At 72.4% G+C, this 56936-nt stretch carries 54 protein-coding genes (2 of these 54 cut by a window edge); 22 read left to right on the top strand and 32 right to left on the bottom strand.

The features are described 5' to 3' along the window. On the bottom strand, positions 1 to 1171 hold the 5' portion of the coding sequence (ftsY, locus tag CLV40_RS28320) for a signal recognition particle-docking protein FtsY (protein WP_104482049.1). 260 nt of this gene lie to the left of the window's left edge; only the first 1171 of its 1431 coding nucleotides appear in the window; the start codon lies at positions 1169 to 1171; its stop codon lies beyond the left edge, outside the window. Between the two features lie 59 nt (positions 1172 to 1230). Then, positions 1231 to 2487 (bottom strand): pentapeptide repeat-containing protein, encoded by a 1257-nt coding sequence (locus CLV40_RS28315; protein WP_181043779.1) that lies wholly within the window; start codon positions 2485 to 2487, stop codon positions 1231 to 1233. Between the two features lie 163 nt (positions 2488 to 2650). Here CLV40_RS28315 and CLV40_RS28310 point away from each other — a divergent pair, with 163 nt between their 5' ends. Continuing rightward, on the top strand, positions 2651 to 4165 hold the full coding sequence (locus CLV40_RS28310) for a sodium:solute symporter (RefSeq protein ID WP_104482047.1): 1515 nt from the start codon (positions 2651 to 2653) through the stop codon (positions 4163 to 4165). On the opposite strand, the gene CLV40_RS38405 is transcribed toward CLV40_RS28310, so the two are convergent. Then, complete coding sequence (locus tag CLV40_RS38405; protein ID WP_181043778.1) at positions 4166 to 5116, bottom strand: GNAT family N-acetyltransferase; 951 nt, start codon at positions 5114 to 5116, stop codon at positions 4166 to 4168. 420 nt (positions 5117 to 5536) lie between these two features. Here CLV40_RS38405 and CLV40_RS28300 point away from each other — a divergent pair, with 420 nt between their 5' ends. After that, positions 5537 to 6049 carry a hypothetical protein gene (locus tag CLV40_RS28300; protein WP_104482046.1) on the top strand — a complete coding sequence of 171 codons (513 nt, stop codon included), beginning with the start codon at positions 5537 to 5539 and terminating at the stop codon, positions 6047 to 6049. 67 nt (positions 6050 to 6116) lie between these two features. Further along, entirely contained in the window at positions 6117 to 6716 is a 600-nt protein-coding gene (locus CLV40_RS28295) for a maleylpyruvate isomerase N-terminal domain-containing protein (protein WP_104482045.1), read from the top strand. Here the strand turns inward: CLV40_RS28295 and smc are convergent. The 6 genes from smc to CLV40_RS38400 all read right to left on the bottom strand — a co-directional run bounded on the left by smc (position 6713) and on the right by CLV40_RS38400 (position 14487). Beyond that, positions 6713 to 10447, bottom strand: a complete 3735-nt coding sequence (smc, locus tag CLV40_RS28290) for a chromosome segregation protein SMC (protein ID WP_104482044.1) — start codon at positions 10445 to 10447, stop codon at positions 6713 to 6715. The genes CLV40_RS28295 and smc overlap by 4 nt on opposite strands. Positions 10448 to 10606: 159 nt before the next feature. Then, positions 10607 to 11347, bottom strand: a complete 741-nt coding sequence (locus CLV40_RS28285) for a zf-HC2 domain-containing protein (protein ID WP_104482043.1) — start codon at positions 11345 to 11347, stop codon at positions 10607 to 10609. Then, on the bottom strand, positions 11344 to 11862 hold the full coding sequence (locus CLV40_RS28280; protein ID WP_104482042.1) for a sigma-70 family RNA polymerase sigma factor: 519 nt from the start codon (positions 11860 to 11862) through the stop codon (positions 11344 to 11346). Before CLV40_RS28280 ends, CLV40_RS28285 begins: the two co-directional genes overlap by 4 nt. A gap of 71 nt (positions 11863 to 11933) precedes the next feature. After that, the gene (locus CLV40_RS28275; RefSeq protein WP_104482041.1) at positions 11934 to 12221 is read right to left on the bottom strand and encodes an acylphosphatase; all 288 of its coding nucleotides are present in this window, start codon (positions 12219 to 12221) and stop codon (positions 11934 to 11936) included. A gap of 35 nt (positions 12222 to 12256) precedes the next feature. After that, positions 12257 to 13771 (bottom strand): alkaline phosphatase family protein, encoded by a 1515-nt coding sequence (locus tag CLV40_RS28270; protein WP_104482040.1) that lies wholly within the window; start codon positions 13769 to 13771, stop codon positions 12257 to 12259. Positions 13772 to 14082: 311 nt separating this feature from the next. Further along, complete coding sequence (locus tag CLV40_RS38400) at positions 14083 to 14487, bottom strand: hypothetical protein (RefSeq protein ID WP_181043777.1); 405 nt, start codon at positions 14485 to 14487, stop codon at positions 14083 to 14085. 85 nt (positions 14488 to 14572) lie between these two features. Here CLV40_RS38400 and CLV40_RS28260 point away from each other — a divergent pair, with 85 nt between their 5' ends. Continuing rightward, positions 14573 to 15382: a CAP domain-containing protein gene (locus CLV40_RS28260; RefSeq protein ID WP_146108272.1), complete on the top strand. Its 810-nt coding sequence runs from the start codon at positions 14573 to 14575 to the stop codon at positions 15380 to 15382. On the opposite strand, the gene CLV40_RS28255 is transcribed toward CLV40_RS28260, so the two are convergent. Continuing rightward, positions 15368 to 15748: a MerR family transcriptional regulator gene (locus tag CLV40_RS28255; protein ID WP_104482038.1), complete on the bottom strand. Its 381-nt coding sequence runs from the start codon at positions 15746 to 15748 to the stop codon at positions 15368 to 15370. The two genes, CLV40_RS28260 and CLV40_RS28255, sit on opposite strands and share 15 nt — an antisense overlap. 61 nt (positions 15749 to 15809) lie before the next feature. On the opposite strand from CLV40_RS28255, the gene CLV40_RS28250 reads away from it, so the two are divergent. Continuing rightward, positions 15810 to 16970, top strand: coding sequence for an MFS transporter (locus tag CLV40_RS28250; RefSeq protein WP_104482037.1), 1161 nt, complete (start codon positions 15810 to 15812; stop codon positions 16968 to 16970). Between the two features lie 62 nt (positions 16971 to 17032). On the opposite strand, the gene CLV40_RS28245 is transcribed toward CLV40_RS28250, so the two are convergent. The 3 genes from CLV40_RS28245 to CLV40_RS28235 all read right to left on the bottom strand — a co-directional run bounded on the left by CLV40_RS28245 (position 17033) and on the right by CLV40_RS28235 (position 19350). After that, positions 17033 to 17740, bottom strand: coding sequence for a response regulator (locus CLV40_RS28245; protein WP_104482036.1), 708 nt, complete (start codon positions 17738 to 17740; stop codon positions 17033 to 17035). A gap of 126 nt (positions 17741 to 17866) precedes the next feature. Beyond that, positions 17867 to 19024 (bottom strand): DUF1700 domain-containing protein, encoded by a 1158-nt coding sequence (locus CLV40_RS28240; RefSeq protein WP_104482035.1) that lies wholly within the window; start codon positions 19022 to 19024, stop codon positions 17867 to 17869. After that, entirely contained in the window at positions 19021 to 19350 is a 330-nt protein-coding gene (locus CLV40_RS28235) for a PadR family transcriptional regulator (protein ID WP_104482034.1), read from the bottom strand. The genes CLV40_RS28240 and CLV40_RS28235 overlap by 4 nt, the downstream gene beginning before the upstream one ends. A gap of 137 nt (positions 19351 to 19487) precedes the next feature. Between CLV40_RS28235 and CLV40_RS28230 the strand changes: the two genes are divergently transcribed. Both CLV40_RS28230 and CLV40_RS28225 read left to right on the top strand, forming a co-directional pair. Further along, complete coding sequence (locus CLV40_RS28230) at positions 19488 to 19718, top strand: hypothetical protein (protein ID WP_104482033.1); 231 nt, start codon at positions 19488 to 19490, stop codon at positions 19716 to 19718. Positions 19719 to 19738: 20 nt separating this feature from the next. Continuing rightward, positions 19739 to 20023: a hypothetical protein gene (locus CLV40_RS28225; RefSeq protein ID WP_104482032.1), complete on the top strand. Its 285-nt coding sequence runs from the start codon at positions 19739 to 19741 to the stop codon at positions 20021 to 20023. A gap of 162 nt (positions 20024 to 20185) precedes the next feature. Here the strand turns inward: CLV40_RS28225 and mutM are convergent, their stop codons facing one another. The 6 genes from mutM to CLV40_RS28195 all read right to left on the bottom strand — a co-directional run bounded on the left by mutM (position 20186) and on the right by CLV40_RS28195 (position 24144). Beyond that, entirely contained in the window at positions 20186 to 21073 is an 888-nt protein-coding gene (gene mutM / locus CLV40_RS28220; protein ID WP_104482031.1) for a bifunctional DNA-formamidopyrimidine glycosylase/DNA-(apurinic or apyrimidinic site) lyase, read from the bottom strand. 2 nt (positions 21074 to 21075) lie between these two features. Continuing rightward, positions 21076 to 21825 carry a ribonuclease III gene (gene rnc / locus CLV40_RS28215; RefSeq protein ID WP_104482030.1) on the bottom strand — a complete coding sequence of 250 codons (750 nt, stop codon included), beginning with the start codon at positions 21823 to 21825 and terminating at the stop codon, positions 21076 to 21078. A gap of 22 nt (positions 21826 to 21847) precedes the next feature. After that, the gene (gene rpmF / locus CLV40_RS28210) at positions 21848 to 22030 is read right to left on the bottom strand and encodes a 50S ribosomal protein L32 (RefSeq protein ID WP_104482029.1); all 183 of its coding nucleotides are present in this window, start codon (positions 22028 to 22030) and stop codon (positions 21848 to 21850) included. A gap of 52 nt (positions 22031 to 22082) precedes the next feature. Continuing rightward, positions 22083 to 22661 (bottom strand): YceD family protein, encoded by a 579-nt coding sequence (locus tag CLV40_RS28205; RefSeq protein ID WP_104482028.1) that lies wholly within the window; start codon positions 22659 to 22661, stop codon positions 22083 to 22085. A 208-nt stretch (positions 22662 to 22869) separates the two neighbouring features. Next, on the bottom strand, positions 22870 to 23592 hold the full coding sequence (locus CLV40_RS28200) for a DivIVA domain-containing protein (RefSeq protein ID WP_104482027.1): 723 nt from the start codon (positions 23590 to 23592) through the stop codon (positions 22870 to 22872). 126 nt (positions 23593 to 23718) lie between these two features. Beyond that, a complete protein-coding gene (locus CLV40_RS28195; RefSeq protein ID WP_104482026.1) occupies positions 23719 to 24144 on the bottom strand; it encodes a guanyl-specific ribonuclease in 426 nt (141 codons plus the stop codon). A 72-nt stretch (positions 24145 to 24216) separates the two neighbouring features. On the opposite strand from CLV40_RS28195, the gene CLV40_RS28190 reads away from it, so the two are divergent. Continuing rightward, positions 24217 to 24657: a GNAT family N-acetyltransferase gene (locus tag CLV40_RS28190; RefSeq protein WP_219824136.1), complete on the top strand. Its 441-nt coding sequence runs from the start codon at positions 24217 to 24219 to the stop codon at positions 24655 to 24657. A 26-nt stretch (positions 24658 to 24683) separates the two neighbouring features. On the opposite strand, the gene coaD is transcribed toward CLV40_RS28190, so the two are convergent. Together coaD and rsmD are read right to left on the bottom strand one after the other, a co-directional pair. Continuing rightward, the gene (gene coaD / locus CLV40_RS28185) at positions 24684 to 25172 is read right to left on the bottom strand and encodes a pantetheine-phosphate adenylyltransferase (RefSeq protein WP_104482024.1); all 489 of its coding nucleotides are present in this window, start codon (positions 25170 to 25172) and stop codon (positions 24684 to 24686) included. A 31-nt stretch (positions 25173 to 25203) separates the two neighbouring features. Next, a complete protein-coding gene (gene rsmD / locus CLV40_RS28180) occupies positions 25204 to 25770 on the bottom strand; it encodes a 16S rRNA (guanine(966)-N(2))-methyltransferase RsmD (protein ID WP_104482023.1) in 567 nt (188 codons plus the stop codon). Positions 25771 to 25938: 168 nt separating this feature from the next. Between rsmD and CLV40_RS28175 the strand changes: the two genes are divergently transcribed. After that, positions 25939 to 28035, top strand: coding sequence for a HelD family protein (locus tag CLV40_RS28175; protein ID WP_104482022.1), 2097 nt, complete (start codon positions 25939 to 25941; stop codon positions 28033 to 28035). Between the two features lie 499 nt (positions 28036 to 28534). Here the strand turns inward: CLV40_RS28175 and CLV40_RS28170 are convergent, their stop codons facing one another. From CLV40_RS28170 to lepB, 4 genes are all read right to left on the bottom strand, one after another. Next, positions 28535 to 31909 carry a pyruvate carboxylase gene (locus tag CLV40_RS28170; RefSeq protein WP_104482021.1) on the bottom strand — a complete coding sequence of 1125 codons (3375 nt, stop codon included), beginning with the start codon at positions 31907 to 31909 and terminating at the stop codon, positions 28535 to 28537. Positions 31910 to 32108: 199 nt separating this feature from the next. After that, positions 32109 to 33260 carry a discoidin domain-containing protein gene (locus CLV40_RS28165; protein ID WP_146108271.1) on the bottom strand — a complete coding sequence of 384 codons (1152 nt, stop codon included), beginning with the start codon at positions 33258 to 33260 and terminating at the stop codon, positions 32109 to 32111. Between the two features lie 313 nt (positions 33261 to 33573). Then, a complete protein-coding gene (locus tag CLV40_RS28160; protein WP_104482019.1) occupies positions 33574 to 34728 on the bottom strand; it encodes a S8 family peptidase in 1155 nt (384 codons plus the stop codon). A 63-nt stretch (positions 34729 to 34791) separates the two neighbouring features. Continuing rightward, on the bottom strand, positions 34792 to 35328 hold the full coding sequence (gene lepB, locus CLV40_RS28155) for a signal peptidase I (protein ID WP_181043775.1): 537 nt from the start codon (positions 35326 to 35328) through the stop codon (positions 34792 to 34794). A gap of 274 nt (positions 35329 to 35602) precedes the next feature. Between lepB and CLV40_RS28150 the strand changes: the two genes are divergently transcribed. From CLV40_RS28150 to CLV40_RS28130, 5 genes are all read left to right on the top strand, one after another. Then, positions 35603 to 36319: a DUF6230 family protein gene (locus tag CLV40_RS28150; protein WP_104482017.1), complete on the top strand. Its 717-nt coding sequence runs from the start codon at positions 35603 to 35605 to the stop codon at positions 36317 to 36319. 2 nt (positions 36320 to 36321) lie between these two features. After that, positions 36322 to 36750 (top strand): DUF6114 domain-containing protein, encoded by a 429-nt coding sequence (locus CLV40_RS28145; protein ID WP_104482070.1) that lies wholly within the window; start codon positions 36322 to 36324, stop codon positions 36748 to 36750. Further along, complete coding sequence (locus tag CLV40_RS28140; protein ID WP_104482016.1) at positions 36747 to 37364, top strand: hypothetical protein; 618 nt, start codon at positions 36747 to 36749, stop codon at positions 37362 to 37364. The genes CLV40_RS28145 and CLV40_RS28140 overlap by 4 nt, the downstream gene beginning before the upstream one ends. Further along, positions 37361 to 38092 carry a DUF6230 family protein gene (locus tag CLV40_RS28135; RefSeq protein WP_104482015.1) on the top strand — a complete coding sequence of 244 codons (732 nt, stop codon included), beginning with the start codon at positions 37361 to 37363 and terminating at the stop codon, positions 38090 to 38092. The genes CLV40_RS28140 and CLV40_RS28135 overlap by 4 nt, the downstream gene beginning before the upstream one ends. A gap of 71 nt (positions 38093 to 38163) precedes the next feature. Beyond that, positions 38164 to 39714 (top strand): hypothetical protein, encoded by a 1551-nt coding sequence (locus tag CLV40_RS28130; RefSeq protein WP_104482014.1) that lies wholly within the window; start codon positions 38164 to 38166, stop codon positions 39712 to 39714. A gap of 1288 nt (positions 39715 to 41002) precedes the next feature. Here CLV40_RS28130 and rpmB read toward each other — a convergent pair. Continuing rightward, entirely contained in the window at positions 41003 to 41194 is a 192-nt protein-coding gene (gene rpmB / locus CLV40_RS28125; RefSeq protein ID WP_018682090.1) for a 50S ribosomal protein L28, read from the bottom strand. Positions 41195 to 41379: 185 nt separating this feature from the next. On the opposite strand from rpmB, the gene CLV40_RS28120 reads away from it, so the two are divergent. After that, positions 41380 to 42981 carry a DAK2 domain-containing protein gene (locus CLV40_RS28120; protein WP_104482013.1) on the top strand — a complete coding sequence of 534 codons (1602 nt, stop codon included), beginning with the start codon at positions 41380 to 41382 and terminating at the stop codon, positions 42979 to 42981. Positions 42982 to 43047: 66 nt separating this feature from the next. Then, complete coding sequence (recG, locus tag CLV40_RS28115; protein WP_104482012.1) at positions 43048 to 45225, top strand: ATP-dependent DNA helicase RecG; 2178 nt, start codon at positions 43048 to 43050, stop codon at positions 45223 to 45225. Between the two features lie 12 nt (positions 45226 to 45237). Here the strand turns inward: recG and CLV40_RS28110 are convergent, their stop codons facing one another. Together CLV40_RS28110 and CLV40_RS28105 are read right to left on the bottom strand one after the other, a co-directional pair. Next, positions 45238 to 45795 (bottom strand): DUF3515 domain-containing protein, encoded by a 558-nt coding sequence (locus tag CLV40_RS28110; protein WP_104482011.1) that lies wholly within the window; start codon positions 45793 to 45795, stop codon positions 45238 to 45240. 19 nt (positions 45796 to 45814) lie between these two features. Continuing rightward, positions 45815 to 46048 carry an Lrp/AsnC ligand binding domain-containing protein gene (locus tag CLV40_RS28105; RefSeq protein WP_018682094.1) on the bottom strand — a complete coding sequence of 78 codons (234 nt, stop codon included), beginning with the start codon at positions 46046 to 46048 and terminating at the stop codon, positions 45815 to 45817. A gap of 108 nt (positions 46049 to 46156) precedes the next feature. Here CLV40_RS28105 and CLV40_RS28100 point away from each other — a divergent pair, with 108 nt between their 5' ends. From CLV40_RS28100 to CLV40_RS28090, 3 genes are read left to right on the top strand one after another with little or no spacing between them, the layout of a single operon-like run. Then, positions 46157 to 47122, top strand: a complete 966-nt coding sequence (locus CLV40_RS28100; RefSeq protein WP_104482010.1) for a thiamine-phosphate kinase — start codon at positions 46157 to 46159, stop codon at positions 47120 to 47122. 14 nt (positions 47123 to 47136) lie between these two features. Beyond that, the gene (locus CLV40_RS28095; RefSeq protein WP_104482009.1) at positions 47137 to 47634 is read left to right on the top strand and encodes a GNAT family N-acetyltransferase; all 498 of its coding nucleotides are present in this window, start codon (positions 47137 to 47139) and stop codon (positions 47632 to 47634) included. An 11-nt stretch (positions 47635 to 47645) separates the two neighbouring features. Continuing rightward, positions 47646 to 48320 carry a uracil-DNA glycosylase gene (locus CLV40_RS28090; RefSeq protein ID WP_104482008.1) on the top strand — a complete coding sequence of 225 codons (675 nt, stop codon included), beginning with the start codon at positions 47646 to 47648 and terminating at the stop codon, positions 48318 to 48320. A 342-nt stretch (positions 48321 to 48662) separates the two neighbouring features. Here CLV40_RS28090 and pdxR read toward each other — a convergent pair whose 3' ends face one another. Next, the gene (gene pdxR / locus CLV40_RS28085) at positions 48663 to 50075 is read right to left on the bottom strand and encodes a MocR-like pyridoxine biosynthesis transcription factor PdxR (protein ID WP_245931623.1); all 1413 of its coding nucleotides are present in this window, start codon (positions 50073 to 50075) and stop codon (positions 48663 to 48665) included. Between the two features lie 67 nt (positions 50076 to 50142). Between pdxR and CLV40_RS28080 the strand changes: the two genes are divergently transcribed. Then, positions 50143 to 50808 carry a pyridoxamine 5'-phosphate oxidase family protein gene (locus CLV40_RS28080; RefSeq protein ID WP_245931621.1) on the top strand — a complete coding sequence of 222 codons (666 nt, stop codon included), beginning with the start codon at positions 50143 to 50145 and terminating at the stop codon, positions 50806 to 50808. 24 nt (positions 50809 to 50832) lie between these two features. On the opposite strand, the gene CLV40_RS28075 is transcribed toward CLV40_RS28080, so the two are convergent. Beyond that, positions 50833 to 51303: a cysteine dioxygenase gene (locus CLV40_RS28075; RefSeq protein WP_104482007.1), complete on the bottom strand. Its 471-nt coding sequence runs from the start codon at positions 51301 to 51303 to the stop codon at positions 50833 to 50835. A gap of 384 nt (positions 51304 to 51687) precedes the next feature. Between CLV40_RS28075 and CLV40_RS28070 the strand changes: the two genes are divergently transcribed. Together CLV40_RS28070 and CLV40_RS28065 are read left to right on the top strand one after the other, a co-directional pair. Then, positions 51688 to 52287: a sigma-70 family RNA polymerase sigma factor gene (locus CLV40_RS28070; RefSeq protein ID WP_104482006.1), complete on the top strand. Its 600-nt coding sequence runs from the start codon at positions 51688 to 51690 to the stop codon at positions 52285 to 52287. Continuing rightward, on the top strand, positions 52284 to 53012 hold the full coding sequence (locus CLV40_RS28065) for an anti-sigma factor (RefSeq protein WP_104482005.1): 729 nt from the start codon (positions 52284 to 52286) through the stop codon (positions 53010 to 53012). The genes CLV40_RS28070 and CLV40_RS28065 overlap by 4 nt, the downstream gene beginning before the upstream one ends. Before the next feature lie 1881 nt (positions 53013 to 54893). Here the strand turns inward: CLV40_RS28065 and CLV40_RS28060 are convergent. Continuing rightward, on the bottom strand, positions 54894 to 55985 hold the full coding sequence (locus CLV40_RS28060) for a cystathionine gamma-lyase (protein WP_104482004.1): 1092 nt from the start codon (positions 55983 to 55985) through the stop codon (positions 54894 to 54896). Beyond that, positions 55982 to 56936: the 3' portion of an NAD(P)H-dependent glycerol-3-phosphate dehydrogenase gene (locus CLV40_RS28055; RefSeq protein WP_104482003.1), read on the bottom strand. It continues 56 nt past the right edge of the window; 955 of the gene's 1011 nt are visible here — the last part of the coding sequence; the start codon falls outside the window, past its right edge — the gene reads right to left on this strand; it ends in the stop codon at positions 55982 to 55984. The genes CLV40_RS28060 and CLV40_RS28055 overlap by 4 nt, the downstream gene beginning before the upstream one ends.

The following is a 56936-nucleotide window of genomic DNA, read 5'->3' as shown; positions in this document are numbered from 1 at the left end:
GCTTCTCGACCACCCGCTTGACCTTGCCCAGTTCGTCCATCAGGCCGGTCTTGGTGTGCAGCCTGCCCGCGGTGTCGACCAGGACGGTGTCCACGCCGGTGTCGCGGCCGAGCTTGACCGCGTCGAACGCGACGGCCGCCGGGTCGGCCCCCTCCTTGCCGCGCTGCACCCGGGCGCCGACCCGGTCGGCCCAGGTCTGCAGCTGGTCGGCGGCGGCGGCGCGGAAGGTGTCGGCGGCGCCGAGCACGACGGTGCGGCCGTCGGCGACGAGGACGCGGGCGAGCTTGCCGGTGGTGGTGGTCTTGCCGGTGCCGTTGACGCCGACGACGAGGACGACGGCGGGCTGGCGGGTGTCGCCGTCGCCGTGCGGGAGGGCGTGGACGGCGCGGTCCATGTCGGGGCGCAGCGCGTCGACGAGGACCTCGCGGAGCAGGGCGCGGGCCTGCTCGGGGGTGCGGACGCCGCGGGCGATGAGTTCGGTGCGCAGCTTGTCGACGATCTCCTGGGTGGTGGTCGCGCCCAGGTCGGCGAGCAGGAGGGTGTCCTCGACGTCGGTCCAGGAGTCCTCGTCGAGGTCGCCCGCGCCGAGGAGGCCGAGCAGGCCCTGCCCGAAGGCGGACCGGGAGCGGGCGAGGCGTCCCCGCAGCCGCTCCAACCGCCCGGCCGTCGGCGCGATCTCCTCGACGGCGTCCGGCTTCGCCTGCTCGACCTTGGCTGCCTGTTCAACCGGCACCTGCTCGACCGGCGCCTGCTGGACCGGGATGGCGGCGGTGTCGGGCTCGTCCTGCACCGGCAGCCGATCGGTCACCGGCTCCGGCTGGACGGGGATCGTGTCGGTCGGCGGCTCCACGACCGCGTCGGGCAACTCGACGTCGACCAGCGTCCGCTTCTCGGAGTCCCGAGGCACCGACGCGTCGTCCCCGACCCCGGGCTGCCCGTCGACCTCGGTCCGCTCCCCCGCCGGATGCGCGGGCGCTTTCTGCTGACCACCGGGCGCGAGGCTGATCCCACTGCCCGCCTGGTAGCCCCCCTTGGCAGGCCGCTCCTCGACAGCGGGCTTGTCCTTCTCCAGCGTGATCCGCTTGCGCTTGGCCACCACGAACCCGGTGACCAGCGCGGCGACCAGCACCACGAGAACGACGACGAGAACCACGATCAGGGTGTTCGACACGGCGCCATCCTCGCATCCCACCCGTCAGGACCGCCGAACACCGCGCAACCCGGAGACGATCACGCCCCGCTCACGTACGACTCCAACTCGGACGGCACACCGTGCTCGAACCGAGCGCCCCCGAAATCCGTCCACGGCGAGGGAGTGGACGAGTCGACCCGCCGCGCACGAGGCAGGGCCACCCGGTCGAACTCGGCGTGCTCGGCGAAATAGGCCTTCCCGAAGTCGACATCCCCTCGGAACCTCACACCGTTGAACAGAGCGGCACCGGCGAAACCGACCTCGCCGAACCAGGCGATCCCGGTGAAGGTCGCGCCATCGAACCTCGCGATCGTGGCGAAACGGGTCACCGCGAAACTCACGGTCGCAGTGACCCGCGCCTCATCGAACCAGGCGGGACCGGCAAACCTCGCGCCGCCGAACCAGGCTGGACCGGCGAAACCGACCCCGTTGAACCTGGCCGCGCCCGCGAAACTCGCGTCGTTGAACCATGTGGTCCCTCCGAACCCTGCCCCGCTGAACCGAGCGATCCCGGTGAAGGTCGCCCTGCTCAGGTGGGCCGTGCCGGCGATCATCGCGTCATCGAACCGGGTAGTCCCGATGAAGGTCGCGTCACTGAACCGAGCCGTTCGGATTCGGCAGCCAGCGAGGCCGAAGCTGATGAGGGTGGCGTTGGTGAGGTCGAGGTCGATGTCGCGCCAGAACGTCGGCAGCGGAGTGTCCGGATCGTCGCCGGGGACCAAGTGGTTTCTGAGGATGCGCTGGGCCGTCAACCGGACCTCCCGCTCCTGCAACAGTCCCCGGTGCCCAGCCAACTTCTCCTCGTCCTCCGGCGGGTCGCCGGGCACGGTGTAGGGCATGCGGAGGTAGGCGCACAGCACGTTCACGATCGTCTGGCGTTGTTCCACGTGGTCTTGGGCCAGTCGCTCCAAGGCGTACAGGCCGCCCAGACGGACCGGGGCCTTGTCGGAGCCGAGTTGTTCCACCGCTTTGGTGTAGAGGTCCGTGACGCGCCTGGCTTCGGCGTCGTGTTGGGTGGCCAAGGCCGTTTCGCGTTGGAGTTCCTGGTCCTGCTGCTTCTGGACCAGCGCGATCTCGGTGGAGTGCTGGCGGCGCCACGCCAGGTACAGGGCGAACAACCCACCTCCGCCCAAGCCGATGCTCAGGCCGGTGCGCAAGGCATCCAGGCGAGCCTGGCTCGGGTCGGCCAACCACAGCCAAACCACCACCCCCGCCGTCGCCGCCGCGATGGCGGTCGCCACCCAGGCGATCAGCTTCCTCGGCAACGGGGCGATCAGGGGCGGGGTGTCCGGCACGTGGTGATCATCGCAGCCGAACGGGTTGAGTTTCCGCCGGTTGATCACGATCGGGGGCGGGGTGCTTGTCCGGCGGGCGGCGGTGCAATAGACCACACTCCCGAGGGCAGTGCCGGTCGGGGTGGCCTGCATACGGCAACCGCGGGACAACCGGGGGTACATCGTGCGCGTGCTCGACCTCGCCATCGTCGTGGTCTTCCTGGTGGGGATGCCGCTGTTGGGGGTGCTGATCGGGGGCAGGCAGCGGTCGGCGGCGGACTACTTCGTGGGCGAGGGCAAGATCTCGTGGTGGGTGGCGTGCCTGTCCGTGGTGTCCGCCGAGACCTCGACGCTGACCGTGCTGAGTGTGCCGACGGTCGCCTACCTCGGCGCCTTCACCTATCTGCAACTGGCGATCGGGTACGTCATCGGCCGGATCGTCGTCGCCACGGTCCTGCTCCCCCGCTACGCCGCAGGCCGCATGACCACCGCCTACAACTACCTCGGTGAGCGGTTCGGCGCCGGTCTGCAGGGCACCGCCTCCGTCACCTTCCTCGTCACCCGCCTGCTCGCCGACGGCGTCCGGCTGTTCGCCACCGCCATCCCGATCAAGGTGGTGCTGGCCGCCTACGGGATTTCCGCCCAGTACTGGCAGATCGTCGCCGTGCTGGGGCTGGCGATGGTGGCGTACACGTTCTTCGGCGGCGTCCGGGCGGTGGTCTGGGTCGACGCGATCCAGATGCTCTGGTACGTCATCGGCGGGGTGGCCGTGATCGTCGTGTTGGCCGGTCGGTTACCGCAGGGGTGGTTCGCGGCCGCGGTCGACGCGGGCAAGACGCAGTTGCTCGACTTCGGCGCGGCGCCGTTGAGCAACCAGTACGCCTTCGTCACCGCCGTGCTCGGCGGCGCCGTCCTCTCCATGGCGTCGCACGGCGCCGACCAGCTCATCGTGCAGCGCCTCATGGCCTGCAACGACCTGCGCGCCGCCCGCAAGGCGCTCGTCGCCAGCGGTGTCGTCGTCTTCCTCCAGTTCGCGCTGTTCCTGGTCATCGGCACCATGCTCTGGTCCTTCTACCGGGGCCTCGACCCGGTGCGCGACCTCCACCTGGGCACGGCCGACGAGCTGTTCGCCTCCTTCATCGTCACCGAACTGCCCAGCGGCCTGTCCGGCTTCGTCATCGCGGGCATCCTGGCCGCCGCGCTCAGCTCCTCCCTCGGCGCGCTGGCATCCTCGACGGTCAGCGACGTCCTCCAGAAGCTGCGCAAGCGCCCGCTGGACGACGCCGAGGCACTGCGCCTGGGTCGCGTGTGGACGGTCGTCTGGGCGGGTGTGCTGATCCTGTTCGCGTCGATGTTCACCACGACCAAGAACCCCATCGTGGAGACCGCGCTGGCGATCACCGGCTACACCTACGGCGCGCTGCTCGGCGCGTTCCTGCTCGGCCTGCTCGTCCGCCGCGCCCGGCAGGCGGACGCGGTGGTCGCGTTCGTGGTGACGGTGGCCGTGATGGCGTTCGTGATCCTGGGCCTCAAGTTCGACAAGGCGAGCGGCGGCTTCCTCGGCGTCGACTTCGCCAAGCCCGCGGGCACCTCGGTGGCGCTGGCCTTCCCCTGGTACACCCCGCTCGGGGTCGCGGTGACGCTGGCCGTCGGCGGGCTGCTGGCCCTGCGCCACCGCGACGCGGAGGTGAGCGCGTAGCTACCAGCCGACGACGGCGCCCGCCGCCGGTTCCTGCCGTCGGTACCCGACCAGTTCCAGGTGCAGGTCGAAGCCGAGCGCGGTGAACATCCGCTCCGAGGCGTCGTTGCCCAGGGCGATCACCGCCGCCGCCCGGCCGCGCGCGCCGTGCTCGGCGGCCAGCTCGCGCAGCAGCGCGCGGACCAGCGACCGGCCCGCGCCCGCCGAGCGCATGTTCGGGTCCACGGCGACGTAGTCAACGGAGAACTCCTCCTCTTGGATGAAGCCCGCCGCGTAGCCGATGAGCCCGTCGACACCGGTCAGCGTGACGACGGTATGGCCCCGCGCGCCCTCGACCAGCTGCCGCGCGGACACCGTGCGGTTGGGGAAACAGCGTTCGTGCAGGTCGCCGACCTGTCGTCGGACCAGGGGGTCTTTGCCGAGCCGCACCGGGCCGCACCCGGGTTCCTCGGCGAGGCCCACCAGCGCGGACCGCAGCGCGGCGCCGGTCAGGGTGAACACGCGGCTCGCCGACCCGGCCGCGAAGCCGTGGCGGGCGGCGAAGTCGCCGAGGCGCCGGTTGCGCCGGTGGCCGTAGAGCTCCAGGTCGGTGATCCCGGCCAGCGCGGGCGTGCGCAGGACCACGTCGAGCAGGTCGTCGGCGGTGTTGTGCCAGACCTGGCGCTCGGCCGGGTGGCCGTCGGGGACCTCGACGAACGGCCCGTACAGCCAGGCGCGGCCGACCTCGCGGTCGACGTCGACGCTGAGCACCGCGCGCACGACCCCGTCGCCGTCGACGCCGACCGCGGCGCCGGAAGCCCAGGTGGGGCGCACGGCGGCCAGTTCCGCGGTGATCTCCTCGACGGTGACGCCGTGGTAGCCGACGTGCTGTTCGGGCACGGCCTGCGCCCGCGCCAGCAGCGCGGTCGCCCCGGGCCGGTCGGCGGGTGTGGCGGCACGAATCGCATACATGTGCGGAATCGTCACCCCGCGACCCGGTCGAACGCGAACGTATTACTGACCGGTCGGTCCAACGCCGAGCGGTGCGCGCGACCACCGGGGACTTGATCGAGCAAGCTCCGGTTCGTCCGTCTCGCCCAAGAGGACAGTCCATCCGCGCAGCGCGACGACATCACCGCAGGTAGTGAGAAAGGACTCGATCGTCGCAACCGCACCTCAGGGGCACCGTGATGCACGTCGGCCACGGAAACGCTGGTACGCAATGACTGTCCGTGACTCAACCACAACAAAATGGTCGGGGAGGCGGGCAGTACTTGCGAAACGGTCGGATCAGACCATATTTTGTGCGACCCTCACCGCGTCCCGTATAGGCGGGACCACCGCATTCCCCCGAACGGTCCCCCAGCCGTTCGTCAGTGCAGAGAGGCCACTATGGCTAACTTCGACCCCAAGCGCGTGACCCCGATCGAGTGGGCGGGCATCGGCGCGGGCGTGCTCGCTTTCCTCGCCAGCTTCTTCCCCTGGTACTCCGTGTCCGTGACCGGCTTCGGCGGCATGGGCGTCAGCCAGGGCTGGTCCGCGTGGAGCATCGGCATCGGCGGCTGGCTGCCGGTCCTGCTGCTGGTCGCCGCGGGTGTGCTGGTCTTCCTGCCGCACGTGGGCACCTCGGTCCCGAACCTCACCCTGCTCTGGCTCGGTTTCGCCGCCGCCGCCGTGGTGATCATCATCATCCGCTGGCTGACCCTGTCCAGCAGCGCGGGCCTCGGCTCGTTCAGCGACTCGGTGAGCGACGGTGCCGGTTTCGGCCTCTACATCGGCCTGCTCGCGGCCATCGCCTCCGCGGTGGCGGCCTTCCTGACCTTCCAGGCGAGCAAGAAGCCCACCGCCGGTCCGCAGGGCGGCTACCCGCAGCAGCCCGGTGGCTACCCGCCGCCCGCCGCGTAACCGATCGGCGTAGTCAACCGATGATCCGCTCTTGATCGTCGACGGTCGCCCCGGCCATGCTCAGCGCATGGACGGGGCGATTCTGTTTTCCACGGCGACCGAGTGCCTGGACTTCCTGCACACCCACGCGGGCGAGGACTGGGAGGCGCCGGTACCCGGGATGGACTTCACCGTCGCCGGGGTCGTAGCACACACCAGCACCTCCTTGCTCTACTACGGCGCCGACCTGGCGGCCGGGGCGCGGGAACTGTCCACAACGGAGGTCAAGGTGCGGGCCGCGCCGCCCGGCGAGCTGATCCGCACGCTGGGCATGGCGGCCAGGGTGCTGGCGGCGGTGGTCGACTCGAGCCCGCCGGAGGCGCGCGGCTGGCACCCGTGGGGCGTGGCCGACCCGAGCGGGTTCCTCGGCATGGCCTGCGACGAACTGCTGGTGCACACCGCCGACGCCGGGCGCGGGCTCGGCGTCGAGTTCGTGCCACGCGAGGCGCACAGCCGCGCGCTGCTGGCCAGGATGTTCCCCTGGGCGCCGGACGACCTCGACGCGTGGCAGACCCTGTTGTGGGCCAACGGCCGCGCCGACCTGCCCGGCCACCCCCGACCGCAGGACTGGCGCTGGCACTGCGCACCGCTGTCGGAGTGGGACGGGACCCGACCGGTCGCGGTCTAGACGACCGGGTCGAGCGGTTCCTGGGCGGGCTCCTCCGGGACCGACTCGTCCGCCTGGGACACCCGGGGCTCCTGGTTCTCCTGGGGCTCCTGGGGTTCCGGTGTCCGCGCCGGACTGTCCACAACGGCGGGTGTCTGGGCGGCGGGCTCGGCGCGGCGCTGGAGGCGCTGGGAGATGACCTGGGTGATGCCGTCGCCGCGCATGCTCACGCCGTAGAGCGCGTCGGCGATCTCCATCGTCGGCTTCTGGTGCGTGATGATGATCAGCTGGGAGCTGGCCCGCAGCTGCTCCAGCAGGCCGATCAGCCGCCGCATGTTGGTGTCGTCCAGCGCCGCCTCGACCTCGTCCATCACGTAGAACGGCGAGGGCCGGGCGCGGAAGATGGCGACCAGCATGGCCACCGCCACCAGCGACTTCTCACCGCCGGAGAGCAGCGAGAGCCGCTTGACCTTCTTGCCGGGCGGCCGGGCCTCCACGTCCACGCCGGTGACCAGCATGTCGTCGGGCTCGGTGAGGATCATCCGGCCCTCACCGCCGGGGAACAGCACGTCGAACACGGTGATGAACTCGCGCGCCACGTCGTGGTAGGCGGAGGTGAAGACCTCGAGGATCTTGTCGTCGACCTCCTTGACCACCACGAGCAGGTCGCGCCGGGTGGCCTTGAGGTCTTCCAGCTGGGTGGAGAGGAACTTGTAGCGCTCCTCCAGCGCGGCGAACTCCTCCAGCGCCAGCGGGTTGACCTTGCCCAGCAGCGACAGGTCGCGCTCGGCGCGCTTGGCCCGCCGGGCCTGGGTCTCGCGGTCGTACGGGCTCGACGGCGGCAGCGTGACGTCCTCGCCGCGCTCCTTGGCCGCCTCGTACTCGGCCAGCTCCGACGGGCTCGGCGGCACCGGCACGGTCGGCCCGTACTCGGTGACCAGGTCGTCGAGGCCGATGCCGAAGGTCTCGGCGATCTTGACCTCCAGCTGCTCCAGCCGCAGCCGCTGCTCGGCGCGCAGCACCTCGTCGCGGTGCACGGCGTCGGTCAGCTTCTCCAGCTCGGTGGACAGCTCGCGGACCCGGCCGCGCACGTCGCCGAGCACCCGCTCCCGCTCCGCGCGCTGGGCCTGCACCTCGTCGCGCTCCTGGGCGGCGCGGGTCAGCGACCGGGCGATCCGCTCCAGGGCCAGCTCACCGCCGTCGACCACGGCCTGGGCGATCGTGGCGCCGCGCTTGCGGGCGGCGGTGGCGCGGGCCGAGCGCTCCCGGGCCTCGCGCTCGGCGCGGGCGGCGCGGCGCAGCTGGTCGGCCTTGCCCTGCAACGCGCGGTGGCGTTCCTCGGAGGTGCGCAGCGTGAGCCTGCCCTCCATCTCCTCCTGCCGGGCGGTGGCCAGGGACGCGGTGTACTCGTCGCGCTCGCTGGAGTCCGGTTCGGCCTCCATGTCCTGTTCCTGCTCGACGGCGGAGAGCCGCTCCTCCAGCTCGGCGAGCCGCAGCAGGCCCTCCTCGCGGGCCTGCTCGACCTTGGCGCGCTGCCGTTCGGCGCGCTCGGCCTCGGCCTCGGCGGAGCGCACGGCGGCCCGCAGCCGGTTCAGCCGCTCGGCCGACCGCGCGGCGCGCACCCTGCCCTCGTTCATCGCCTCCTTGACCGCGTCGACCTCGGCCCGCCGGGCCTGCTGCTCGGCGCGGGCGCCCTCCAGCGCGGCGGAGGACTGCTCGACGGCCCGCTCGGCGGCGGAGAGCTTGGCGTTGGCCTCGTCGACGGCGGCCTGCACCTCGATGACGCTCCGCGCCTTCTCCGAGCCGCCGATGGCCCAGTGCGCGCCGAGCACGTCGCCCTCGGTGGTGACCGCGCGGACCCCCGCGTCGGCGGCGACCAGGGCCCGAGCGTCGGCGATGGCGTCGACCACGGCGACCCGGTCGAGCGCGCGGTGCACGGCGGGCAGCAGCGCGTCCGGGGCGCGGACCAGGTCGACGGCCCACCGCGCGCCCGGCGGCAGCGCGGGCCACGCGGCGCGGTCCAGCGGCTGGGCCGGCCCGCCGATGAGCATCCCGGCCCGGCCCTCGTCGCCTGCGCGCAGCAGCCGCAGCGCCTCCACGGCGCCGTCCGGGTTGGCCACGGCCACGGCGTCGGCGACCGGGCCGAGCGCGGCGGCCAGCGCGGCCTCGGCGCCGGGTTCGACGGTGAGCAGCGCGGCGACCGACCCGAGCAGTCCGGGCAGCCGGTCGGCCGACGCCAGCAGCGCGCCCGCGCCGTCCTTGCGGGACAGGCCGAGCGAGAGCGCGTCGACCCGGGCCCGCCAGGAGGCGATGTCCTTCTCGGCGCCGCGCTCGGCGCGGACCAGTTCCTCCACCCGCGCGCGGGCGGCGTCGTGCGAGGCGGCGGCCTGCTGGTGGCGCTCGGCGAGCGAGGCGTCGTCGGAGCTCTCGACGCCGGTCTCCTCCTCGGCCGCGGCCAGTTCCTCGGCGGCGACCTCGGCGCGTTCGCGGGCCTCGCCCAGGGTGAACGACAGCCGCTCGATCTCCTCGTCGGTGGCGCCGGTCTTGCTGCGCAGCGCCTCGACCTGACCGGCCAGCCTGGCCAGGCCCTCGCGGCGGTCGGCGATGGCCCGGACGGCGGCCAGGTGGGCCTTCTCCGCGGCCTGCACCATGCGCTCCAACTCGGCCCGGCGCTCGGTGGACTCGGCGAGCGCGTAGCGGGCCTCGGCCACCGCCTCGAACAGCTCGGCCTCGCGGGTGGCGGTGTGCTCGGCCTCGGCCTCCAGCTCCTCGGGGTCGCGACCGCCGCGCGGGGCCTCCACCGAGGCGGACAGGTGCCGGGCGCGCTCCACGGCCAGCCGCACGGTGCCGCGCAGCCGCTCCTCCAGCGCGGAGAGCCGGTACCAGGTCTCCTGGGCGGCGGCGAGCTTCGGCGCGTCGACGGCGAGGTTGTCCTCCAGCTCGGTCTGCCGCGCCTGGTAGATCTCCAGCGCCTGCTCGACCTCGCCGCGCTTGCGCCGGGCGGTGGCCTCGTCGGCCTCCTCGCGGGCGATGTCGCCGCGCTGGGTGACCAGGTCGTCGGCGTGCAGCCGGAGCCGGGCGTCGCGCAGCTCGGACTGCGTGGTCTGCGCCTTGCGGGCGATCTCGGCCTGCTTGCCCAGCGGCTTGAGCTGGCGGCGCAGCTCGGCGGTGAGGTCGTTGAGCCGGGTGAGGTTGGCCTGCATCGCGTCGAGCTTGCGGATGGCCTTCTCTTTGCGCTTGCGGTGCTTGAGGACGCCCGCGGCCTCCTCGATGAACGAGCGGCGCTCCTCCGGCTTGGACTCCAGGATCGCGGAGAGCTGGCCCTGCCCGACGATGACGTGCATCTCGCGGCCGATGCCGGAGTCCGACAGCAGTTCCTGCACGTCCATCAACCGGCAGCCCTGGCCGTTGATCTCGTACTCGCTGGCGCCGTCGCGGAACATCCGGCGGGTGATCGACACCTCGGTGTACTCGATGGGCAGCGCGCCGTCGGAGTTGTCGATGGTGAGGGTGACCTCGGCGCGGCCCAGCGGGGCGCGGCCCGCGGTGCCCGCGAAGATGACGTCCTCCATCTTGCCGCCGCGCAGGCCCTTGGCGCTGCCCTCGCCCATCACCCAGCGCAGCGCGTCGAGCACGTTCGACTTGCCCGAGCCGTTCGGGCCGACGACGCAGGTGATGCCCGGCTCGAACTTCAGCGTCGTCGCCGAGGCGAACGACTTGAACCCCTTCAGCGTCAGGCTCTTGAGGTACACGAGGCGAGACCCTTCAGGTTGGGCTCAGGCTTGGGCGCAGTCCGCCGTTATCCGGCCGAGACTACCGGTGCGCCCCGCCCGGATCGGTGAGGCGGGGCCGGGTGGCGGCCATCGGACCTGGTCAGCGCCTCGGCCCCGGCTTGGTCACCGGGCGCCCGGTCAGGACGGCGCGGGCACCTCGACCAGGACGTCGCCGTCGTCGTTCTGCACCTGGATGCGGGAGATGCGGGCCAGGGTGATCGACGTGCTGCCGGGGACCGCCTCGCCCTGCCGGTAGCCGGTCGCCCACCAGCCCGCCACCTCGAAGTAGCCGTCGCGGCCGCGCACGATCAGCTTGCACGGCTTGCCCGCGGGCACGTCGTGCAGCCGGATGCGCACCTCGGTGCCCCAGTCGCGGTCGGTGAGGTCGAGGTCGGCGCGCACGCCGCTGGCCGGGTCGGTGCCCGACCAGCTCACCGAGTACGGGCCGGGCTCCGCCGTGTCGCCGAGCGACTCGTAGACGATCACGCTGCCCACCGACAGCGCGATCACCGCCGCGGCGGCCGCGACGATCTTCGGGTAGCGGCCGCGGCGGCGCCGGTCGATGTCGACGACCGGGGGCGGGGGCGGGGCGGGCGCGGGCGGCGCGGGCGCCGGGTCCAGTTCGGCGTCGAGCGGGTCGTCGTCGAACCACTCGGGCGCGCGGGGGGCCTCGACCCGCAGGTCGGCGGGGACCTCCGGGGTGTCCTCGAAGTCCTCGACCCGGATGCGGTGCAGCAGGCCGGGCAGCGGCGAGAGCCGGACCAGCTCGCGGCGGCAGGCCGAGCAGGCCGCGGCGTGCGCCTCGAACGCCGCGCGCTCGGCCGGGTCGAGCGCGCCGAGCAGGTAGGCGCCGAGCGAGAAGGTGTGCGTGCAGGTCACAGCTCCGTCACCCCGCGCTCCTCCAGGGCGTCGCGCAGCGCGCGCAACGCGTAGAACGACCGCGACTTGACCGTGCCCGCCGGGATGCCCAGCACCTTGGCCGCCTCGGCGACGGTGCGCCTGCGGTAGAACAGCTCGGCGATGACCGCCCGGTGGTCGCGGGTGAGCGCGCGCATGGCCTCGGCGACCTGCCAGCCCTGCAGCACCTGCTCGAACTCGTCACCGGCGCGCGGCCAGTCCTCGTTCTCGATGGGGACCTCGGTCACCCGCGCGCTCTGCCGCCGGTAACCGGAGATCACCAGGTTCTTGGCGACCGTGTACAGCCACGGACCGGCCTTGTCCGCCTCGAGCGAATCGGCGTGGCGCCACGCCCGCAACAGTGTCTCCTGCACGACATCCTCGGCGCGCTGGTGGTCTCCGCCGACCGCGCGCAGCACGTAGCCGAGCAGCGGTCGCCGGTATCGGCTGTAGAGCTCGCGGACGAACTCGTCGTCCTGCTCCGGGGTGCTCCCCACGCTCAGGGCCTACGCCTCCCGGTGTCGAGCGGTTCACCTCAGGTGATGATCCGGTGTGTGGGATCGACCACTCAACGTTCGACGAACCCCTCCAGGTTCCCCTTGGCCGGTCCCCAGTGCTCCACAACCGACTCGACCGTCCCCGGCGTGGTGCCGGAACGCAGCGCGTCGAGCAGTCGCGCGCACCGGTCCCGGCCGCCCTCGGCAACCACTTCGACGCGACCGTCCCGAGCGTTACGCGCCCAGCCGACGAGTCCGATCTCCAGCGCGCGGGAGCGGGTCCACCAGCGGAAGCCCACCCCCTGCACGCGACCGCGCACCCACGCGGTGACGCGCTGGGGTTCCTGCGTGTCCGACACGGGCCCATGGTGACATGAGCCCGTGTCGGGTTGGCTCACGCGGTGGTGACGGTCGGGGCGTCGACGGCCCAGTACCAGTTGTTCGAACCGTTGGTGAGCTTCCAGGTGACCTTCATGGTGGTGGCGCCGGAGGGCACGGCCACGGTCAGCGACTCGATCTTGGCGACCGCGTCACCGGAGTAGGTCAGCACGGTGGTGGGGGCGCCGCCGTCGAACGACACGGTGACGGTGGCGGTCTCGGCGCCTTCCTTGCGGTAGTGCGAGCTGAACCCGACCTTGGCCGTGGACTTGCCCGCGACCGGGTAGGCCGGGGAGGTCAGCGCGCTGTTGAAGGTGCCGGAGGTGGACTTGTCCGACCACTCGTCGGAGTCGGCCACGGCGAACACGCCCCGGGCGCGGACGTTGTTCTCCCGCCACTGGCCCGCCTCGGCGCGGGTCCAGAACTCGTCGGTGGCAAAGGACCAGCCGCGCCACTCGGCCACGCCGCCGGTGCCCATGCCGGTGTTGTCGATGGTCCAGCCGGACGGGGTGGTCTTGGTCCAGCCGCGCACGGTGGCGGGGATGCCGGTCTCGTCGACCCGGGTCTGCAGCGAGCCGACGAGGGTGTCGAACGGGTCGCCGGTGGCGGTGCCGAGCACGCGGCCGTCGAGCGCGCTCGGCACCGCGACGCCGAGCAGGCTCAGCACGGTCGGTGCGATGTCGACGTTCTTGGGCGCGATGGCGGGCGTGCCGGGGGTGGTGCCCGGGCCGCTGCGGATGATCAGCGAGGAGCGCTCGGGCGGGGTGTTGCCGCCGTGGCCGCCCGCGTCGGTGTGGCCGTGGTCGGCGGTGACCAGGATCGTCCAGTCCTCGGCCGCGTGGGTGGGGCGGGCCTTGATCGCGTCGAGCAGCTGCTTGACGCGGCCGTCGGTGGCGTTGATCGCGTTGAGGTAGCAGGTGGTGGCGGCGCCGCAGCTGTGGCCCGCGGCGTCGACGTCGTCGAGGGCGACGAAGGAGGCGTCGGGGCCGACGGTGAGCAGCCGGTTCGCGGTCTGCGTCGTGGTGTCGGTGTCGTTGCTGCCGTTGACGCGGGCGTCGATGGCCGAGCCGAAGATCGCCCGTCCGGCCGAGTCGTTCACCAGGGGGTCCCAGGTGGCGGCGGCGAAGGTCGACAGGGCCGGGTTGGCCTGCTCGGCCCGGGTGAGGAAGTCGGGGTAGGTGGCCAGGTTGGTCGAGGTGCCCCAGCTGTTGCTGAGCACGCGGTGCTTGTCTGGCCAAGTTCCGGTGGCGATGGTCGCCCAGCCGGGGCCGGAGAGGGTGGGCGCGAGGGGGTTCGAGTAGAGCGCGGTCTTGCTGGCCGAACCGGACGCGATCAGGCCGTCCAGGGTCGGCGCGTCGGCCGGGGCGATCCGGTCGTAGAGCAGGCCGTCGATGCCGATGACCAGTACTTTCTGCGGTTTGGCCGCAGCGGGGGCGGCCTGGGCCGCCGCCGGGGTGAGCAGCGCGCCCGCGGTGAGCGCGCAGGCCGCGACGGCGGCGGTGGCGGTGCGGGGGTGCGGTGATCGCCGCAAGGTTTCCTCCAGGGGCAGGGGTCCGGCGAGTGCGCGTTCGAGCCTGCCTGTACAGACAAGTTGGCGGCAACGGACGGGCGGCGGGCGACGGCGGAACGTCCGGTGAACGCCGGTCAACCGGCGGTGACGGCGATCGGTGACCGCGGGCCACCCGCACCGGGCACCACGGTCGAGTGATACGTTGCCGCGCCGTGACCCGCCTTGCCGGCGGGTCAGGGAGGTAGGACCCGCATGTCCGAGCCAGATGAGCCGGTCGTCACGTCCGTCCCGGAAGACTCGCCCGAGCAGCCACGCGGTCTGCGCCGGTCCCCCTACGCCATCCTGGGCGTCGCGGGCGTGGTGGTGTCCACGGTGTTCGCCGCCGTGGCGGGCCTCGCCGCGAAGCAGGACGAGGACGCGCAGCCCGCGAGCAACGAGGTGACGGTCAACCGGACCACGACCACCACCTCGCGCACGAGCACGACCCCGACCACCACGGACGCGGTCACCAGCACGGAGACGTCGTCGACGACCACCACGACGGAAACGACGACGACCACCACCGACGCCGGGACCACCACGACGACGACCACGACCCGCAAGACCAACAAGCCGCCGACCACGACCACCCAGCCGGGCGGCGGGGGCGGCAACCCGACGACGCAGCCGACACGGCCGACGACGCCCACCACCACGAACACGCCGACGACGACACCCGATCCGCCCACGACGACCACCGAGCCGCCTCCCACGACGTGATGGAGTGACTTCGTGTGGCATGGGTGAACCACAGCTCACCCATTAGTGGTACTTTGCCGAGCCGTGACAGGACGACGCCAGGACGGCGGTCCCCGCAGCGGCTTAGTGCCCGCTGTGCTCGTGGCCCTCGCGGTGGGGGCGAGCACAGCGGGGGTCACCACGCTGCTGACAACGGGTTCGGCGGCATCCACCGCGGACGGCGGCGGCCGTCCGGGCCAGGTCGCCTACAACCAGGTCAACCCGACGGGCGTGTTCGGCTCCGGGATCACCGGCGGCACCGCCTCGGCGTCGGCGACCGCGATGACGAGCCCACCACCGTCCAGCACGCCTTCCGTGGCGCCATCGGCCGCCACGACGGCCATCACGGCGTCGTCCCAGCCGACCACAACGACCACGGCCGCGCCCCCGGGCGCGCCGGTCACCGGCGGTCCCACGACCACGCAGCCGGGCAACCAGCCCCCGCCGCGCACCACGACCACCCAGCCGCCCGTTGGCGGCGGTGGCGGGACGTCGGCCTCGCAGGTCCTCTCGCTGACCAACGCCGAGCGCGCCCGCGCGGGCTGCCCGCCGCTGCGGCTGGACAGCAGGCTGAACTCGGCCGCGCAGAGCCACAGCAACGACATGTCGGCGCGGCACTACTTCTCGCACACCACGCCGGAGGGGCTCACCTTCGCCGACCGCGCGCGGGCCGCGGGCTACGACGCGCCCGCGGCGGAGAACATCGCGGCGGGCTACACGTCGGCGTCGGCGGTCATGGCGGGCTGGATGAGCTCGTCCGGGCACCGGGCGAACATCCTCAACTGCGCCTACCTGACCATGGGGTCGGGCTACGCGGCCGACGGCAACTACTGGACCCAGCTATTCGGCTGGTGAGCCCCCGGCGCGCTCCAGCACCTCGTCGAGGTACTCGGCGATGGCGTCGCGGTTGCGGGTGAGGCAGTCGATCCGGCCGCTCATGCTGGCCAGTTCCCGCTCCAGCGTCGCGATCATCTCCGGCGTCGCGTCCGGGAAGTGGATCTGCCGGGGCTTGTCCAGGCACGGCAGGATCTGCTTGATGATCCGGGTCGGCAGCCCGGCGTCGAGCAGGCCGCGGATCTGCCCCACCCGGTCCACAGTGGACTCGTCGTAGTCGCGGTAGCCGTTGGCCGACCGGGCGCAGAGGATGAGGCCCTGTTCCTCGTAGTAGCGCAACAACCGGCGGGGTGTGCCGGTGCGCTCCGCCAGCTCGCCGATGCGCATTGTGCTCGCCCTCACGTCCGGTGGACCTTTACATCAATGTGATGGTTCGAGCATAGTCCGCATGCCTACGAACACGGTCGAAACCCGGCTCCCGCTGCCGCCGCTGGTCGCCCTGGCCATGGCGGCCTTCGTGACGGTGCTGACGGAATCGCTGCCCGCCGGGGTGCTGCCCGCGATGAGCCGGGACCTCGGCGTCACCGAGTCGGCGATGGGCCAGTCGGTGACGATCTACGCGGTGGGCACGGCCCTGGCCGCCGTCCCCCTGACGGCCGCCACCGCCACCTGGCGCCGCAAGCGGTTGCTGCTGACCGGGATCGCGGGCTTCGCGGTCGGCAACACGGTGACGGCGGTGTCGTCCGACTACACCCTGACCCTGGGCGCCCGGTTCGTCGCGGGCCTGGCGGCGGGTCTGGTGTGGGCGCTGCTGGCGGGTTACGCGGCGCGGATGGTGCCGGAACCGGTGCGGGGGCGGGCGATCGCGGTGGTGATGACGGGGATCCCGCTGTCGCTGTCGGTGGGCGTCCCGGCGGGCACGTTCCTCGGGGGCGCGGTGGGCTGGCGGGTGACGTTCTGGGTGATGACCGCCCTGGCGGTGGTCCTGCTGGCGTGGATCACGGCCGCGGTCCCGGACTTCCCGGGCAACCCCCGAGGCGGCCGCGTCCCGGTGCGCCAAGCCCTCAAGGTCCCCGGCGTAGCCACGATCATGGCGGTGACCGGGATCTTCGTGCTGGCCCACTCGGCCATGTACACCTACATCGCGCCGTTCCTGGGGGACACCGCGGTCGACACGGTCCTCCTCGTCTTCGGCGTCGCGGCGACGGCGGGGGTGTGGGTGGTCGGCGCCCACATCGACCGCCACCTCCGCCTCCTGACCTTGGCGGCCCTGACCTTGGTGCTCGTCGCGGCGGTGCTGTTCGGCCTGGGCGCCACGCCGTACGTCGCGGCGGCCCTGTGGGGCTTGGGCTTCGGTGGAATCCCCACGCTCCTGCAGACCGCCGCGGCGGGCAGCGCGGGGGAAGCGGGGGACACGGCCCAGGCCGTCTTGGTGACCCTGTGGAACGCGGCAACCGCTATCGGCGCCGTGGCAGGCGGAATCGTCCTGGACACCACGGGCTCAACCGGATTCCCCTGGCTCCTCTTGGCCTTCACCGCATTCGCCACAGCCGCGGTAGCTGGCTCTCGAAGGCACGGCTTCCCGGTCCAGGCCGCCGGTGCTTCTTGATCGCCTTGCTGCCCGTCCGGTTGCGCGCACCGGCGCCCCTGCCCTGACCACCCGACACGGAGTCAGAGTTCGAAGCGGTAGCCCATGCCCGGCTCGGTGATCAGGTGCCGGGGCCGGGATGGGCGGGGTTCGAGCTTGCGGCGCAGTTGGGCCAGGTAGACGCGCAGGTAGTGGGTCTCCCCCGCGTACGCCGGACCCCACACCTCGTGCAGGACCTGCTTCTGGGGGACGAGTTTGCCCCGGTTCCGCACCAGCAGCTCGAGGATGCCCCACTCCGTCGGTGTCAGGTGGACCTCCGCCCCGTCCCGGCGCACCTTCTTCGCCGCCAAGTCGACCGTGAACGACTCCGCCTCCACCACCGCCTCCTCCGCCGGTGCGGCCGAGGTGGCGCCGCGGCGGACAGCGGCACGGAGGCGGGCCAGCAGTTCGTCCATGCCGAAGGGTTTGGTCACGTAGTCGTCCGCCCCCGCGTCGAGGGCGCGGACCTTGTCGCCGGAGTCGCCGCGGGCGGACAGGACGATGATCGGGACCGTGGTCCAGCCGCGCAGGCCCTCGATGACCTCGGCGCCGTCGATGTCGGGGAGGCCCAGGTCGAGGACCACGACGTCCGGTTTGCTCTCCGCGGCGGCGCGCAGGGCGGCGGCGCCGTCGTGGGCGGTGCGGACGTCGTAGCCCCGGGCGGTGAGGTTGATCCGGAGCGCGCGGACGATCTGCGGTTCATCGTCGACGACGAGCACGGTGGTCACGGCGACTCCCTTCGCGACCGTCATTCTCGACGCCGACCTCCTCTCCCACACGTCCAGCCACGGGAGAGCTTCGTCGTCCCGTGGCTGAACCGGTGCGGCCCTGACGCCACTTTGACGCCCTGACCAGCGGTCTTTACGTGTTCCTGACGCTCACCCGGTCGTGGTCGTCGCAGGCGCGGACGAGACCGGCGTCGTGGTCACCGAAGGCGACAGGCTCACCGAAGGCGACGGGCTCACCGGCGTCGTCGTCGCCGAAGTCGACGGGATCACCGACGTCGTGCTCGGCCGGAGCGTGGCGTTGGGCGGCAGCGGCACGAACGGCAGCCCGCTCAGCTCCACGCACTGCCCCCCGCGGTACTCGACCTGCGGCTGCGGGAACCGGTTGTCGAAGGCGCGGGAGCTGGACTCGCAAGAGTTGCGCACGACGTTGAGCGGCATGCCCTCGTGGTCGTAGAGGTAGAACTCCGGGATCGGCTTGCCGTCGGCGTCCACGGCGTAGACGTTGTCGAGGTACTTGCCCTGGTAGTTCAGCCCCGGCGACACGTACTCGTACGGCCGCTGCGACGACCGGTCCGAGGCGTACAGCACGACGGTGAGCGTCGCGGTGGCCAGGAGCGCGTTGCCCGCCACCACCAGCGGCAGCAGCCGCCGGTCGGTGCTCGACCGGGGCCCGGCCCAGGTCAGGAACGCGACCACGACCACCGCGACGACCACTCCCTCCGTCGCGCCGACCAGCATGAGCGCCAGCACCAGCACGACCCTGGCCACCCACCAGCCGGGCCGCAGCGACCGGATGAACTCGACCACGCGCGGCGACGGCAACCCGGCCGCGGCCACCCCTCGTGCGCGGGCGAACCGGTACTCCGGCAGCGACTCGACGTCGGCGCGCCGGAGGTAGCCGCTGAACACCCACACGAGGCCCGGCGCGGCGGCGAGCAGCGTGAAGAACAGCCAGAGGTACTTCTCCTGGTGCCTCGGCTGCGCCAGCATCCCGCCGACGACCAGGCAGGTGAAGGTCAGCAGCGCCGTCGACCAGACGAAGTAGCGAGCCGCCAGGCGGGACTTGCCCCGCGCGGAGTCCGCGCTCGCGGGCGGCGGGTAGCCACCGGCGGCGCGCAGCTCGGCCGCGTAGTCCTCGGGCGTCCCCAGCCGCCCGGTCAGGTCGCCGGTCTCGTCGAGCACCTCGGCCAGGTGCGGCTCGACGTCCTCCATGACCTCGGCCAGCTCGTCGGCGGGCAGGTCGGCGAGCGCGGCCCGCACCCGCCGCAGGTAGTCCACCAGCTCCTGGCGCGTCTCGGTGGTGTTCACGCCGCGGCCCCCTTTCGCAGAATCCCGTCCAACGCCTCGGAGAACGCGCGCCACGCCCGCTCCGACTCGACCAGCCGCTCCCGGCCCGCGTCGTTGACCCCGTAGTACTTGCGGTGCGGTCCCTCGTCGCTCGGGACGACGTACGAGGTGAGCAGACCCGCCCGGTAGAGCCGCCGCAGCGTCCCGTAGACCGAGGCGTCGCCGACCTCTTCCATCCCCCCGCCGCGCAGTCGCCGCAGCACGTCGTAGCCGTACCCGTCCTCGTCCTTGAGAACGGCCAGCACGGCCAGGTCCAGCACTCCCTTGAGCAACTGGCTGGTGTCCATGCGCCCTCCCGGTATCGCGCTAGGAACACTATTACGCATTGCGCACTACCGCGCAAGGCACTGTCCAGTGCGACCTTGACGCTGTACGGCTGACGAGCCTCTACCTACCGACGGCCCCGCACCCCGGTGAGGCCCCCATGACACCTCTGCTCCTCGCGCTCGCCCCTACCTTGATCGCGCTGGCACTCCGCGTACCCGGTCGACACCCCACCGGAACCGGTTCTGCTGCGCCCAGGGGATATCGAGGGCTGCTCGCCGACCTAGACCGGCGCATCGACCTGGAGGCGGGTCTGGCCGACGCCACCCTGGCCACGCACGGAACCAACCTCACCGCCGCCCTCACCGACACCCTGGACATCGACGCCTGAGCATCGAGCGGTACCCGTGGGTGCGCGAGACCCACCTGCTTCTCGACGCCGCCAGGCAGTTGCGCGAGCTGCACGGCGAGCCAGCGGTGTTCGCCGCCCGACTCGTCGACACCGAGGCGCGCATCTCGCCCATCCTGGCCAGGCTGGCATTCATCGAGCGCAGCCTCTGGCAGAACGTGATCACCATCGCCGTCGACGCCGCCAAGGCGGGTGGCTTCGACGCGCGGTTGCCAAGGACGCTGGCTGACTTCACGCGCAGGCGAGCGGAATCGCCCGTCGCGGGGACCGCGTCGGGTTCGCCGTAGCGCGGATGGAGGAGGCCTTGGCGGACCACGTCGGTGCCGATCTGCGCACTGCCGATCTCGACGGCGTCCCCTCGTCGGCGTGCGCTGGTCGGACGAGACGCGCTGGCCGCGAGGCTGGGAAGATCAGATCCAGGAGGCGTCCGAGGAGATCGGCCCCGGCATCTACGAGATCCGCTCGCGCGGGGTGGGGGTGAAGCCCGTCGGTCTCGGCTGACACTTGGGGCACGAGTACGACGACCGGTTCATGAACGGCTCCCGGCGGATCTCCCGACCACACCGCCCGCACGGCAGGCCCTCCTGCCCATACGCGTTCAGGGACCGGTCGAAGTACCCCGACTGCCCGTTGATGTTCACGTACAGCGCGTCGAACGACGTCCCGCCCACCGCAAGGGCCTGGTTCATCACGTCCGTGGCCGCGCCCAGCAGCTCCGTGACCTTCGCCGCCGAAAGCTTGTCCGTCGGCCGGGCCCAGTGCAGCCGGGAAAGCCACAGGGCCTCGTCGGCGTAGATGTTGCCGATGCCCGAGACCAGGGTCTGGTCGAGCAGCGCCCGCTTGATCTCGGTGTGCTTCCGGCGGATCGCGCGCACGGCAGCGGCCAGGTCGAACGACGGATCCATCGGGTCGCGCGCGATGTGTGCGACGGGTTCCGGCAGCGGCACCCCGTCCACCACCACGACGTCCTCGACCGACAGCCCGCCGAACGTCCGCTGGTCCACGAACCGCAGCTCGGGGCCGTCGTCGGCGAACCTGAGGCGGACCCGCAGGTGCTTCTCGTCCGGCGCACCCGGCGGCTGGACCAGCATCTGGCCGCTCATCCCCAGGTGGGCCAGCAGGGCCTCACCCGAGGACAGGTCCACCCACAGGTACTTGCCCCGCCGCCGGGCCGCGACCAGCGCGCGGCCGACGAGGCGACCGGCGAAGTCGACGTCACCGGGCAGGTGGCGGCGGATCGCACGCGGGTGGAAGACCTCGACCGCGGACACGACCCGGCCCGCCACGTGGTCCTGCACACCCCGCCGGACGACCTCGACCTCGGGCAGCTCGGGCAAGCTCAGGCACCGTCCGCGGCGTCGGACTCCGCGTTGATCTTCTCGGTCAGTTCGCGCCAGGCGGCCTCGGCGGCCTTCTGCTCGGCTTCCTTCTTGGTGCGTCCGTCGCCGTTGCCGTAGCTGAGGCCGTTCACCACGACGATGGCGGTGAACTCCTTGCGGTGGTCCGGCCCCTCCTCGCGCACCCGGTACTCCGGCACGCCCAGCCCGGCCGACGCGGTCAGCTCCTGGAGGCTGGTCTTCCAGTCCAGGCCCGCGCCGCGCAGCGGCGCCTCGGCCAGCAGCGGGTCGAAGTGGCGGTGCACGACCTGCCGCGCCACGTCGATGCCGTGCTGCAGGTAGACCGCGCCGATGACGGCCTCCATGCCGTCGGCCAGGATGCTGGCCTTGTCGCGGCCACCGGTCAGCTCTTCGCCCTTGCCGAGCAGCAGGTGCGCGCCCAGCCCGCCCTCACCGAGGCCGCGGGCCACACCGGCCAGCGCGTGCATGTTGACCACGCTGGCGCGCAGCTTGGCCAACTGCCCCTCGGGCAGCTCGGGGTGGGTGCTGTAGAGGTGATCGGTCACCACCAGCCCGAGCACCGCGTCGCCCAGGAACTCCAGCCGCTCGTTGGGCGGCAGGCCCCCGTTCTCGTAGGCGTACGACCGGTGCGTCAGGGCGAGCACGAGCAGCTCGGCGCCCAACCGGACGCCGAGCGCTTCGAGCAGCGTTTCCGGATCCCCCTGGGGACCCCGGGACGCTTTACCCCCCATGCCGTGGTTCTGCTTCCGCCGACTACGCGGGCTGGATAACCTGGCGGCCCGCGTACTGGCCGCAGGTGGGGCAGGCGATGTGCTGCGGCTTGAGCGCGCGGCAGGCCTTGTTCGAGCAGGCCACCAGGTGCACAGCAGTGGTCTTCCACTGCGAACGGCGCGAGCGGGTGTTCGAACGCGACATCTTCCGCTTGGGGACGGCCACGACTGACTCTCCTCTGACGAGCTGTTGAAGCAGGACTCGGTCTAGCTCTTGCCTACTGACCCGGATCCTGTTGGAACCGCTCATGCAGCGCGGCCCACCGAGGGTCAATGGTCTCATGCCGGTGATCGGGGCCGAGATCGGCCCACTTGTCACCGCACTCCGGGCACAGCCCGGGGCAATCCTCCGCGCACAGCGGCACGTGCGGCACGGCCAGCACCACGGCGTCGCGGACCACCGGTTCGAGGTCGACCAGGTCGTCGACCAGCCTGGGGATCTCGTCCTCGTCGGTGGTCTCGTCGGTCGCGCTGTCCGGGTACGCGTAGAGCTCGGTGATGCGGACCTCGACGGTGTCGGCGATCCCGTCCAGGCAGCGCGAGCACTCACCGGTCAGCGGACCGCTCGCGGTACCGGTGACCAGGACGCCCTCGACGACCGACTCCAGCATCAGGTCCAGCTCCACCTCGGCGCCCACGGGCACGCCGATGACGCCTTCGAGGCCGAGCACGTAGGTGGCGGCCGCGGTGCGGCGGACCGGGCGGCTGGAACCGGCTCGCCTGCCCAGCTCACGGGTGTTGATGACCCAGGGGCTGGTGATCACCGGGCGGTCGTGGCCCTTGCGGTTGGCGGACATGATCTCCGACGTCAGGCTTTCGTACTGGTGTGCGGTGCGCGCCGAACGAGGCGTTCACGCGCGCGGGTAGCCGGAACAGCCTACGTGATCCGGGCCGCCCAGGGGTAATCGCGCCGGGCCGGCACCCCCGCGCGGACCTGGGCGCGCCCACGCGAGTCGGGGACGATGCCGGGCGAAGGCGCGGGGGTGGGTGGCGGGAGGAAGTGCCTCAGTCCTCGTAGTCGAAGGGGACGGCGCCCGCGGCCACGCTCGTCATCGGTCCGCGCAGGTGGGCGCGGCCCTTGCCGACGGTGCGCAGCGTGTGCGTGAGCAGGTCCTCGAACTCGGCGAGCTTGCCGTCGACGTACGCGTCGCACTCGGCGCGCTGGCGGGCGGCCTCGTCGGCGGTGGCGTCGAGCACGCGGGCGGACTCGGCGTGCGCGGCCTGCACGACCTCGGTCTGCGAGACCAGCCTGCCCTGCTCGAACCGGCCCTCCTCGACCGAGCGCTCGTAGGACTCGCGGCCCGCCTGGATCATCCGGTCGGCCTCGTCCTGGGAGCGGCCGACCAGGCTCTCGTACTCGGCGCGACCGGCGGCCACGGTGCGGTCGGCCTCGTCGCGGGCGTCGGCGACGAGCCGGTCGGCGTGCGCGGTGGCCTCGGCGACCAGCCGCTGGGCCTGCGCGCGGGCCTCGGCGACGGTCTGCTCGGCCTCGAGGTTGGCCTTGCTGACGGCCTGCTCGGCCTGGTGCTCGGCGGCGCCGACGATCTCGTCCTTGCGGTCGAGCACGTCCTGGGCGTCGTCGACCTCGGCGGGCAGCGCGTCGCGGATCTCGTCGAGCAGTTCGAGCACGTCGCCGCGGGGGACCACGCAGCCGGAGGTCATCGGCAGCCCCCGGGCGTCCTCCACGATGGTGACCAACTCGTCGATGGCCTCGAAGACCTTGTACACGACTCCTCCTCCGCCCGGTCGCCGAACCGCGGGCGCGGACCCGCCCACCCGGGCGACGATTCTGCCCGCTCGGGGGGCCGGTCCGGGGGACGTGGCGCCGGGCGTGTCCCGGCGCCACGGTCCGGATCAGAAGGTGATCAGCCGGAAGCTGGCGTAGTGGTCGGCGGTGTAGAAGTACTCGCCGCCGGAGCCGGTCACGATGCGGCGGGCGCCGCGGGTGCTGGAGCCGGGGGTCTTCACGGTGTACTCGTGGTAGTAGCCGGTCGAGCAGTTGGGCAGGATCCGCTCGCGGTTCTGGAAGACGATGCCGTCCTGCGGGTACGGGAACGGGCCGTGGGACTGGATGAGCCGGTAGGTGTCGGTGGCCTGGCTGGGCAGGCCGGCGAGCGCGACGCGGGTGTAGGAGGACGTGTTTCCGCAGGCGGGCTGGGCCGCGGCGGCGGCGTGGGCGGGCGCGGCGGTGGCCGTCGCGGTCTCCACGCCGAACACGCCGAGGGTGATCAGCAGCAGGGCTAGCAGGGACTTGGCGCTCCTGGCGGCGATGTTGCTCATTTTCGGAACGTAGCCCGATGAGGTGATCGGTGGCTGACCACGGCGTGAACCCGCTGTGGCAGGCTGTTGATCGTGCTCATCCGCCCCGCCCGCGCGACCGACGTCCCCGCGATCGTGGCCATGCTCGCCGACGACCCGCTGGGCTCGGCCAGGGAATCCCCCGGCGACCCGCGGTACGCGGCGGCGTTCGACGAGATCGACGCCGACCCGCGCCAGGTGCTGGTGGTGGCCGAACTGGACGGGGAGGTCGTGGGCACGCTCCAGTTGACGATGACCCCGGGGTTGTCGCGGCTGGGCGCGACGCGGGCGACGATCGAGGGCGTCCGGGTCCGCGCGGGCCACCGCGGCGACGGCCTGGGCCAGCGGCTGATCGAGTGGGCCGTGGAGGCCGCCCGCGACCGCGGCGCGATCATCGTCCAGCTCACCACCGACGCGACCCGCCGCGAGGCCCACCGCTTCTACGAACGCCTCGGCTTCGTCGCCAGCCACGTCGGGATGAAGCTCCCGCTGTAGCCGTTGCGGGCCGGGTCGTCCGCGGCTCAGTCGGCGCGGTTGGCCTCGATGCGGGCCATCAGTGCCTTGTGGACGGTCGGCGGCAGCAGGTGCGCGACCTCGCCCCCGTAGGTGGCCACCTCCTTGACCAGCGAGCTGGACAGGAAGCTGTTCTCCGGCTTGGTGGGCATGAACATCGTCTCCACCCCGGTGAGCCCCTGGTTCATCTGCGCCATCTGCAGCTCGTAGTCGAAGTCGCTGACCGCGCGCAGGCCCTTGACGATGGCCTGGACGTCGTTGCGGGCGCAGTACTCCACCAGCAGGCCGTGCCACGAGTCCACGCGCACGTTCGGGAGGTGGGCGACGGTCTCGGCGAGCAGGCCCATGCGCTCCTCGACGGTGAACAGGCCGCGCTTGCTCTTGTTGACCAGGACCGCGACGGCGACCTCGTCGAACAGCGCCGCGGCCCGCTCGATGATGTCGAGGTGGCCGTTGGTTGGCGGGTCGTAGGACCCGGGGCAGACCGCGCGCGTCATGATCCCCGACGGTAGCAGTCCGCCGGGGCGCTCAACTGTGACGTTGACCGGCGAAAGCGGCCCAGTGCAGGGTGGTCTCGCCGTAGCGGCGGCTGCGGTCGGGCACGAGCGCGGACGGCCACCGAGGATCACCCGACCGAGTGGACCGCTCCACCACGACAGTGGCATCCGGGGCGAGCCAGCCCGCCGCCAACTCGGTCAGCACGGCGGCCAGCTCGTCGTCGTCCACCGCGTACGGCGGATCCGCGAACACCAGGTCGTACGGCGTGCGGTTCGCCGCCGCCAGCATCCGGTCGACGCGGGACGCGCGAATGTCCACCCCGGGCAGTGCGACGGTCGCGGCGTTGCGGCGCAGCACCGAGACCGCGGTCCGGTCCGCCTCCACCAGCGTCGCCAGCGCCGCGCCGCGCGAGAGCGCCTCGAAGCCGAGCGCGCCGGAGCCCGCGTACAGGTCCAGCACCCGGGCACCGCCGAGCACCCCATCGGCGTCCAGGGCGCTGAACAGGGCCTCGCGCACGCGGTCGGCGGTGGGCCGGGTGCCCTTGGGCGGCACGGCCAGCCTGCGCCCGCCCGCCGCGCCCGCCACGATCCTGGTCATCACGCCATGGTGCCGGACGCGCCGCGTGGGACCACCGGGGGTCGGGTGGGTGACGCAGATCGCTGTGGCACGGGTGAGGCAGAGCACATCCACCACGCGGCTGATTCACCGCACGGGTAAAGCGCGTAATCTCGCTCTTCCGTCAGAACGAAACTGTGGGAGCGCTGCGTGTCGGAAACCTCTGTGAGAGAGGCCGAGATCGCGGTCGAGCAGAAGCACGTCGACATGGTCTACGCGCGTGTCGCCGAGATGCGCGACGAGGCGCGGGCCATGCGCACGCGGGGCGACGAACTCGCCCACGGCGCGCGCAACGAGGCCGTGTTCGAGCAGGCCGCGATGCTCTTCGAGCGCGACGTGATGGTCCGCCACGCCAACCAGATCCTGCGCAGCCTCGACGCCGAGCACGAGGGCCTGGTGTTCGGGCGGCTCGACACCACCGAGGGCGAGACGATGTACGTCGGGCGCCTCGGGGTGCGCGACAGCGAGTTCGAGAACCTGGTCACCGACTGGCGCGCGCCCGCCGCGGCGCCGTTCTACCAGGCCACCGCCGAGATGCCGATGGCCGTCATCCGCCGTCGGGTCATCCGCTCGACCGGACAGTCCGTGGTCGACATCGACGACGACCTGCTGATGCCGGAGAGCAGGCAGGACTCGATGCCGGTGGTCGGCGAGGGCGCGCTGATGGCGAGCCTGACCCGCGCCCGCGGCGAGAACATGCGCGACATCGTGGCCACCATCCAGAAGGAGCAGGACGAGGCGATCCGGGCGCCGTGGCGCGGCGTCACCGAGATCACCGGCGGTCCGGGCACCGGCAAGACGGCCGTGGCGCTGCACCGCGTGGCGTACCTGCTCTACCGCGACCGCAAGCGCATGGGCGGCTCGGGCGTGCTGGTGATCGGCCCCTCCCCCGCGTTCACCTCGTACATCTCGCGGGTGCTGCCGTCGATGGGCGAGGACACGGTCGAACTGCGCTCCCTCAGCGACGTGTTGGACGGTGTCGCCGCCACCCGCGTCGACCCGGCGCCGGTCGCGGCGGTCAAGGGTTCGCTGCGCATGCGGCGGGTGCTCAAGCGGGCGATCCGCGAGGCACCGGCCGACGCGCCGACCGAGCTGCGGATCATGTACCGGGGCGAGGTGCTCAAGCTGGACGCCCGCGAGCTGGCGAAGGTGCGCGCGGCCGTGCACAACGGCCGCCGCCCGCCGAACCAGTCCCGGGTGGACGCGGCCGAGGCGCTGCTGGACGCCCTGTGGCGCAAGGCGGACTCGTACGAGGACTTCCCGGTCAAGCGCGCGGAGCTGCTGACCGAGCTGGGCGAGCGCATCGACTTCCACCGGTTCGTGGTGGTGTGGTGGCAGCTGCTGTCCCCCGCCGAGGTCCTGCGCGGCCTGGCCGACCGCAGGCACCTGGCGCGCGCCGCGGGCCGGGTGCTGACGCGTTCCGAAGTGGACATGCTGGCGGACTCGTGGGCCGACCCGTCGGTGGGCTTCACCGCCGCCGACGTGGCGCTGCTCGACGAACTCCGGGTGCTGCTCGGCAAACCGCCGAAGCGCAGGCGCCGGGCGGAGCACGACCCGTTCGCCCCCGCGCCGACGGGCCGCCACCGCGAGCACTACGACGAGTACTCCCACATCGTGGTCGACGAGGCCCAGGACCTGTCCCCGATGCAGTGGCGCATGGTCGGGCGGCGCGGGAAGTACGCGAGCTGGACCGTGGTCGGCGACCCGGTGCAGTCGTCCTGGCCGGACCCCCCGGAGGCGGCCCAGGCCAGGGAGGCCGCGTTCGGCGGCCCGCGCACCCAGCACCGGCGGTTCGGGCTGCGCACGAACTACCGGAACTCGGCGGAGATCTTCGACCTGGCGGGCCGCGTGGTGCGGCACGTGGCCACCGAGGACCAGCTGCCGCACGCGGTGCGCAGCACGGGCGTCGAGCCGACCATCCACGTCGTCGACTTCGACGCCTTGACCGCCACGGCAGTCGATTCGGCGCGCGAACTGTTGGGCGTGGTGGACGGCACGGTCGGCATCATCACCGCGACGAGTCGGGTGGAACCGATGCGCTTGGCGGCGGATGCGGTGGGGAACTCCCGGATCCGGGTCGTGGACGGCCTGGAGTCGAAGGGCCTGGAGTACGACGCGGTGGTGTTGGTGGAGCCGGAGGAAATGGTGACGGAGTCCCTGACCGGCCCACGGACCCTCTACGTGGCACTGACCCGCGCGACCCAGCGCCTGACCGTCGTCACCAGCGACGCGAACTGGCCGGGCTGACCCCGACCGGCCACGTCATCGTTGGTCCCGCGCGGGGTTGATCTCTGGGTAGGTCACACCCCGCGCGCTTGACGGTCATGTCGGAATCCGAGTTTTCCGGCTGCCACCGGCGGTTCCGAGCAGAGACGGTCATGCCCGTGGACACCTCGCCACGGCGGAGCCGAGTGGTGGCCGAGGCGCCGAGCATGATCAACCCACGCCTCCGGCCCCCGGTACCCACTTCACCGGCGAGGGGTGACGGTTTCGGGGAATTGTCGATCAAGCCTGTGGACAAGTGAGCGGCAGGTGGCCCGCTCCCCGCGAACAGAAGGCGGGATTGCCGCCCGATGGAGCGAGGTTCGGCGAAGTTGTCCACAGGCACCCAACAGCGATTCGCCAGTTTTGTCAGTGGTCACCTCTAGCATTGGTTCCCGGGGGCCGGAGGGCATGCTCGCGCGCCCCCGCGAACGCGAAGGGCGGTTGGTGGCCCGCAGGCCGCCAACCGCCCTTGTCTTTCGCGCTAGCTCAGGACGACCAGCAGGTCGCCGCCTTCCACCTGCTGCACCTTGCTGATGGCGAGCCGGGCCACCGTGCCCGCCCTGGGGGCGGTGATGGCGGCCTCCATCTTCATGGCCTCGATCGTGGCCACCGTGGCGCCCGCCTCGACCTGGTCGCCCTCGGCCACCGCCAGCGTCACGACGCCCGCGAAGGGGGCCGCGATCTGGTTGGGGTTGTTGCGGTCCGCCTTCTCCGCCGCCGGGAGGTCCGAGGCGACCTTGCGGTCGCGGACCTGGATCGGCCGCAGCTGGCCGTTCAGCGTCGCCATGACGGTGCGCATGCCGCGCTCGTCCGCCTCCGCGATCGCCTCCAGCTCGATCAGCAGCGTCACGCCCCGGTCGAGGGAGACCGCGTACTCCTTGCCCTGCTGCAACCCGTAGAAGAAGTCCTTGCTGGCCAGGACGCTCGTGTCGCCGAACTGGTCGCGGTGGGCCAGGAACTCCTTCGTCGGCCCCGGGAACAGCAGCCGGTTCAGGGTGGCCCGGCGGTCGTTCGCCAGACCCGCGCGGTCGTCCTCGGTCAGTTCCGCGACGCCCTTGGGGGCCGCGCGGCCCTGCAAGGCCTTGGAGCGGAACGGTTCTGGCCACCCGCCCGCCGGGTCGCCGAGTTCGCCGTGCAGGAAACCGATGACCGAGTCGGGGATGTCGAAGCGGCGGGGGTCGGCTTCGAAGTCCTTCGGGTCGACGCCCGCGCCGACCAGGTGCAGGGCCAGGTCGCCGACGACCTTCGACGACGGCGTCACCTTCACCAGCCTGCCGAGCATCCGGTCGGCGGCGGCGTAGATGGTCTCGATCTCCTCGAACCGGTCGCCCAGGCCGAGGGCCACGGCCTGGGTGCGCAGGTTCGACAGCTGTCCACCCGGGATCTCGTGGTGGTACACGCGTCCCGTCGGCGACGGCAGGCCCGCCTCGAACGGCCGGTACACGCGCCGGACGATCTCCCAGTACGGCTCCAGGTCCGACACCGCCTGCAGCGACAGCCCGGTATCCCGGTCGCTGTGGTCGGTCGCCGCGACGATCGCCGACAGCGACGGCTGCGAGGTGGTGCCGGACATCGACGCCACCGCGCCGTCCACGGCGTCCACTCCGGACTGGATGGCCGCCAGGTACGTCGCCAGCTGGCCACCTGCGGTGTCGTGGGTGTGCAGGTGGACCGGGAGGTCGAACTCCTTGCGCAGCGCCGTGATCAGCCGAGCCGCGGCGGGCGGGCGCAGCAGGCCCGCCATGTCCTTGACCGCCAGCACGTGCGCGCCCGCGTTGACGATCTGCTCGGCCAGCTTCAGGTAGTAGTCCAACGTGTACAGCTGCTCGGCCGGGTCCGACAGGTCGGCCGTGTAGCAGAGCGCCACCTCCGCGATCGCCGAGCCGGTCTCCCGGACGGCCTCGATCGCCGGACGCATCTGCTCGACGTCGTTCAGGGCGTCGAAGATGCGGAAGATGTCGATGCCGGTGGCCGTGGCCTCGCGGACGAACGCGTCCGTCACCTCGGTCGGGTACGGCGTGTAGCCGACGGTGTTGCGGCCGCGCAGCAGCATCTGGAGGCAGATGTTCGGCACCGCCTCGCGCAGCGCCGCCAGCCGCTCCCACGGGTCCTCCGCGAGGAACCGCAGCGCCACGTCGTAGGTCGCGCCGCCCCAGCACTCCAGGGAGAACAGCTCCGGCGTCGACCGGGCCACGTGCGGGGCCACGGCGAGCAGGTCCTTGGTGCGCACCCGGGTCGCGAGCAGGGACTGGTGCGCGTCGCGGAACGTCGTGTCCGTGACGCCCACGCGCGGGTTCTCCCGCATCCAGCGGGCGAAGCCCGCCGGCCCCAGCTCGACGAGCTTCTGCTTGGTGCCCGCCGGGGGCGCCACCGACAGGTCGACGGCGGGCAGCTTCTCGCGCGGGTCGATGACCTTCGGGCGCTCGCCGTGCGGCTTGTTGACCGTGACGTCGGCCAGGTAGGTCAGCAGGCGGGTGCCGCGGTCGGCGGAGCTGCGGGCGGTGAGCAGGTGCGGTCGCTGCTCGATGAACGCCGTGGTGGCCCGGCCCGCGACGAAGTCCTCGTCGTCGAGCACGGCCTGCAGGAACGGGATGTTCGAGGCCACGCCGCGGATGCGGAACTCGGCGACCGCGCGCTTGGCCCGGCGCACCGCGGCGGCGAAGTCGCGGCCCCGGCAGGTGAGCTTGACCAGCATGGAGTCGAAGTGCGCGCTGACCTCCGCGCCCGCCGCGGTGCCGCCGTCGAGGCGGATGCCGCTGCCGCCCGGGGAGCGGTAGGCGGAGATCATGCCGGTGTCGGGGCGGAAGCCCTTGCTCGGGTCCTCGGTGGTGATCCGGCACTGGAGCGCGGCGCCGCGCAGGTAGATGTCGTCCTGGCCCAGGCCGAGGTCGGCCAGCGTCTCGCCGGAGGCGATGCGCAGCTGCGACTGCACCAGGTCGACGTCGGTGACCTCCTCGGTGACCGTGTGCTCGACCTGGATGCGCGGGTTCATCTCGATGAAGACGTGGTTGCCGCGGGTGTCGAGCAGGAACTCGACGGTGCCCGCGTTCTTGTAGCCGATGTGCCGGGCGAAGGCCACGGCGTCGGCGCAGATCTTGTCGCGCACCTCGACGGGCAGGTTCGGCGCGGGCGCGATCTCGATCACCTTCTGGTGCCGCCGCTGCAGCGAGCAGTCGCGCTCGTAGAGGTGGATCACGTTGCCCGCGCCGTCGGCGAGGATCTGCACCTCGATGTGCCGCGGGTCGAGCACGGCCTGCTCCAGGAACACCGTGGCGTCGCCGAAGGCCGACTCCGCCTCGCGCATCGCCGCCTCCAGCGACTCGCGCAGCGCCTTGGGCTCCTCGACCCGGCGCATGCCGCGCCCGCCACCACCGGCCACGGCCTTGACGAAGATCGGGAACCCGATCTCGTCGGCCGCCGCGAGCAGCGCGTCGACGTCCTTGGACGGCGCGGTGGAGCGCAGCACCGGGAGGCCGGCTTCCTTGGCCGCGGCGATCGCGCGGGCCTTGTTGCCGGTCAGTTCGAGGATGTCCGGGTCCGGGCCGACGAAGGTGATGCCCGCCTCGGCGCAGGCCCGGGACAGCTCCGGGTTCTCCGAGAGGAAGCCGTACCCGGGGTAGACCGCGTCGGCACCCGCCTTGCGGGCCGCCTTGATGATCTCCTCGACCGAGAGGTAGGCGCGCACGGGGTGCCCCGGCTCGCCGATCTCGTACGCCTCGTCGGCTTTCATCCGGTGCGGGGAGTTGCGATCCTCGTAGGGGAAGACCGCGACGGTCCCCGCCCCGAGTTCGTACCCGGCTCGGAACGCCCGGATGGCGATCTCGCCTCGGTTGGCGACGAGCACCTTTCGGAACATGCCCGGTTACCTCCTGCTACCTGGAGAAAGTCGGTCGCCGGAGTTTATCGTTCATGTCCCAGTTCGCGGGAACGCCGTCCCACGTGACAGACGCCATCCTGATCGATTCGCCATCGAGGTTTTACGGCGACAACGCGCCGCGACGCGAGATCTTCCCGCCGACCCAGGCTACCGCGAGACCGCCGAGATTAACGGACGTTCACTCGGCCGGACGCACCACGATCTCACGGACGTCGATCCCCGTCGAGTCGACCCCGCGCACCCCCGCCTGCCCCACCGGCAGCACCACCCGCACGCCGTCCGCGACGGCGCCGCGGGCCTCGACGTCGGTGTACTCGCCGCCGAGCCGCCCCACGGTGTGCCAGCCGCCCGCCTGGTCGCGCACCTCGACCTTGGCGCCCGCGGGCGTGTCCGGGCCAGCGAGCACCACGATCCGGTCGATCGCCTCGGCCGTGCCCAGCGGCACCTCGGCCGCCCGGCCGCGCAGGCCGGTCGTCGGGTCGCCGTCGGTGTAGACGTCGGCCGGGCCGGGGCGGACGGTGATCTCCCGCACGGCCAGCCAGTGCCGCTGGCCCGCGGTCGCGCGCAGCCGCAGGTAGCGCAGGTCGCGCGCGGCGCCGAAGTCCGCGGCGACGGTGGCGTGGCCGGTCAGCCGCCGCACGGTCGTCCAGGTGACGCCGTCGACCGAGCCCTCGAGCACGCCGGAGCGCAGCACGTCCAGCGGTCGCTGCGCGGTGCCCATGGCCACCGCGACCCGCTCGACCGGACGCACCCGACCGAGGTCGAGCACGTACTGCTGGCCGGTCGTGGGCGCGCCGTCGCTCCAGTAGAAGGTGCGGGTGTCGCCGTCGGCCATGCGCGCGGCCAGGTGGTCGGTGTAGGCGCCGGGCGCGGTCGGCACCGGGACCGGGCGGGCGAGGCCGAGCGCCTGGTCGGACGCGGCCAGCGCGGCGGTGACGAACTCGGCGTGCTCGGCGGGGACCCGGGCGCCGTCCAGGGACAGCCGCTCGCACCAGGCGCGGCGGTGGTCGCCGGTGGCGTGCGCGGCGAGCATCCGCACCGCGCGGCGGACGGGGTCGGCCGCGGTGCCCTGGGCGCGCAGCCGGGCGTCGACGATGGCGGCGGACTTGCGGATGGCGTCGCCGGTGGCGCCCGCGGAGTAGTCGGCCCAGAACCGGGCCACCGCGCCCGCCCCGCTGATCTCCCGCTCGACCCGGGTGCCCTTGGTCTGCGCGGTGGCGAACGGGTCGGGCCGGGTCGACGGCTGCGCGTGCGCCGCGGTCGGGGCGGCGGCCAGGGCCGCGGCGACCAAGGGCACGGCGACGCGTCGCCGTCTGCCACCTGAGGGCACGGTGGGTCCTCTCGTCGGGGCGGCGCGCGGGCGCGCCGGTCTCCCCGGTCGTCTCTTGCATGGGCCGCGCGCGCCCGGCTCCCTCTCGCGACCACCCCCGCCGGCGTCCTCGCGGCGTGGTGTGTCCGTCACTGTCGGCCCCCGGCCGAACGCGCACCGCCGCGATGCTGCCGGCCGGGGCACGAGCGCGCCAGGGGTCTCACCCGGACGGCCGCGCCGGGAGCGCGCCCAACCGACCGCTCGTGTCCACCGGCCCGGAAGTGCGTTTGCCGGGCCGGTGTCACACGGGTGTCGCAAACGTGTCGGTTGTGGATCAGTGGTGGAACGGTCCGGTGTAGAGGATCCGGTCGGCGGTGTCGGCCGGGAGCCCGCCGACCCCCGTGGAGGCGTGCCGCTTGAGCGCGTCCTGGACCTCTGCCGGGGTGCTGTCCGGGTGCCGGGCGAGGCGGAGCGCGACGGCGCCGGTGGTGTGCGCGGTGGCGGTGGAGGTGCCGCTGATGGTGTTGCCGGCGGTGTCGGAGGTGATCCACGGGCCGGTGATGCCGGAACCGGGCGCGTAGAGGTCGACCAGGGGGCCGAAGTTGGAGTTCGAGGTGGCGCGGTCGGAGCTGTCGATCGCGGCGGTGGTGATGGCCTCGGCGACGCGCGCCGGGGAGTTGCGGCTCGCCTGGCCCGCGGACGAGCCCGCGGCGACGGAGTAGACGACCCCGGCGGCGATGGAGCGGCGGACGGCGTCGTCGAGCGCTTGGTTCGGGGGGCCGCCGAGGCTCATGTTGACGACCGAGGGGCCGCTCGCGTGCGCGGTGATCCAGTCGATGCCCGCGATCACCGCCGCGTTGGAGCCCGAGCCGCTGTTGTTGAGCACCCGCACCGGGACGATGGTGACGCCCTTGGCCACGCCGTAGGTCTCGCCGCCCGCGATGCCCGCCATGAAGGTGCCGTGGCCGTTGCCGTCGTCCGGGTCGTCGTCGTTGTCGACGAAGTCGTGCCCGCCGCGCACCCGACCCCCGAAGTCGTGGTGCGATGCGCGCACGCCAGTGTCGATGACGTAGACGGTCACGTCGGAAGCGCGGGTGCGGTAGCGGTAGTGGTTGTCCAGCGGCAGCGCTCGCTGGTCGATGCGGTCGAGCCCCCAGGACGGCGGCTTCTCCTGGTCGCCGCCCCCGGTGGCGCGCACGGGGGTGTCGGCGACGACGTAGTCGACCGCCGGGTCGCCCGCGAGCGACCGGGCCTCGCGGGCGGAGAGGCGGGTGGAGAACCCGCGCAGGGCGGTGTTGTAGCGGTGGTCGACCTCGACGCCGTGGCGTTCGGCGACGGATTCCGTTGATGTGCCGTTGAGAACGACGATGTAGTCGCCCTCGACAGCCGACGCCACCGCGGAGAGCGGGAGGGCGACGGCGGTCGCGGTGAGGACCGCGACGAAACCGGTTCTGCGACGTCTGGAGCCTCCGAGCAGGGTGCGAGTCATTAGGAATTCGTTACTGTTCAATGGGTTGAGCGGCAAGGTTCACCAGTTGCCAGGCCCGCGCCCTCAGCCATCCAGCGGCCATGCGGTGGTCCAGACGACCCCGCGCACGAGGTCGCGGGCGGCCCAGCCGAAGGCGCGCGAGTCGTCGGAGGCGCCGGGGTTGTCGCCGAGCACGAACAGCTTGCCGTTGGGCACCAAGGCATCGGCGGACTCCTGCGCCGCTGCGCCATCGGGACCGCAGCAGGACACCGGTTTGCTCCCCCAGTCCCCCGCCGTCGGCACGATCCGCCACCGGGTCTCGCCGTCTGGCAGCAACCGCACGACCGGCCCCGGGTCGATGCGCACGCGGTCGCCCGCGACAGCGACGACGCGCTTGAGCACTAGCGGTCCGTCGGCGGCGAACCGGACGGCCACGACGTCGCTGCGGCGGACGTCGTCGGGGCCGCGGAACGGGTGCAGCAGGACGCGGTCCCCGTCGGCGAAGGCGGGGCGCATGCTGTCGCCGGACACGGGCACGGCGATGATCGCGGCCACCACCGCGGTCACGACCACCAGGGTGACCAGCACTCCGGCCACCGCCCCCAGCACACGCCAGCGCACGGGCGGGCACATTACCCGATGGTAGGTATTATCAAACCGTTATCAAGTGACCCACGGTGATATCGATCACCGTTCACGAAGCGTCCTGAATCGGCGCACACCTCGCTGACCATGGAGACCGCTCGCCACCTTTACCCGTCGACGTCACGCAAAGTAGCTGTTACGACGAAGTAACTGTGACTTCAGGTCACGCTCTAGGTCAAACGGCCCCTTGTCGCCGTCACCAGGGCTTTGTCATCGTGACCGCCCCGCAACGCCGACGTCAGGAGCGCCGATGCCCCGACTCCCGCAGCGCACGCCGCCTTGGGCGCGGCTCCGGAACTGGGCGGGCGAGGTCCGGGACGCGGCGGCCACCGGTCGGCGCGGGACCCGCTGGAGCCGCGCGTCCCTCGTCGCAGTGCCCGCGCTCGGCGTCGCAAGCGCGCTGGGCGTCGCCATGGCCCAGGGGGTGGTCGCGGCGAACTTCTTCGTCTCCGGCCAGCCGTTCACCCTGCGCTCGGACCAGGTCAACGGCAGTGGGTTCGCCGCGTTCCTGCACAGCAGGCAGCTGGCCGACGGTTCCGCCGCGGGCAAGGGCGAGGCGATGGCCCGCGCGGGCTTCCAGTCGGCCCGGCTCGACGGGCTGTGCGCGGTGATCCACCAGACGATCCTGGGCCTGCCGTACACGCTCGAGCTCAACGCCGGGTCGCCGGTCGACGGCAAGGCCGACGGCGGACCGGACGTCATCGACGCCTACAACCTCATCCTCGAGGCGAACGCCGTGCAGGGCGCGCAGAGCCAGTTCTCCGAGATGGTGCTGGGCAAAACCGCGCACCAGGTGCAGATGGGCGGCCAGCCGCTGGAGGGCGGCACCGTCGGCGCCTTCGGCCTGGAGGCGGGCGTGGTGCGGGTGACCGGGTTGCGCGCGGACGCGTTCACCGCCGAGATCAGCGGCAACATCACCCTGCCGAAGCTGGCGCTGGGCATCGTGCCCGGGACCGTGGAGTGCTGAAGATGGTGACCGTGACCGCCCGCGCGGTCGACGCGGCGAAGTCCTGCGCGGCCGCCCTGCGCTGGTTCACCGCCTTCCGCCGCACCCGGCCGTTCTGGGGCGGGCTGTGGATGGTGCTCGGCGGGTGGGCGGTCATGTCGCTGACGTTCGCGCCGATCGCGGTCGTGCTCACGGCGGGGTTCGCCGGGATCTCCGGGTACCTGCTCGGCGGCGGGCTGATCCTCTTCGGACTGTGCGCGTGGTTCGCCCCGCGCGGCAGGCACCTCGTCGGCTTCCTCGGCGTGCTGTTCGCGGTGGCCTCGCTGGTCGGGTCGAACCTGGGCGGGTTCCTGGTCGGCATGCTGCTCGGCGTGCTCGGCGGCGCGATGACCTTCGGCTGGGGCCCCAAGCGTCCCCGCGAATCCACTGTGGACTCCGAGGGCGCGGCGTGAGGGGCCGGGCACCGCTGGTGTTCGCGGCGATCTTCACGCTGCTGGTCGGCACCGCGGTCGTACCGGACCTGGACTACCTGAGCGCGGCGGCGCAGACCACGCGGCCGACCCCGGCGCCGCAGGTCGGGTTCCTGACCGCGCCGAAGGACAAACCGATGAAGGTGACCGCGCGGGCGGGCTACGCGGCGTCGATCCAGTACAAGGGCACCGAGACGATCGTCGACGCGAACGGCGTGTCCTTCCAAGCCGCGCACTACACCTTCCGCGCGCTCACCCTCGAAGACCTCACCATCGCCGACAGCAGTCGGGCCAACTACGCGCTCTCCCTGTCCTCCACCGGCACCACCCAACTCGGCGGCACCAACGCGGCCGGGCAGCAGATGCAGACCGACCTGTGGGCCACCAACCTCTACGCGTCCAGCCCGCTGCTGCTGTGCGCGCTCCCCGCCGCCTGGCTGCTCGACTTCGGCCTCGCACTCAGCGTGCACCTGTGCGACGTCCGCATGGACCTGTACGCCCTCAAGGCGTTCAACCCCACGCCGAGCAGCGGCCGCGACAACCCGGTGCGGCTGCCCGGGGCCACGCTCACGGTCACCAGCCGGGGCGGCTCATGACCGCGCGCAACCCCGAGCACGAAGCCACCGCCGACCATCCCGGACGGGACGCGCCCGGCCGGACCCACTGGCGCCGCGCCGCCGCGCTCGCGCTGCCCGCCTTGGTGCTGGCGGGTTTCCTGGGTACGCGTGTGGCCAGTGGTGCTGTCGCGGCGAACCTGGTCATCCAGGGCGGCACGCTGACGCTGTCCACCAGCGGTCTGTACGGCACCGACTTCGGACTGTCCGTCGGCGACGCGACGCGGCAGAACGCCGACGGCACCACGGCGGTGGTCCGCGTCGGCAGGCTCGGGTTCGCCGAGGGCAGGCTCAACGAACTGTGCCTTTCCTTCCAACAACAGGTGTTGGGCGCGTGGTTCACCGTCTACGTGACCGGAGGGGACGGCAACCGGTCCACCTGGGAGATCCGGACGGAGAACGTCGAACTGGACGCCGTCTCGGCCACTGGCGCGCTGGACATGGACGGTGTGGTCAAAATCGGTGTGCCGGGCGAGGACGTGACGACGATCAAGGACGCGGCGGGGAATTTCCTGCCGAATCCGCTTCGCGTTCCGGTAACCGAGCACCGGTTGGGCATCGACGCCGGTTTCGCGGAATTCCGCCAGGTGCGCGGTCAGATCGCGGTGATGTCCATCCCGCAACCGTTCAGCCTGCCCAACCTGGGACTGCGCATCGAGCCCGGGCGCGGCCAATGCGCGGCGCCCGCCGCGCCCGTCGGCAATCCGTGACGCCGTCCTGCCACGCGGAATTAACTACTCCGGCGGGTTCCCAGCGGAGGAGGTCATACTATTGTGGGGCAATGCCCTCTGGTGACGCCGAGTCCACCGACCGTCTTCCGCACTTCGACACCGTTCTCCGCGGGTACAACCCCCGCCAGGTCAACGAACGGGTCACCCGCCTCACCTACGACCTGCGCCACGCGACCAAGGGCCGCGACGACGCGCAGTCGAAGGTCGCCGAGCTGACCAAGTCGCTCGGCTCGCTCCAGCAGCAGCTGCTGGAGACCACGACCCGCCTCAACCGGATCAGCGCGAACCCCAACAGCACCGAGGGCATGACCGAACGGGTGCGGTTGATGATGCAGCTGGCGGAGGAGGAGATCGCCGAGTTCAAGCGGCAGGCCGACGAGTACGGCGCCTCGACGCGCGCCGAGGCGGAGAACTACGGGGCGGCCACCCGCAAGGAAGCGGACAGCTACTCCTCGGCCACGCGCACCGCGGCCGATGACTACGCCGCGCAGACCCGGCTCAACGCCGAGGCGTACGCGGGCAAGACGGCGAAGCAGGCCGACGACGCGGCCAACGGCGTGCGCGCCGAGGCGGACACGTACGCCAAGGACCTGCGCGCCAGGCACGACAAGATGATCGTGGACCTGGAGGAGCGCCGCAAGCAGCTGGAGGCGGACTACACCCGCAACCACGCCGAGCTCGACGCCGAGTACGAGACCATGCGCGCCACGCTCGCCGACGAGCACAAGCAGCTGATGGCGCAGGCCCGCGCGGAGATCGAGAAGCAGACCAAGGCCAACGAGGCCCGCATCGCCCAGCTCTACGACGACGCGTCGGCCCACCGCGACCAGCTCGACACCGAGGCACTCGCCGTCCGGGAGCGGCTGGACGAGGAGTCGGCCCAGGCGCGCGCCGCCGCCGAGGCGCGGGCGGACAAGGACATCGCGGACAAGCGCTCGGCCGCCGAGGCGGAGCTGACCCGGCGAACCGACGAGGTCGAGCAGACCCTCGCCGCGCGCACGGACGAGGTCGAGAAGAGCCTGGCCGAGCAGACGGCGGCGATCGAGGCCGCGCTGCTCGCGCAGACCGAGGAAACCGAACAGGCCCTCGCCAACCAGCGGGCCAGCGCCGAAGCCGACATCAAGACCCAGCGCGACTCGGCGGAAAAGGCCGCGGCGCGGTTGGTGGCCGACGCGGAGAAGCAGAAGGCCGACACCGAGAAGGCGCTCACCGAGGCCCGGGCCAAGGCGGACGCGGACATCAAGGTGTCGCGGGAAACGGCGGAGAAGGCGGCCGCGAAGCTGGTGGCGGACGCGGAGAAGCAGAAGGCCGACACCGAGAAGGCGCTGGCCGACGCCCGGTCCAAGGCGGACGCCGAAATCAAGGCGAAGCGCGAGACGGCGGAAAAGCACGCGGGCGAACTCGTCAGCGACGCGGAATCGAAGCTGGCGGACGCGACCGCCCGGCACGAGCAGGCCGATTCGTTCGAGCGGCGGGTGTCGGAGCAGGTCGCGAAGACGTTCGCGGTGCTGGAAGAGGCGAAGCAGCACTTTGTGGAGAGCATGGGAGCGGTGGCCGGCGCTTCCGGGCACTCGGGCAAGAACGGGACGCCTTCGCGGTAGGCGGTTTTAGGGAGGCGCCCCGGGTCATTGTGGCTCGGGGCGCTTTTCTTTGTGCTTCTTTGTGCTGGGTTGCTCGCAGGCGAGGTGGGCGGTACTCGGGGTGCTGTCTGGGGCGGCGGCGGTTGTCCACAGGCTCGCTGTTGATCTTCCGGTTCTGTCGGTCCTCTTCGCTAGGATGGATACTGGGGGCCGGAGGCATCGGTTTGACCATCGCTGGATCGCGGCGGCGGGTGGGGCGGCTGATCCGGGTGCCGCTGGGGTGTGCTTCCAGTTGTCCACAGGCTTGATCGTCTTCGCTCGGAACTGTCGGTCCTCACCGCTAGAATGGATATTGGGGGCCGGAGGCGCAATGCCACTAACTTACGGAGCATCGTTGCAGGTCAACGGCATCTTGAGGGTGCCGTGCGAGAGGCAGGCGGCACGTGCGACGACGCCCTGCGGCACACCATAGTTCCATGGCCCGCATTGGGGCATCGAGCGAACACGCAACCCACTGTCGCAAGTGGACTTGATCCGAGTGTTCCAGAGGTCGATCGCCAATCGCTTAGACCGATACTGGCCAGCGAAAACGCGCTAAGTTAGTGGCATTGGGCCGGAGGCGTACGTTGATCATCTTGTGGTCTGCGGGGTGCCGGTTGGGGTCGTGGCTGGGTTGATCGGTCCGGCTGTTCGCGGAAAAGATGTGGGGCCTCGATTGGGCGAACTTGCTTTGCGCGGGTCCCCTACGAGCCTGCGGTGGGGCGAGAAGCCGGGTGGGGTGGGCAAGCCCACCCCACCCGCGGGAAGCTTGGCAGACTCGTCCCCCCACGCAAAGCAAGTCCACCCAATCAAGGCGTGCGGCAGGGGCGCGTTGCGTTCTGTGGGGACTTGGGATCCTGCGGCGATTTCGAGGTGGGTCCGGGACAGCCGCGTTGCGTTCTGTGGGGACTTGGGATCTTGTAGCGGTTTCAAGGCCGGTCCAGAACAGCCACGTCGCGTTCAGCGGGGACTTGGGATTCTGCGGCGGTCGCGGGGTGGTTGGGAGAAAGCCGAGCGGCCGGGGCGAGGTGGTGGGAACACTTCGCGTTCGGGTGGGGCCCGAGTTCTGCGGCGGTTCTGGGGATGGTCGGGGGAGGAAAGCGAGAGGGGCGGAAGTGGGGTGAATTGTGTTGCGTGGGCGCGCGGTGTGGGATCAAACGGCGGGGTGGTGCGGGCAGGCAGGCGAAATGCCACCGGCCCGGTGCTCCCTTGCGAGGGAGCACCGGGCCGGTGGCTGAAGCTGTGGTGTTGAACCCGAACGGGGCTGGGGTCAGCCTCGGACGACCTTGCCCGCCTTGAGGCAGGAGGTGCAGACGTTCAGGCGCTTGCGCTGGGAGATGCCCAGGCGAGCGTGGACGGTCTGGATGTTCGGGTTCCACCGGCGGTTGGTGCGCCGGTTCGAGTGCGAGACCGACTTGCCGAAGCCTGGCCCCTTGCCACAGACGTCGCACACGGCAGCCACGTCAGACACTCCTTCGTCCTGGTGTGTTCGCCCGCTGGCACCCGCGAGGGGCACTTGGGGCAGCACGCACGTACAAGAGCCCGGGGCTGGCCCAGGCAGTCGACACAGGTTAACCGGTCCCACGTCCACGGTCCAAACCGGGGTGCGCCCGGGCTACCCTCGCGGGAAATCCGTGGAGGTGGAGTGTGCTCGAAGCCCTGGACGCGGCCGGTGTGCGGCGGTGGGTGGCCGCGTGCGTGCGGGGGCTGGACGCGCACCGGAAGGCGATCGACCGGATCAACGTCTTCCCCGTGGCCGACGGCGACACCGGCTCCAACCTCCTCACCACCCTCCGCGCCGCGCTGGACGCGCTGCTGAGGGCTCCCGCCGCCGACCGGGCCGACGCGGGTGGCGCGTTCGGCGTGGCCGCCAAGGGCGCGCTGGCCGGTGCGCGCGGCAACTCCGGTGTGATCGCCTCCCAGCTCCTGCGCGGGATGGCGGCGGCGGTGGCGGGGCACCCGACCCTGACCGGGCCGACGCTGCAGGCCGCGCTCGAACGCGGTGCCGCGCTGGCCGCCCAAGCTGTTTCTACGCCCGTAGACGGAACCATGGTCACCGTCCTCGCCGCCGCCGTGCCCGGACCCGGCACCCTCCACGAGGTCGCCGCGGCCGCCGCCCGCCAGGCCGCCGAGGCGCTCGACCGCACGCCCCGCCAGCTCCCCGCGCTCGCCGAGGCCGGGGTCGTCGACGCGGGCGGCCGGGGGGTCGTGGTCATCCTCGACGCGCTGGTCGACGTCGTCGCCGAGCGGGAACCCACCACGACCGCGCCCGCCGACGACACCCCCCGCCCCGCCGCGGTCACCGACCGCGAAGCCGGGTCGGACCTCTACGCCTACGAGGTCATGTACCTGCTGGCCGACTGCCCGGACCCGGCCGTGGACGACCTGCGCGGCAAGCTCGACCGGATCGGCGACTGCGTGTCGGTCGTCGGCGACGGCGAGGGCCTGTGGACCGTGCACGTGCACTGCGACGACATCGGCGCCGCCATCGAGGCGGGCATCGAGGCGGGCAGGCCGCACCGGATCCGGGTCGCGCGGTTCGCCGACGACACCTCCCCCGGCCGCTTCGCGCACGACCGGGCCGTGGTCGCCGCCGTGCGCGGGGACGAACTGGCCGAGCTGTTCCTCGCCGAGGGCGTCGCCGTCGTGCGGGTCGGGGTGACCGACCCGAGCCCGTACGACCTCCTCGAGGTGATCACCGGCACCGGCGCCGCGCAGGTCACCGTGCTCCCCGGCGACGCGGGCCTGATGGCGGTGGCCGACGAGGCCGCGATCCGGGCCGTGGCGGGCGGGCAGGACGTGGTGGTCGTGCCGTGCGCCTCCCCCGTGCAGGCGCTGGCCGCGATCGCGGTGCACGACCCGCGCAGGCGGACCGGCGACGACGTGGTGGCCATGGCCGAGGCGTCCGCGGCCACCCGGCGGGGCGCGGTCGTGGTCGCCGAGCAGGACGCGATCACCTGGATCGGCCCGTGCCGGGCGGCGGACGTGCTGGGCTTCGTGGACGGCGAGGTCGTGCTCATCGAACCGGGCCCGCCCGGGCCGGACGCCCTGGTCCGGGCCGCCACCGGGGTGGTCGCGCGGATGCTGGCCGCGGGTGGTGAGCTGGTCACGGCGCTGCTGGGCCGCGACGCGCCGGACGACCTCGGCGTCGAGCTGGCCGGGTTCCTGCGCCGCGAGCGCCCGGACGCCGACCTGGCCGTGCACCGCGGCGGGCAGGCGGACGCGGTGCTGGTGCTCGGCCTGGAGTGAGCCGGTGTCGGTGGGTACCGAAACAATCACCCTGGGAGAACCCGACGCGACTGGGAAGCGGGAGTGATGACAGCGCTGGGCGAGAAGCTGGACCGGGTCGTCGGCAAGAAGTCGGCGGACGCGTTGGCCGCCGCGTTCAACTTGGAGACCGCCGGTGACCTGCTGCGCCACTACCCGCGCCGGTACGCCGAGCGCGGGCAGCTCACCGACATCGCGGGGCTGGAGGTCGGCGAGCACGTCACGGTGATGGCCAAGGTCGTGTCGGTGAACAAGCGCCAGATGAAGACCAAGCGCGGCAGCCTGGTCGAGGTCTCGCTCACCGATGGCAAGCGGTCGCTGGACTGCGCGTTCTTCAACCAGCCCTGGCACATGGACAAGCTCAAGCCGGGCATCAGCGCGCTGTTCGCGGGCAAGGTCACCGCCTTCCGCAACAAGCTGCAGCTGGCCAACCCGGACTACCAGCTGCTCGACGGCGACGTCGGTGCGGACGGTTCCGAGCCGACCGCCGTGGAGGAGTTCGCGGGCGGGCTGATCCCGGTCTACCCGGCGTCGGCGAAGATCCAGTCCTGGCAGATCGCGCAGTGCGTGCAGCAGACCCTCGCGGTGCTCGACGCGATCGAGGACCCGTTCCCGGACGAGCTGCGCGACAAGCTCGGTCTGACCCCGTACGAGCAGGCCGTCCGCTCCATCCACCGCCCCGCCGAGTGGGCCGACCTGGAGACCGCCCGCGAACGCCTCAAGTGGGACGAGGCGCTGTCGGTGCAGCTGGCCCTGGCCCGGCGGCGCAGCACGGCGGGCGCGCGTCCCGCCCCGGCCTGCCCGCCCAAGTCGGGTGGCCTGCTCGACGCTTTCGACCAGCGGCTGCCCTTCACCCTGACGGCCGGTCAGGTCGAGGTCGGCGAGACGATCGCCACCGATCTGGCGGGCGAGCACCCGATGAACCGGCTGCTCCAAGGGGAAGTCGGCTCCGGCAAGACGATCGTGGCGCTGCGCGCGATGCTGCAGGCCATCGACGCGGGCAAGCAGGCCGCGCTGCTGGCCCCCACCGAGGTCCTGGCCGCGCAGCACGCCCGGTCCCTGCGCGACCTGCTCGGCGACCTCGGCCAGGGCGGCGAACTCGGCGCGGCCGAGAACTCGACCCGGGTCACCCTGCTCACCGGTTCGCTCAACGCGGCCCAGCGCAAGCAGGCGATGCTGGACGCGGCCAGCGGCGCGGCGGGGATCGTGGTGGGCACGCACGCGCTGATCCAGGACAAGGTGTCCTTCGCGGAGCTGGGGTTCGTGGTGGTCGACGAGCAACACCGCTTCGGTGTGGAGCAGCGCGACGCCCTGCGCGGGCGGGCGGGCGCGAACCAGTCCCCGCACGTGCTCGTCATGACCGCGACACCGATCCCCCGCACCGTCGCGATGACCGTCTACGGCGACCTGGAGACCTCGGCGCTGCGCGAGTTGCCCGCGGGCCGCTCCCCCATCGCCACGACGGTGGTCCCCGTCGCGGAGAAGCCCGCGTGGCTGGAGCGCGTGTGGCAGCGGCTGCGCGAGGAGATCTCGCAGGGGCACCAGGCGTACGTGGTGTGCCCGCGCATCGGCGACGAGGAGGACAGCCCGAACGGCGGCGCGGATGATCGTCGACCGCCGTTGGCGGTCCTCGACGTGGCGGCCGAGCTGGCGGCGGGACCGCTGGCCGGGCTGCGCGTCGGCGTGCTGCACGGCCGGATGCCGACCGACGACAAGGACGCGGTGATGCGGGCCTTCGCGGCGGCGGAGGTCGACGTGCTGGTGGCCACCACCGTGGTCGAGGTCGGCGTGAACGTCCCGAACGCCACGGGCATGGTCATCATGGACGCCGACCGCTTCGGCGTGAGCCAGCTGCACCAGTTGCGCGGCCGGGTGGGCCGTGGGTCGGCGCCGGGCGTGTGCCTCCTGGTCACCGAGATGCCCGGCGGCACCGCGACCCGCGACCGGCTGGACGCGGTCGCCTCCACGCTGGACGGCTTCGAACTGGCCCGGATGGACCTGGAGCTGCGCCGGGAGGGCGACATCCTCGGGGCGAGCCAGTCGGGCGCGAAATCCGGTCTGAAGATGCTGTCCCTGATCCGCGACGAGCAGATCATCGCCGACGCGCGGGGCGTCGCCCAGGCCCTGATCACCGATGACCCGGAGCTCACCGCGTTCCCGGGGCTGGCGGGCATGGTCCACCAGGTCGTGGCCGTCGACAAGGCGGAGTACCTGGAAAAGGCGTAGGCGGGGAACCGCCTACGGCCGCACCTCCTGGACGGCCAGCGACCGACCGACCACTTCGGACACTGTCTGCAGCGGCCCGGTGCCGACCCCGTTCGGCATCGTCAGCGCCACGTACACGCCCCGGTCGACGGCGAACCAGGTGGCCGAGACCTCGCCGTCCACCGGCAGCCACCGCACCCCGGACACGTCGCGCAGCGCCGACGTGGACGTCAGCTCCGGCGGCTTGCCCAGCCCGCAGCGCAGCACCACCGGGTCGCCGACCCGGTCGCCCCACACCATCGTCCCCACGGGCGCGGGCTCCGCGATCGGCAACCGCGCCAACGGCTTGTCCCCGTTCGGCAGCCGGTCGGGCAGCGCGGCGAGCAGCGCCCCGCACTGGGGCGCGCCCGCGTCCGGGGCGTCCACCGGGACCAGACCGACCGGCCCGTCGTGCACCCTGGGCGCGTCCGCGGCCGGTTCGTCCGGCAGGAACCGGCTGGCCACCACGACCCCGACGACCAGCAGCCCCGCCAGCACCGCGCCGGAGACGACGGCGGTGCGGGAGGGGCTGTGCTGGGTCTGCTCGGTCACGCGACCACTAGACCACGCGTCAGAGGTGCACCACCGGGCAGGTCAGCGTGCGGGTGATGCCCTCCACGTTCTGGATGCGGGCGACGACGAGCTGACCCAGCAGGTCCACGTTGTCCGCCTCGGCGCGGACGATCACGTCGTACGGACCTGTCACGTCCTCGGCTGTGGTGACGCCCGCTATGCCGGAGATCTCCGCGGCCACGGCCGCTGCCTTGCCGACCTCGGTCTGGATAAGGATGTATGCGTGGACCACGGCGCGCCCCTTCGCGGCTAGGAGTCCTCAACGGGTAGGAACGTGTCCAGCAACGTACCCCAGTTGCGTTTCGTTGGGGATTCCTAATGTCGGTGATCGGAGGAACCAGTGAGCCCGAACACGCCTGACGGCGCGGGAACCGTGGCCCAGGTGGGGGAGTTCGGCCTCATCGACCGGATCACCCGGGGCAGACCCCAACCGAGGACCACCCTGTTGGGGCCGGGCGACGACGCCGCGGTGGTGGCCGCGGCGGACGGGCGGGTGGTGGCCAGCACCGACGTGCTGGTCGAGGGGGTGCACTTCCGGCTCGACTGGTCCGGTCCCGAGCACGTGGGGCGCAAGGCGGTGGCGGTGAACCTGGCCGACGTGGCCGCCATGGGGGCGGTGCCGACGGCGGTGCTGGTCGGGCTCGCGTGTCCATCCGAGACGGCCGTGGCGGTGGTGGACCAGCTGACCGCGGGCATGTGGGCGGAGGCCACGCGGGCCCGGGTGGGGGTGGTCGGCGGGGACATGACCCAGGCACCGGCGCTTGTGATTTCGATCACCGCGCTGGGCGACCTGCAGGGGCGGGCGCCGGTCACCCGGTCCGGGGCGCTGCCCGGGGACGTGGTCGCGGTGGCCGGGAAGCTGGGGTGGAGCGCGGCCGGGCTCGCGGTGCTGGGGCGCGGGTTCCGGTCGCCGGTGAGCGTGGTCGGCGCGCACCGGGCGCCCGAGCCGCCGTACCCGGCGGGTCCGTTAGCCGCCGAGGCGGGCGCCACGGCGATGATCGACGTGTCCGACGGCCTGCTCGCCGACCTGGGGCACATCAGCGCGGCCTCCACTGTGGCCATCGACGTGCGCACCGACCTGATCGAGGTGCACCAGCGGCTCGTCGACGTGGCCTCCGCGCTCGGCGGCGACCCCCGGCACTGGGTGCTGACCGGCGGCGAGGACCACGCGCTGGCCGCGACCTTCCCGGACCCGCGCGGCATCCCGGACGGCTGGCGGGTGATCGGGACCGTCACGCACGGCACCGGCGTCACCGTGGACGGTGCCCCCTACACGGGGACCACCGGCTGGCAGCACTGGCGCTGAGCGAGAATCGACGGGTGCGTATCGAGATCCGGGAGTACGGCCACCCCGATGCGGTGAAGCTCACCGCCGAGGTGCAGCAGGAATACATCGTCCGCTACGGCTCCGTCGACGAGACACCGGTCGACCCGGCCCAGTTCGCCCCGCCCGTCGGCCTGTTCCTCGTCGGCTACCTCGACGGCGCCCCGGTCGCGATGGGCGGCTGGCGGGTGCACGGCGACGGGTCGGCGGAACTGAAGCGGATGTACGTGACCCCGTCGGCGCGCGGCCTGGGCCTGGCCCGGGCGCTGCTCGCCGAACTGGAGTCGACCGCCGCGGCGGCGGGCCACCCGCGACTGGTCCTGGAGACCGGGACGATGCAGCCGGAGGCCATCGCGCTCTACGAGTCGTCCGGCTACCGCCCGGTGCCCGCGTTCGGTTACTACGCCGACGAACCGGAGTCGCGGCACTACGGCAAGACCTTCGTCGCCCCCGGTCCGATCCCCGCCGAAAGCGCCGCCGAGCAGGGTGAGTAACCTCTCCGGCCGTGGCACGACCGCTGAGTGAGATCGTCGAGTCCGGGTGGGCCGAGGCGCTGGCGCCCGCCGCCGACAAGATCGCCGAGATGGGCGAGTTCCTGCGCGCGGAGGTCGCCGCCGGGCGCACCTACCTGCCCGCCGGGGACAACGTGCTGCGCGCGTTCAAGCAGCCCTTCGCCGACGTGCGCGTGCTGATCGTGGGCCAGGACCCGTACCCGACCCCCGGGCACGCGGTGGGCCTGTCGTTCTCGGTGGCGCCGGACGTCCGGCCGATCCCCAAGAGCCTCATCAACATCTACAAGGAGTACGTGGACGACCTGGGTCACCCGACCCCGTCCAACGGCGACCTGACGCCGTGGGCCGAGCACGGCGTGCTGCTGCTCAACCGGGCGCTGACGGTGCAGCCGGGCAACGCGAACTCCCACCAGGGCAAGGGGTGGGAGGAGGTCACCGAGCAGGCCATCCGCGCGCTGGCCGCGCGCGGCGGTCCGCTGGTGGCGATCCTCTGGGGCCGCAACGCCAGGAACCTGCGCCCCCTGCTGGGTTCGGTCCCCGCGATCGAGTCGGCCCACCCGAGCCCCCTCTCCGCGCGCAGCGGCTTCTTCGGCTCCAAGCCGTTCAGCCGCGCGAACGAGCTGCTGGAGCAGCAGGGCGCCGCACCGGTCGACTGGAAACTGCCCTGACCCCCCGCTGAATCCGCTTCGAACGGCGGCCCCGCCCCTCCGGCTGGGCCGCCGTTCGCGTTCACCCAGCACAGCACGCGCGGTCATGAAGATGGCCTCCGGCCCCCGGAGTCCATCTTATCGGCGCCCTCCGACGGTTCCGCGAGAAGAGATCAAGCCTGTGGACAAGTCGGTGAGGCGACGGCCGGGTCGCGGAAGGGGCGCGCTGGGCAGCGAGACGCTGTCCACCGGCTTGATCATCATCGCCGGGAACTGTCCGTGCCCGCCGGTAAAATGGTCATCGGGGGCCGGAGGCGCGCCCTTGATCATCTCCCGGGCCGCCGCCGCTGTCCGCCACAGTCATCAACCGAGGTTCGCCGGGTGCGAACTCGGTGGGTGGGTCTCGGACAGCAGGGCGAGCAGGGCAGGCAATGCGGTGGTGAGCTGCGGGCGCGAGCAGGCCGCGTAGCCGAGGGCGATGCCGAACCAGGTCGGCGGGCCGTGGTGGTGCCGGGCCAGGCCGTCGAGTTCCAGTCCGCGCGCGGCGGCAGCGGCGATCAGCCGGTCTTCCGCGGCGGCCGACGGCAGCGGGATCACCAGGTGCGCTCCCGCGTCGTCGCCGAGGAAGCGCACGCCGGCCGCGCTCAACGCGTCGACCAGGAACGTGCGGCGCTCGGACAGTTCGCGCCGCAACCGCCGCAGGTGTCGACCGAGGTCTCCGTTGCGCGCCAACTCCACCAGCACGAGCTGCCCCGCGGGCGCCGGGCTGGTCCCCGTCGCCTCCCGGTGCGCCAGCACCGCCGACACCACGGTCGGCGGTGCGACCATCCACCCCGCGCCCAGTGTCGGGGTGAGGATCTTGCTCGTCGTCCCGAGGTGCACCACTACGTCCGGCGCCAGCGACGCGAGCAGCGGCAGCGGTGCGACGTCGTAGCGCAGTTCGCCGTCGTAGTCGTCCTCGATCACCAACCAACCCGCCCGCCGCGCGCGCTCCACCAGCGCGACCCGCCGCTCGGCGGACATCCGCCGCCCCAACGGGTACTGGTGCGCGGGCGAGCAGTAGACCGCGCGCGCACCGGCGGGAATGACGTCGAGGAGCAGACCGTCCTCGTCGACCGGCGCGGGCACGACCCGCAGCCCCGCGGCCTCCATCGCCTGCACCGCGCGCTGGTAACCGGGTTCCTCCACCGCGACCACGTCACCGCGGCGCAGCACGGACGCGGCCAGCTCGGCCACCGCCGCCGTCGTGCCGCCCGTGGCCAGCACCGACTCGTCCACGCTCACCCGCAACCCGCGGTGGCGCAGCAGGTGCTCGGCGACGACCGCGCGGTAGGCGGGCAGGCCCGCGCGCTCGTGCCGGGCCAGCGGCAGCACGTCGGCCGCGCCCCGCCAGGCCCGGCGCCACGCGGGCTTGTCGATGCCGCCCGCCCACGGCGAGCCCGGTCGCAGGTCCACAAGGGAGGGCGCGGCGCCGGGGGCGGGCGCGGGCCGGGGGCGCGCGTCCGGGAAGCCGGGCGGCGCGGTCGTCACGTAGGTGCCCGAGCCGTGCTTGCCGGTGATCCAGCCCTCGGCGTGCAGCTGCTCGTACGCGGCGGCCGTCACCGTCCGGCTGACGCGCAGCTGGACCGCCAGCGCCCGCGTCGACGGGAGCCGGTCGCCGCTGCGCAACCGGCCGTCACCGGCGGCGGCGCGCAGCTCCTCCGCGAGCTGCACGGCCAGCGGCACGGTCGACTCGCGGTTCAGGGTGACCGGCAGGGCGGGGCTCTCCGACACCAGTGGCCTCCTGAAAACTCCTCGCTGTGGCCCTGTCAGGATGCCACTCGCGTGCGGCAGCGTGGTAGCCGTGAACCCGAACAGCACCGGCACCGCCCCTCTGTCCCCCACCGAGCGCAGCACCATCCGCCGTGGCGCCAAGCGGGCCGTGGCCGAGCGGGACGCGCTGTGGGCCCTGCTCGACGCGGGCCTGGTGTGCCACCTGTCGACCGTGGTCGGCGGCGCGCCGCTCGTGCTGCCGACCGGCTACGGGCGCGACGGCGACACCCTCTACCTGCACGGCTCGACCGGCGCGCTCAGCCTGCGCACGGCGGCCCAGGGGATCGAGGTGTGCGTCGCGGTGACGCACGTGGACGGGATCGTCTACTCGCGTTCGGCGTTCCACCACTCGATGAACTACCGCTCGGCCGTCATCCACGGCACAGCGGTGGTGGTGACCGGCGCGGAGCAGAAGACGCACGGCCTGCGCGTGCTGACCGAGCACCTGGCGCCGGGCTCGTGGGAGCACTCGCGGCAGCCCAACAAGAAGGAGGTCGCCGCGACCACCGTGCTGGCGCTGGACCTGACCGAGGCGGCGGTGAAGACCCGCACGGGCGGGCCGAACGACGACGAGGAGGACATCGCCGCCGACACCGCGTGGGCCGGGGTGCTGCCGCTGCGCACGGTCTGGGGCGAACCCGAGCCGCAGACCGCGCACATCGCCGTCCCCCCGCACATCGCGGGCCGCGCAGGCTAGACCCGTTCGAGCCCGGTGACCTGGCTAGACCCGTTCGAGTCCGGTGACCGGGTCGATGCGGTAGTTGCGCATGGCCGGGCGGGCCGCGCGGTAGACGTGGATGCTGACCGCCGGATCAGGTGAGTCGTTGGTCACCTGGTGCACGTAGCCGGGGCCGAAGACCCGCGACTGCCCGGCGACGAGCGCGTGCAGCGCCTCCGCCGCCCGGCCCGGCACCGCGACCCGCTCGGTCAGCGCGCCGCTGACCACGGTGAAGGCGCCGCTCGCGGACGAGTGGTCGTGCAGGTCGGTGCGCTGCCCGGGCAGCCAGCTCATCAGCCAGACCTCCTGGCCGTCCGCGCGGTCGACCAGCGCGGCGAACCGCTCGGCGGGGTCGTAGCGCAGCAGGTGCGCCCAGCGGGACCGGTCCTCGGCGTACCGGCGCGCGATGAGCGCCGGGTGCGAGTCGGCCGGCGTGGCGGTGAGGGCGATGGTGTTCGGCGGCACGGCGAACATGGCTGGTTTCACTCCAGGAAGGGATGTTGCTCTGCGGGACGCGCGGGCTCGGCTCGGCCACGCGGGTGGGCCGGGGGGACGGGCTGGGTCACCGACAGCGACAGAGCGCGCTCGCGACCCGGCTGAGGTCGATGTGACCCCGCCGGTCGGTCATGGCGCGTAGCAACACGCCGCGAGTCGAACCAGGGGCCGACGCCCGGGTCAACGGCGCCCAGGTTCTGGGATGGTGTGCGGATCTCCGACGCGCGTGGTCGGAGCGGGAACCCGCACGCCGTGTGATCCGCGCTACACAGCGCCGGTCCCGGGCACCCATCCGCGGGCCCCGGTACGCCGAATGACCGGGCAGCGCCGCACGGCGCGAGGGGCGGCATCGAGGAGAGTGGCATGGCCGAACGGGTTCGGCGGATCACCGGTGGCGCGGGTGCGGCCGAGGCGGGCCCACCCGAACCGGAGGTGCTGCTGCAGCTGGTCGCCCGCGGTGACGAGGGCGCTTTCGAACGGCTCTACGACGCGGTGTCCGCCCCGGTGTTCGGGTTGGTCCGGCGGATCGTGCGGGACCCGGCGCAGTCGGAGGAGGTGACCCAGGAGGTGCTGCTGGAGCTGTGGCGCACCGCCGCGCGCTACAACCCGGAGCGGGGCAGCGCGATGACCTGGGTGCTGACCATGGCGCACCGCCGCGCCGTCGACCGGGTGCGCTCGGCGCAGTCGGCGACCGACCGCGAGGACCGGGCGCACCGGCGGGAGGCCGCGCGCCCGTTCGACGAGGTGGCCGAGCAGGTGAGCACGCGGTTGGAGCACGAGCAGGTGCGCCGCTGCCTGTCCTCGCTGACCGACCTGCAGCGGGAGTCCGTGGAGCTGGCGTACTACCGGGGGTTGACCTACCGGGAGGTGTCGGAGCTCCTCGGCACCCCGCTGGGCACCATCAAGACCCGATTGCGCGACGGTCTCATCCGGCTGCGCGACTGCCTGGGGGTGGCTCGATGACGACCGCGGACATCCACGCGCTGACCGGCGCCTACGCCCTCGACGCGATCGAGGAGTTCGAACGGGCCGCGTTCGAGCGGCACCTGGCCGAGTGCGACTCGTGCGCGCAGGAGGTGAGCGAACTGCGCGCCACCGCCGCCCGCCTGGGCGCGGCGGTGGCCGAACAACCGCCGCCCCGGCTCAAGGCGCGGGTCATGGCGGGCATCGCCGAGGTGCGACAACTCCCGCCGGTCGGCCCGATCCCCGGCCCCCGCAACCGCCGGTGGCCGCTGCGCCTGACCGGTGTCGCGGCGGCGCTGCTGCTGGTGGTGTCGGTGTCGCTGGGCGCGCTGCTGGTGCGCAACCAGCAGCAGCTCGACGACGAACGCGCCCAGACCAAGGCCGTGGTGGCGCTGCTGTCCGCCGACGACGCCAAGGTCCTGTCCCGAACCGGCGGCACGGGCGTGACCGGCACGGTCGTCGTCTCGCGCAGCCTGGGGCAGGTGATGCTGATGGCCGCGAACGTGCCCCAGGCGCCGAGCGGCAAGACCTACCAGGTGTGGCTGATGGAACCGGACGGCACCAAGCCCCGCTCGGTCGGCGTGATGAACCCGGACAGCGCGGGACGCATGTCCACCTTGGACACCGCGCTCGGCAGCGCGGGCATGTTCGGCGTCAGCATCGAGGCCGCGGGCGGCTCGTCCACCCCGACCGACGTGGTCATGACGATGCCCCTACCCGCGTGATGAAGAGGATTCCGACCGTTTAGACCGGGGCATACCGGACGCGGACCGGCACCGACCGAAGGGTTCGGCGCCGGTCCGCTTGCTTGTCACCCGACTCTGCCCCCACGACCCACCCAAGCAACGCGCCGCCCCCACGACCCAGCCCCCTGACCCGACCGCCTTCCACGCACTATCCCCAGCCGCCCCACAGGCCGCCGCAAGAATCCCGGCCCCGCATACGCAACACCCGCACCCACCCGACCGGCACCGCGCCCACCTCTTCCCTTCCTCCCCTCTTACCCCCCAACCACCACCCTCGCGCACGCGAAGCACTCCCACCAACACCCCACCCCAGCTCTCCCCTCCCCGAACCAACCTCCTTCCGCTCTTCTCTCCCGAGCCATCCACACAACCGCCGCAGGATCCCAGCCCCCGCCGAACGCGACGCGCCCCTGCCACACGCCTTGATTGGGTGGACTTGCTTTGCGTGGGGGGACGAGCCTGCCAAGCTTCCCGGCGGGTGGGGTGGCTTGCCATCCCCGCCGCTTTTGCCCCACCGCGGGCTCGTAGGGGCCCCGCGCAAAGCAAGTTCGCCCGATCGAGGCCGCCCTTGTTTTTCGCGTGGGGCTGGACTGATGAACCCGGCCCGGCGCTGGTCTGGCCTGGGTGGTGAGGTGGGTATCGATCGCCCCAGCGGGGACCTGTTCTCCCGTGGTCTGAACGCGAGAATCGAGCTGTGCTCGATGGGGTGAAACGTCTTTGCGCGGGGCCCCTACGAACCTGCGGTGGGGAAGAGCGGTGGGGAGGGGCAAGCCCACCCCACCCGCGGGAGAGCTTGACAGGCCCGTCCCCCCACACAAAGACGTTCCACCCCATCGAGCAGACAGCAGGAGCGCGAAAAGTTCTGCGGGGTCGGGCTGGCACACGTCGGCGGGCAGTGGGCTCGGCCTGGCGGGGCGGGGACAAGTTGCGAGGCGACTTGGCCTGGGTGGGCGAGTACGGCTCGGGCGGGTGGGGCCGGGCTCGGTTTGGCGGGGCGGGGAAGGGTTGCGAGGCAGCCTGGGCGGGGTGGGCGAGTGCGGCTTGAGCGGGTGGGGCCGGGCTGGCACACATCGGCGGGAAGCGGGCTCGGCCTGACGGGGTGGAGACAGTTGCGAGATGACCTGGGTGGGCAGGGCGTGCGCGGCTTGGGCGGGTGGGGCCGGGCTGGCACACATCGGCGGGAAGCGGGCTCGGCCTGACGGGGTGAGGACAGTTGCGAGGCAACCTGGGTTGGGAGGGAGTGTGCGGCTTGGCAGGTGGAGGCCGGGCCAGCACACATCGGCAGGCAGCGAGTTCGGCCTGACGGGGTGGACACAGTTGCGAGGTGACCTGGGTTGGGAGGGAGTGTGTGGCTTGGGCGGGTGGAGGCCGGGCCAGCACACATCGGCAGGCAACGGGTTCAGCCTGGCGGGGTGGAGACAGAGGTGGCCTGGCCTGGGTGAGCGTGTCCGGCTTGGCTGGGGCTTGGGGGTCACTTTCTTTGTTTGACAACCCCGCCCGGACCCAGGACAGCCCCCGCCCTCCTCCGGGGGGACAGCCCTGCTCCAGCCTATCGGCACCAGGGCACCGGGAAAGAGACCGCGAAATCCTGTGGATGGACGCGGCGGATGTGGACAACTCGCGATCAAGGAAAGTCCCGCCGAGTGGGCCAGCGGGTTCGGTGTGGCGGGCTGGAGACAGTTGTGAGACGGCCTGCGTGGGCAGGGCGTGCGCAGCTTGGGCTGGCGGAGGCCGTGCCGGCACACGTCGCCGGGTAGTGGGCTCAGCCTGCCCCGAAACCGACCTCTGCCGGGCGGTCAGGAACCTGACGCGCGGCAGAGCTGGGCAGCCTGCCGACCAACCCGGACGCGACCCGGGCGGTCAAAGCCGGTCGAGCGCGGCGCGGAGGTCGGCGGTCAGGTCGGACGGGTCCTCGCAGCCGCACGACAGGCGGAGCAGTCCGGCGGGGACCGCGTCTCCCCACCGGGCCCGGCGGTCGGCCGTGGTGTGCAGGCCGCCGAAGCTGGTGGCCGCCGAGACGAGTCGGCTGGCACCCAGGAAGGCCGCGACCGCGTCCTCGTCCGCCAATTCGAACGTGACCACCCCGCCGAAGCGGCGCATCTGGCGCGCGGCCACCGGGTGCGCCGGGTCGTCGACCGACCCCGGCCACCGGACGCCGCGTACCGCCGGGTGGGCGCGCAGCACGGCGTACACCGCCGCCGCGTTCTCCGCTTGGCGCGCGAGCCTCAGGTCCAGCGTGCCCAGGCCGCGGTGGGCGAGCCACGCCTCGAATGGACCCGCGACCGCCCCGCTCGCCGTGCGTTCGGCGCGCAACCGGGCCGCCAACTCCGCGTCGCGGGTGCTGATGTGCCCCAGCACCAGGTCGCTGTGCCCGGACAGGGCCTTGGTGTCGCTGGCCACCACCACGTCCGCGCCCAGCTCCAGCGGCCGCTGCCCCAAAGGCGTCGCCGTCGTGTTGTCCACGGCGACGAGCGCGCCCGCCGCGTGCGCGAGCGCCGACACCGCCGCGATGTCGCACACGTCGAGGCCGGGGTTGGACGGTGTTTCCAGCAGCACCAGCCGCGCGCCTTCGACCACCGAGGCCGACCACTCCCCCGCCGTCGGCACCTCGCGCACGTCCAGGCCACCCATGTGGTCGCGGACGTACGAACGGGCCAGGTAGTACCCGTCCGATGGGAGCACGACCGTGTCACCCGGCCGGAGCACCACGCGCAGCAAGGCGGACACGGCGGCCATCCCGGACGCGTAGACCAGGCAGTCGCCGCCGTCGAGGTCGCCGATCGCCGACTCCAGCGCGCGCCAGGTCGGGTTGTCCGCGCGGCCGTAGAAGTCGCCGCCGGGCTCGCCCAGGTGGAACTGGGCGGCGAGCACCGGCTGCGGCGGCAGCGGTTCGCCCGTGCGGGCCGGTTCCAGACCCGCGTGCACGCAGCGGGTGCCGTCGCCGTCGTTCACCGTTCCGGCTTCGTCTTGCGGCCGATGAGCTGACCGGCCATCTCGTGCAGGTCGAACCCGTCGTGGCAGACCCGGTGCACGACCTCGGTGATCGGCATCTCCACGCCGTGGCGCACGGCCAGTTCCCGGATGGACGAACAGGACTTCACGCCCTCCGCGACCTGCCCGCCCACCGCGGCCTGGGCCTGCGCCATCGTCTCGCCGCGGCCCAGCCGGGCGCCGAAGGTCCGGTTGCGCGACAGCGGCGACGAGCACGACGCCACCAGGTCGCCCAGCCCGGCCAGACCGGCGAACGTCATCGGGTCCGCGCCCAGCGCCGCGCCCAGCCGCCCGATCTCGGCCAGGCCCCGGGTCATCAGCGTGGCCAGGGTGTTGGCGCCGAAGCCCAAGCCGTCGGCCATCCCGCAGGACAGCGCGATGACGTTCTTGCCCGCGCCGCCCAGTTCGCAGCCGATGACGTCGGTGATCGTGTACGGGCGGAAGTAGCCGGTGGTGCACGCCTGCTGCAGCGCGACCGCGCGGTCGTGGTCGCGGCAGGCGATGACCGTCGCGGTCGGCTGCTCCTCGGCGATCTCCTTGGCCAGGTTCGGCCCGGACACCACCGCCACGTGGTCCTCCGGCACGCCGGTGACGTCGACGACCACCTCGCTCATCCGCTTGAGCGTGCCCAGTTCCACCCCCTTGGCCAGGCTGACCAGAGTGGCGTCGGGGTGCAGCAGCCCGCGCCAGGCCGTCAGGTTGTGCCGCAGCGTCTGGCTGGGCACGGCGAGCACCACGGTGCCCGCGCCGTCGAGCGCCAGCCGGGGGTCCGATGTGGACCGCAGGCTGTCCGGCAGCCGCACCCCGGGCAGGTAGGCGCCGTTGCACCGGGTCTCGGCGATCTCCTCGGCGACGTCGCGCCGCCGGGCCCACAGGGTGATCTCGCGGCCGGTGTCGGCCATCACCTTGGCG

Source organism: Actinokineospora auranticolor, assembly GCF_002934265.1.
Lineage (GTDB): Bacteria > Actinomycetota > Actinomycetes > Mycobacteriales > Pseudonocardiaceae > Actinokineospora > Actinokineospora auranticolor.
The sequence above is the reverse complement of the archived record's forward strand: the minus strand, read 5'-3'. Positions and strand labels throughout refer to the sequence as shown.

Bases quoted from the DNA above. Each gene is read 5' to 3' on its own strand.
- CLV40_RS38405 (WP_181043778.1), bottom strand. From the start codon at position 5,116: ATGTATGCGATTCGTGCCGCCACACCCGCCGACCGGCCCGGGGCGACC.
- CLV40_RS28300 (WP_104482046.1), top strand. From the start codon at position 5,537: ATGGCTAACTTCGACCCCAAGCGCGTGACCCCGATCGAGTGGGCGGGC.
- CLV40_RS28295 (WP_104482045.1), top strand. From the start codon at position 6,117: ATGGACGGGGCGATTCTGTTTTCCACGGCGACCGAGTGCCTGGACTTC.
- CLV40_RS28255 (WP_104482038.1), bottom strand. From the start codon at position 15,748: ATGCGCATCGGCGAGCTGGCGGAGCGCACCGGCACACCCCGCCGGTTG.
- CLV40_RS28250 (WP_104482037.1), top strand. From the start codon at position 15,810: ATGCCTACGAACACGGTCGAAACCCGGCTCCCGCTGCCGCCGCTGGTC.
- CLV40_RS28245 (WP_104482036.1), bottom strand. From the start codon at position 17,740: ATGACGGTCGCGAAGGGAGTCGCCGTGACCACCGTGCTCGTCGTCGAC.
- CLV40_RS28235 (WP_104482034.1), bottom strand. From the start codon at position 19,350: ATGGACACCAGCCAGTTGCTCAAGGGAGTGCTGGACCTGGCCGTGCTG.
- CLV40_RS28230 (WP_104482033.1), top strand. From the start codon at position 19,488: ATGACACCTCTGCTCCTCGCGCTCGCCCCTACCTTGATCGCGCTGGCA.
- rnc (WP_104482030.1), bottom strand. From the start codon at position 21,825: ATGGGGGGTAAAGCGTCCCGGGGTCCCCAGGGGGATCCGGAAACGCTG.
- CLV40_RS28205 (WP_104482028.1), bottom strand. From the start codon at position 22,661: ATGTCCGCCAACCGCAAGGGCCACGACCGCCCGGTGATCACCAGCCCC.
- CLV40_RS28195 (WP_104482026.1), bottom strand. From the start codon at position 24,144: ATGAGCAACATCGCCGCCAGGAGCGCCAAGTCCCTGCTAGCCCTGCTG.
- coaD (WP_104482024.1), bottom strand. From the start codon at position 25,172: ATGACGCGCGCGGTCTGCCCCGGGTCCTACGACCCGCCAACCAACGGC.
- rsmD (WP_104482023.1), bottom strand. From the start codon at position 25,770: ATGACCAGGATCGTGGCGGGCGCGGCGGGCGGGCGCAGGCTGGCCGTG.
- CLV40_RS28170 (WP_104482021.1), bottom strand. From the start codon at position 31,909: ATGTTCCGAAAGGTGCTCGTCGCCAACCGAGGCGAGATCGCCATCCGG.
- CLV40_RS28160 (WP_104482019.1), bottom strand. From the start codon at position 34,728: ATGACTCGCACCCTGCTCGGAGGCTCCAGACGTCGCAGAACCGGTTTC.
- CLV40_RS28150 (WP_104482017.1), top strand. From the start codon at position 35,603: ATGCCCCGACTCCCGCAGCGCACGCCGCCTTGGGCGCGGCTCCGGAAC.
- CLV40_RS28145 (WP_104482070.1), top strand. From the start codon at position 36,322: ATGGTGACCGTGACCGCCCGCGCGGTCGACGCGGCGAAGTCCTGCGCG.
- CLV40_RS28135 (WP_104482015.1), top strand. From the start codon at position 37,361: ATGACCGCGCGCAACCCCGAGCACGAAGCCACCGCCGACCATCCCGGA.
- CLV40_RS28130 (WP_104482014.1), top strand. From the start codon at position 38,164: ATGCCCTCTGGTGACGCCGAGTCCACCGACCGTCTTCCGCACTTCGAC.
- recG (WP_104482012.1), top strand. From the start codon at position 43,048: ATGACAGCGCTGGGCGAGAAGCTGGACCGGGTCGTCGGCAAGAAGTCG.
- CLV40_RS28075 (WP_104482007.1), bottom strand. From the start codon at position 51,303: ATGTTCGCCGTGCCGCCGAACACCATCGCCCTCACCGCCACGCCGGCC.
- CLV40_RS28070 (WP_104482006.1), top strand. From the start codon at position 51,688: ATGGCCGAACGGGTTCGGCGGATCACCGGTGGCGCGGGTGCGGCCGAG.
- CLV40_RS28065 (WP_104482005.1), top strand. From the start codon at position 52,284: ATGACGACCGCGGACATCCACGCGCTGACCGGCGCCTACGCCCTCGAC.